Raw genomic sequence first — 57,288 nt, 5'->3', positions numbered from 1 at the left:
GATGTTTTTCGAACTATGTATTCGATGCCTTTGTCTATGAAGCATTTCCGGCATTATGTAACGGGAATACCTTGTGGATTTACAGCAATGATCTTAGAACATCAGTGAACGAACTTAATGACTACATCAAAGAAAATAATATAGAAGTTTCCTTTATACCACCGGCTTTATTGAGGGAGGTTATAGATAACGGAACCCATTTGAAATTGATTTTTGCAGGAGGGGAAAGCTTCCCCGCCTTAGATAAAAATATTGATGATATTATCCTCGTTAATGAATATGGGCCAACCGAAGGAACAGTCTGTACAACACTTCATTATTATAAAGAAGATCGTAACCCATTAAATATCGGGGACCCTATCAACAACATGACGGTTTATGTATTGGATGCCCATTTCCGTCCTGTTCCTGTAGGGGCAGTAGGAGAGCTTTATATAGGGGGAACGGGTGTTGCCAGAGGGTACTTAAACCAACCTGAGCTGACCGAAGAACGCTTCCTGGACAATCCATTCCAGACATTAGAACAAAAAGAAAAAGGAGAGAACGGACGACTATATAAAACCGGTGATTTAGTGCGTTGGTTATCTAATGGAGAACTGGAATATATGGGAAGAAATGACTTCCAGGTGAAGATCCGTGGCTATAGAATTGAACTTGGAGAAATTGAAAACAGGCTGCTCCAGTATCCCGGAGTGAAGCAGGCAGTCGTTATGGCCAAAGAAAACAGAGGAGGAATGAAATATCTTGCCGGATACTATGTTTCTGATCCGGTTATAGATCCGCATATGATCTCTGAATTCTTATCAGAAACACTTCCGGATTATATGATTCCGAATGTGTATATCCATCTGGAGCGCCTTCCTTTGACCATCAACGGAAAAATAGACAGAAAACGCCTTCCTGAGCCTGAGTTTATTGGAATCTCAGAATATGCTGCTCCTGAAAATGACCTGCAACGAAAACTTGCCGGTATTTATGGAGAAGTATTGAATCTGGATCCGGAAGCAATTAGTATTCATGATGACTTCTTCAAATTGGGAGGAAACAGTATCATGGCTATTAAACTGATCAACAGGATACATCAGCAGCTGGATGTTCAGCTTAAAATTGTAGAATTGTTTAAAGAGAAAACGGTAAGTAAACTTTCCAGAACGGTGATGAGCTATGGAAAAGAGTATAAGCCAATCGTTGCTTTTAATCAGGAGAGCAACAATCCGAAAATGTTCCTTATACATCCTGGAAATGGAGGTTGTGAAGTCTATCAGTCATTGGCAGAACAATTGAAAGCAGAATATGACTGTTACGGAGTAGATTCCTACAACCTATACAATGAAGAGAAGATCAGTAACCTGAAAGGGCTGGCTCATTATTATCTGGCTCATATTGATGACATACAGAAGGATCATCAGCAGGAAGAATATATCCTGTTAGGATGGTCTCTGGGAGGAAATATTGCTCTGGAAATTGCTGCAGAGCTTGAGAACAGAGGACATCAGAAAATTACAGTCTATTTGCTGGATACTATTTTTTACGCCTCTGATCAGAAGCTGGTGGAATACCTTTCGTTCCCTACAGATGAAGAGCTGAGTGACAAGCTGAATGTTTCTATTGATGACCATCAGTTTGCGGGCACTAAAAACTTTATGTCGGCAGAGTATACGATTATTAAAGAAAATATTTCAAACAATCTGAATTCAACAAAAGTGGTTTTATTCAAGGCAATGCTTGAGGGAGAAACCTTTAATGAGTCATTTAACAGCCATGTACAGGGATCAGCCTATAACAATGTAGATTCAGTCATTGAAAACCGTGATTTATTATCTGTTTATCCTATTAATGCATCCCATCAAACGATGCTGGAGCAGAAAGAGCAGATTATTGACCTTATCCTTAAAACAGCTGCCAGTAATTAAAAAAAACATGGGAGATGGTAAAAAGTCTCCCATGTTTATCAACTACACACACTAAAGAAAACCTATGAACAGAACAACATCATATAAACCACAAGTATTTTTACTGCATTACGCAGGCGGAGACAAAAATTCTTTTCGCCCGCTAATTGAAGGCCTAGAACCCTTTTTTGAGGTAGAAACCCCTGAGCTTCCGGGTAGAGGAGATCGTATGGCAGAATCCTTTTTAAAAAATAAACAGGACGCTGTAGCAGATCTGTTGGGTCAGGTAAAAAAAGCACGGAAAAAAGAAGTTCCATATCTCATATACGGACATAGTATGGGAGCTATTTTAGGACATGAAATTTGCCTTGCAATGGAAGAATCTATGGATGCTCCCGCTTATTTTGTCCCCACAGGATATCCCGGACCCAAAATAAAAAATAACCCGCCTATTGCCGGACTGCCAAGAACAGAATTTTTTGCCGAAGTACGAAAATTGGGTGGACTTTCGGATGAAGTCATGGAATTTGAAGAATTGCTGGATTTTTTTGAGCCCGTACTCAGAGCAGACTTCGGACTGCTGGAAGACAAGGAAAATATTCCGTTTGATGAAAAAATAAAGACTCCTGTTTTTGCGGTGATGGGAAAAAATGAACGATATGCATTGAATATAAGAAACTGGAACCATTATACTGAAGCAGAATGTGAATGCCAGATCGTAAATGGGAACCATTTCTTTATCAATCAAAACTTCAATTACCTGGCACAAGTCATTAAAAATCTAATGAATGCAGCGATGGCGAAATCGTAAAATATTCATACTTACCTTAAAAAATAACCTCTGCTTATGCAAACAAAAAAAGATTACGCATTAGTTTTTATTTTTATTACCATCCTGATTGATATCATTGGAATAGGGATCGTTGCTCCCGTGCTGCCTACCCTTATTTTAAAGCTCTCAAACGGAGATTTAAGTATTACAACACAATATATAGGGTGGTTTATATCCATATATGCTTTAATGCAGTTTATATTTGCCCCAATCCTTGGGAATCTCAGTGACCGTTTCGGACGGAGACCTGTACTTTTATGGTCTCTATTGGGACTCGGAATAGATTATCTGATTCTTGCATTTGCACCAAACCTGATGTGGTTATTTGTAGGACGGATAATAACAGGAATTATGGGATCCAGTATGACTACCGCTACCGCATATATTTCAGATATCAGTACTCCTGAAAAGAAAAGTCAGAATTTCGGAATGATAAGTGCTGTTGCCGGACTTGGTTTAATCATAGGACCTGTGATTGGAGGACTGCTGGGGCAATATGGTGAACGAATCCCTTTCTATGCCGCCGCCGGGCTGAGCCTTCTTAATTTTATGTATGGTGTTTTTGTTCTCCCCGAATCTCTTAAAGAAAGCAACAGAAGGCCTTTTTCCTGGAAAACTGCCAATCCCATAGGAGCTATTAAAAGTATTAAAAAAGAGATACTGGCCCCAACATTGATTATTGCATTTGTATTCATCGCTTTGGCTGGTCATGCTATGCAGAGCACCTGGAATGTGTATGGGATGGAAAAATTTAACTGGAAGGCGGATATGATAGGATATTCATTAGGGTTTTTTGGCGTTTTAATGGTGATATCCCAGGGATTGTTTATTGGATTATTTATCAATAAGCTGGGGCAGAAGAAATCGATCATAATTTGCTTGTTTATTTACTGTGTCAGTCTGTTATTATTTGGTTTAGTAAATAAATCTTGGATGGCTTTTGCCGTCATGGTTCCTTATGCATTAGGAGGGATGGCTACCCCCATACTCCAAAGTGTGATTTCTTCAAAGGTTCCCGACAACAAGCAAGGGCTCCTTCAGGGAGGGTTGTCGAGTATTGGCAGTATTACTGCTGTTTTTGGACCTTTGTTAATGACCAATGTATTCGCCTATTTTACATCTAGCCATAGTCCTGTGATCTTCAGTGGAGCTCCTTTTGTCTTAGCTTCTGTTTTGTCCTCAATTGGGAGTTTCTGTGTATATGCTGCAATAAAAAATGAAAAATCTTAGGATAATTTCAGTAATATCATGACAGCTTCAGATTTATCTTTTTAGAATCTATCCTTTCAGTTTTAAAGAACATCCCGAAGGAAAAATGGTTGTAGATTTCTGTATCCCTATTCATTAATTTTCCATTCAGTAAGCAAACAATGCCTTTCAGTAAAAATTTTTTTACAAAAAGGCATTTCTTGTGATATTTTTGATCCAGAAATTATAACCATGAAAATACAAGGACAAAAATTACTATTCCTATTTTTCTTTTTAGCTTTTATAATGGCATATTCCCAGGTAAAAGTTTCAGGGAGGGTAGCTTTTAAAAATAAGGGAATAAATGAGGTAAACGTTACACTCAAAGATACTTATGATGGAGCTACAACAGATGGGCAGGGAAATTTTTATTTTGAAACATCCGAAAAAGGAAGCCATATCCTCACCTTCACACATCCAAAATACGAAACCGTTGAAAAATCAATTGTTATTGAAAACCAGGATGTTGCTGTAAATGCAGATCTGAAGGAGCAGATCAGTGAAATTGATGCGGTAGTTGTTTCTGCAGGATCTATAGAAGCAAGTGACAAGAAAAGAGCCACAGCATTGCTTACTCCTATTGACATTTATACCACAGCAGGAGCAGATGGGCAGATATCTTCAGCACTAAACTATCTTCCGGGCGTTCAGAAAGTAGGTGAATCCGGAGGCCTTTTTATCAGGGGAGGAACAGGAACAGAATCCAGGATTTTTATGGATGGAAGTCTGATCAATAATTATTTCTCTAATTCTATCCCCGGAATTGCAGGAAGAGACCAGTTTAATACTTCTCTTTTTAAAGGAAATATATTTTCAAGTGGCGGATACTCTGCTCTTTACGGGCAGGCTCTTTCCGGAGTGCTGATGCTGGAAAGTGTTGACCTTCCCGATCAAAGCTCTTATGATATTGGGATTTCTCCTATTTTTTTGAGCGCCGGATTTCAAAAATTGGGAACCAATAAAGACTACTCTTTTGGCGCCTCTGTAGGCTATTCAATTTTAAGCCTGATGCAGAAAGCCCTTAATTTTAATACAGATTTTATTGATGCTCCCCATGGACTTAACGGTGACTTAAATTTTAGAGTTAAAACAAAATCAGGAGGCTTTTTTAAGTATTACGGAATGTACAATTCCAATACAATGGGGGTGAGGTCAGAAAGTCTCGAGCCGGAATACGATTTTGGGCTGGTAAGACTCAAAGGAAAGAATACCTATCATAACCTGTCCTTCAGGCAGAAATTCGGGAAATATCTGTTAAATGTAGGAGGATCCTATTCCTATAACGAATCGAACCTTAATTTTTCTACAGAAACCCATGAAAATGAATCAGATAGAACACAGCTGTTGACAGATGGAAACTATATCAATTTTAAAGCGGTCCTCGAAAGAAAAATTAATAAAATCAGCGCAGTAAGAGGAGGGTTTGAACTCAATAATGCAGATGAAAAACTCAATTTTGAAAGTGTACAGAAGAATTATAAAGACCTGATTTCTTCAGCTTTTGTAGAAACAGACCTTGGATTCAGCAATGCATTGTCTGCAAAAATAGGAGTGAGGGCTGAGCATTCTTCTTTCCTGGGAAAAAGTAATATTGCGCCCCGTTTTGCATTGGCTTACCGCCTTGCAAGAGACTGGACAACCTCTTTGGCTTACGGCCTTTTTTATCAGAATCCCGAAAGCAAATATATCAATGGCCCGGCAGAATTAGGCTTTCAGAAGTCACAGCATTTTGTTTTCCAGGTTCAGAGAAGTTCAGAAGGAAGAAGCCTGCGTCTTGAAGCTTTTTATAAAAAGTATGATCAGCTGATTAAAACATTTAATATAACCCAGGGAAATCAGCAGAATCAGACGGCTTTAAATAATGACGGTTACGGATATGCAAAAGGATTAGAACTATTTTGGAGAGACAACAAAAAGACATTCAAAAATATTGATTACTGGATTACCTACTCTTTTCTGGATTCAAAAAGAGATTTTCTTAATTATCCGGTAAGTTTAAAACCTAATTTTGCCGCGGAACACACCCTTTCAGCTGTTGTTAAAAGGTTTATTCCGGAATGGAAAATGGGAGTGAACCTCTCTTATACCTACGCCAAAGGCCGTCCCTACTACGATATTGCTTCTACGTTTGATAACGGAAAAGCCATTAATTATACCAGAAATGAAGGAAGACTGAAGGATTATAATGCCCTTAATTTCAGCATCAACTACCTTCCGAATCTTGGAAAAAAAGATGGAAAAGCATTTACTGTACTGGTATTAAGTGTTTCCAATGTTTTAGGATCGAAAAATGTATATGGGTACAATTTTTCCATGGATGGCTCACGAAGTTCAGCGGTGGTTCCCCCTGTTAATACTTTTGTATTTGTGGGAGCATTTATCAGCTTTGGAGTAGATAAAACAGAAGATGCTATCAATAATAACCTATAAAAGTATACCTTAGACCAACAATATAACTAACCTTTAAAAAAATAATATAATGAAAAAATACTTTTTAAGCTTTGCTTTAGCTTGTATGAGTTTAACCGCTTTTGCTCAGACAGATTACGAAAAAATAATGACTGAAAAAATTGGCAGAATAGAAACCTGTAAAACACCTGAGGATTTTCAGGTCCTGGCCAACGATTTTGAGAGAATAGGAAGTAAAGAAAGCTCACAGTGGCTGCCTCCCTATTATGCCGCTTTTTCCCAGATTCAAAAAGGAAGAGTGATGATGAGAAACGGAAATATGCAGGAGCTTGATGGAGTGGCATCGCAGGCAGAAAAATATCTGGGCCTGGCGCAGAGTCTTGCCGGAGCTGATAATGCTGAAATTCATCTGCTGAAGAAAATGGCTTTTTCCCTGAGAATGATGGTCAATCCTGCGCAACGTTTTATGACAGATGGAGCAAGAGCTTCAGAAGAGCTTAATATTGCTGAAAAACTGGATGCCGCTAACCCCAGAGTTGCATTGATCAAAGCCGAAGACATTTATTTTACACCAGAACAGTATGGAGGAAGTAAAACAAAAGGACTGGAAATGTTCAAAGAAGCATTGGCTAAATTTAATAATTATAAGCCTAGGACTGCACTGGATCCTAATTGGGGAAGATCCGAAGCTGAATATTTTATCAGTCTTCCCGTTGAGAAAGCTAAATAAAAAGCAACGGGAAGAGAGCTGAAAATAGCTGTACTTTAAGTCTCAAAAACTAACCATTCAAAAAACCTTCATCCCATGAAGGTTTTTTGATACCATTCAGGATGAAAAACAGGCCTTTCGGTAAGAAATAATTTTTGATACCTTTAATAAAAACTAATTTTGAGCTAAGAAAACGATCATGAAGCGTAATAATTTTATAACACTGTTTTGGGTCTCTCTGGCCGTATCTATGTTTTTCTTTTTTGCCTTTACATCAGAAAAGACCATGGAGAATTTCCTGTATACGATCCTTATTTCTATGCTGTATTCTTTCGTATTGGGAGGAGGAAACGGAATACTTAACAGCTTTCTGAATAAAAAAGTTCCCTGGGCAGAAGCCACCACGAAAAGAGCAGTTTTAAGTATTGCCTCTATTCTTATCCTGAATTTTGTGCTGGTTTATTTTTGTAATTATGTCAATTTTGTGCTGATCCAAAAAGCGGTGACTACAGAAGTTTTTTTTTCGGAGAAATATAATTTTATCAATTGGTTTACCATCAATGTAGCACTGCTTATTTCGGCCTTTCTCCATGCAAAAGGATTTATGGAGGAGCTGAAGAAAACTTCCCGGAAAGAAGTGGTGGAGCAGAAGCTTATTGCAAAGTCTGCCAATGCACAGTTTGAGAGTTTAAAAAACCAGCTGGACCCTCACTTTCTTTTTAATTCATTAAATGTCCTCAGTGCTCTGATTGATGAGAATCCACAGCAGGCACAGAAGTTTACCGCCTCAATGTCAAAGATTTACCGCTATGTACTTGAGCAGAAAGATAAAGAGCTGGTGACGGTAGAAGACGAAATAGAATTTGCAAAAACCTATTGTAATCTTTTAAAAACAAGATTTGAAGACAGCGTAGATTTTGTCTTCGATGTTGCCCAGGAAGACTATCAGAAATATGTAGTTCCACTGTCGCTCCAGCTATTATTGGAAAACTGTATCAAACATAATTTTGCTACTTCCTCAAAACCTCTGGTCATCAGAATATTTTCGGATGGGGGAATTCTCTGCATTGAAAATAACCTTCAGTTCAGGGAGCAGATCAAAGAAAGCTCGGGGATAGGACTTTCCAATATTGTACAGCGGTATGCTCTCCTTACCAGAAAGAATGTTTTTATTGAAAAATCAGATGATTATTTTAAAGTAAAACTTCCGATGCTTTCCGCTAAGCCTAATATTGTCAGTGTAAAACCTGATGAGGAAATAAAAGCATACAAAAGAGCACAGAAAAGAGTAAAAGAAATCAAAGGATTTTATACCAACCTTATTTCTTATTGCATTATTATTCCCTTTTTAATCTTTATCAATCTCTTTACAGGAAGCCGCAGCCACTGGTTTTGGTTTCCGACACTGGGCTGGGGAATTGGCCTGGCTTCCCACGCATTTCAGGTTTTCGGAATCGGAGAATCCTGGCAGGAAAAGAAGATTAGAGAAATTATGAATCAACAAAAAAACAGAAATAATGGAAACATTTGACGAAAATGATATTCAATACCAGCTCGCTAAAAAACAGGTAGACAGATTAAGAGGCTTTTATGGTCATCTATTTGCTTATATTGCTGTCAATGTGATGATTGTTGTGTATAATTATGCCAATCTGAAGCCTGGAGAAAGTTATTTTCAGTTTAAAAACTTCTTTACAGCAATATTTTGGGGAATTGGTCTCTTAGCACATGCTGTAACGGTTTTTATACCCAAAACTAACTTTATGAAAAAATGGGAAGATAAAAAGATCAGGGAACTGATGGAAAAGCAGCACTCTAAAGAAGACTGATCATGGGGAGGGTATAAATAGGTTTTAATCCAAAAAAATAAACAAAATGGATACACTGCAAATCGTATTTAATGTTTCTATGGGTATTTGGTTTCTGAGTGAGTTCTTGTATAAAAACATATTGAAATCCAATAAAGAAGATCAAAAGAATAAAGATAAATCTACTTTGAACATTTTGTGGCTGGCCATTCCCTTCTCAATAGCTTCTTCCATAATGATTTCCCATTATATCCGTCTTCCGGTGGTTAAAGGAAGCTGGATACTGTATATAGGAGAGTTATTTATTATTACCGGAATACTTTTCAGGTTCATCATCATCAGGTCCTTAGGGAAATACTTTACCGTAGACGTGACTATAAGACAGGATCATCAGATCAAAAAAGAAGGATTTTACCAATACCTGAGACATCCTTCTTATGCCTTTTCCCTGCTGACATCTTTGGGATTAGGATTGTATTTAAACAACTGGATTTCATTGATTTTTGCTTTTATTCCTCCGTTTTTAGCCTTTGCTTACAGAATAAAAATTGAAGAACAGGCTCTTGTAGAACAATTCGGAGAAGAATACATTGAATACAGAAAAAGAACAAAGAAACTGATTCCTTTTATTTATTGATAATTAAACTCAATAGTTTTTATCTATTTAATAATTAATTGTATGATTCTTTGATTAGTTTTGTAAAAAACATACACTAATGAATTTCTACAAAATTATTTCGTTATTGTCTGCGTGTGCCTTAATGCCCACACAGGCACAATCTCCGGGTGGTATAAATTCCGGATTGATTATCTGGATGAAAGCCAGTACCGGGTGGACTGCATCAAGCTGGACCAATCAGGCCCCATCACCATTATTTGCCAATCTTCCACAATTCACTTTAGGAAGTGTTGCTGCCCCAGCAAGAATAAATAATGTGGGTTTTAACTTTAATGATGCTATTCAGTTTACGGCAGGACCGGGAAGTTCAACAGGGTCGGCTTATAGCACAGGCAACTCTTTTGCTTTAGGCAGCTTTTATGGAGGTACAACGCCTACCGATAGAAGTATAACTTATTTTGGAGTTTCTAATAGCTCGAACTTTGATCTGCTTTCAAATTTTTGGTCGAATAATACAACCGGAACATGTGGATCAAATAGGTGTAATTCCGGTTTCAGAACAAATTCCGTTCAGTTTGGAAATGCAAGTGTAGGACTCACTTATGCAGCAACAGCACAAAATAATATTGGTGCAGGGAGAAGAGTAAGCAGCACAAACAGAAGCGGATTTGTAAATGGAATTGAAGCGAACGCTACCAGTACAGGCAATTTATCAGACGCAGGAAGCTATACATTTAGTTTAGGATACTGGCCTGTTTTTTTTGCCAGCTATGCTATTCCTGAAGTACTGTGGTATAACAGGAATTTATCTAATATTGAGGTTAATAGGGTAAGTTCATATCTGGCCTTAAAATACGGGACAACTCTTACACAGACTACAGCTCAAAATTATATTGCCGGAGATGGAACAACCGTTTATTGGAGCAATACCAGTGCTACATCTGCCGGAACATTTATTTATAACATTTTTGGGATCGGAAGAGATGATGCTTCGGGCCTTCAACAGAGGGTTTCCAGTTCTGTAAATAATTCCGGAACTACAACAACATCAGGTTCTTATATTACGGTGTCTACTAATAATAATTTTACTGCTGCCAATACTTCTGCTAACCACCCGGACATTTCAGTTAATAATAATTTCCTGATGATTTCTGATAATGGAGGTCTTTTAAATACTTATTCAACAGCTATTACAGGGATGCCCAGCATGCGGAGAAGTAACCGTATCTGGCAAGCACAGAAAACAGGAAATGCAATAGGCTGTGTTTATTATCGGTTTAATTCCATTACAAATCCTACAGCCAACCAACGCTATTATATGATTGTAGCAGATAACCCGGGCTTTACTACCAATGTTTCTATCAAAGAAATTGCTGTTTCTGGAGGAACAGCAACAATACAGCTCAATCAAAATACAGGTTCTGCTAATTATTTTACCATTGGTCTCTGGGACAACACCACTGTGGCAGATGTTCCCGATACTCCATTTGGAATAGATGTTACAAATACCGCCAATTGGAAGCCTGTTTCCAAAAACGGATATATTCAGATCAATGCCGTAGGAAAACCGGTTGTTTTAACAAGAGTTACTGCTGTAGCATCAATTCCGTCTCCTGTTGAAGGGATGCTGGTTTTTGATACATCAGACAATACCACTAAAGTGTATAATGGAACGGTGTGGAGAGCCTTAGGAGGTAATTTCAACCGATATTGTAATTAATCTTAAATAAGCATAACAATGAAAAAAATCAATATAATTATATTAATCTTGTCCGGAGCTTTTTTTATGTTGCTAAATGCACAGGTAGCTATCGGGAAAACAAATGTTGACGGGTCTGGGATATTAGACTTTGGAACAAGTACTACAACGATAAGAACAATCGTAATGAATCCTATTAACCTGCCAGCCTGTAACGGAGGTACCCGTGGTGCTATCGCCAGTAATGCATTGACAGGCCAGCTTGCAACCTGTAATGGAACCGTCTGGACAAACTGGGGGAGTGCTTCTACTCCTGTGACAGTAAGTGGAACAGATATAGGAGGAGGTGTTATCATAGGGGCGTCTACTTCAAGTGCCGTAGGCTCTTTAATTCTTGAATCAAATAATAAAGCACTTATTCTTCCAAAATATTCCTATCCTGATCTGCAGATTAAACTTCCCGTTAAAGGAGCATTGGTGTATGATGTAACCCGTAAAGCAGTGGTCTACTATAATGGTGCAAACTGGCAGGTTTTATAATAAAGGGTAGGGATTGTATTTGACACTGGTTTCCATTAATCGTAGAATTTTACAGCTCAGCTGTAAAATTCTACGATTCAGTTATATAAAATTGATGTAAAGATATTTTTCATCATACATTTGACCCAACAAAAACAAATTACTAACCTTAAAAACAATACGTTATGGAAATTTTATCATCCGGTAAAGAAACAATAGCTTACGAAAAAGCTTCAAAAAGAGTAAAAGAATTAAAAGAATTCTATGGCAATCTTAGTTCGTTCTGCGTGGTCATTCCTTTTTTGGCAGCACTGAATCTATTAACGGCTCCCGGGTATCTATGGTTTTTATGGCCAATGCTGGGTTGGGGAATTGGAATAGCTTTTCATGCCATCAGTGTATTCGGAATCGGAAAAAATTGGGAAGAAAAAAAGATCAGAGAATTAATGGCTGAGGAGAAAGGAAAAACAAAAACACTATAATAATTTAAAACATTTAAGAATCATGGATTACAATACAGCATACGAAAGAGTTAACAAGATCAGAAAGTTCTATAAAAGCCTTTTATGGTTTGGTATCATTGCAGGAATCATCCTTTTTAATGATTTTTTGAAAGATCATTTTGTAGGAATTAACCTATTCAGCGGACATATCTTTCTGGTGATATGGGCGGTAATTCTTACAGTAAAAGCAGTAAAGCTATTTGTTTTTGATGCTGAATGGGAGAAAGAACTCATAGAGAAAGAGCTTGGAAAAAACAAAAAGCCTATAGATTTTTAAAACTGTCTGCTTTTATTTAACTTTATTTCCTAAAATCTGAATTAAAACAAATAACCCGATGATCAGAACTGTCATTATCGAAGATGAAAAACCTGCTTCAAGAAAATTAGAAAGAATGCTAAGTAACTTTACTGATATTGAGGTAGTTGCTAAAATAGAATCTGTGGAAGAAGGGGTTGGCTGGTTCACGGAAAATGAACATCCCCAGCTGATATTTTCAGACATTGTTTTAGGAGATGGGCTGTCTTTCGATATTTTTGAAAAAATACCCACCAAAGGTTTTATTATTTATACAACAGCTTTTGATCAGTACACCCTGAAAGCATTTAAATTAAACAGTATAGACTACCTCTTAAAACCTATATTGGAAGAAGATCTTTCAGCAGCTGTGGAGAAATTTAAATCATTTATTCCGGCAGACAATACAACAGGCTCCCAAGATATCAAGCAGCTGATCAAAAAGGAAAAATCTACCCTTTCCAGAGTGTTGGTAAAGATCGGATACAACCTTAAGATTGTGCAGACAGAGGAAATAAGCTGCTTTTTCAGTGAAAACAAAATTGTATACCTCCAGACCCAGGAACGGACCTATCCCTCAGATTTTACATTGGATGAGCTGGAAGATATTCTGGAAGATAAAAAGTTTTTCAGAGTAAACAGGCAGTTTATTGTCAATTCTGATTTTATTAAAAATATCCATACTTCACCATATTATAAAGTGGACCTTACATTTCAGCCGGAGGATGAAATTACAGTAAGCAGAGACCGTGTCAAAGACTTTAAAGATTGGCTGGTAAGTTAGGCCTGTTTAATCCTGAAATTTGAATTTTTGAAATAGAACGGTAATATTTTCAGGCGTTTACAGGAATTTTTACGTAAATTTTTAACCAACTAAAAACATAACCATGGACCTTATTATTTTATTTTTTAAATTTTTCCTTGAGATCTTTTACCCTCAAAGTTAAACCGTTTCCTGCCTTTAAAGTATAGATTTTGAAGAGCTTATTGCCCGTAAAAATCACTGGCTGACTTTACAAACTCGTGAAACCCTTTAGTCACTTCTTTCTTATTTTTATGAGTGAGCGGGAAGGGTACCATATGAGAATATTCAAAAGGGAAATCCTTTATTTCAACTTCTACATCAATATCCCTGTAACCACCTTGTAGCGTATTCAAAGCCTCAATAGGAGGGGCAACGTCATCCTGTTTCAGTACATATACCTTTATCTGCGACTGAAGCTCCCGGATTCTGTCCTCCCTTTCTTTTTGGAAATAATTATATCTCAGCATTTTTTTAAACCAGCTTTCCTGCGGATGTAAATCCTCATTTTGGTAATGCTTTAACCGTTTGTCAGTCTTAAAATCTGAAATTAATAACTCCGTAAACGCAGACTGTACTTTAATGGCTGCCTGAGCATCCATAATATATTTTGAGATTGGAAACATTCTATCAATGGTCATTCCTCCACAGAAACAAAAAAGCCTGGACTGAGAAAAGTAGCCTTCGGGATCAGCCATTTTAATAATCATGGAAAGAAACGAGCCTATAGAATATCCAAATAAATCTAAACCTGCATCCGCAGCAATACTTTTTATTTTGTTGTTCTTAATGTCTTTTATTACTTCAATGATATCTGAATACGTCTGTAATCCTGACCAGAAAATCCTTTGCGGATGAGCCTCCAGCCTGGAACTTATTGCTGCATTTACAAAAGAATAATTAGTGTTTTCAGGATATCTTTTTCTCCTGAAATTGACAATATCTGTCATATGCTTGCGGTCACTCCAAATAGGATCAGCCCGGTTCATATGAAAGGCAATAGGAAACAGAATAATCGCCTTATGGGTTCTTTGAGCCAGTTCATAGGCCCAGGGCAGATATTTGTCCCACTTCTTTTCATTCAGCCCGTGAAAAAAAATAATACTTCCTTTCGCTGTTTTTATATCAGCCCTTTTAAGAATATAATACTCAAAATTTTGATTACAGCTGATGTCGAAATCCTTTGTATCTATCGATGGCTGATGATAAACCAAATAAGCATTCTCATTGATCTCCGGTTGAGGGTGATGTCTCAGGCATTCAGCAGTAGAAGATCCATACAGTAAACCTGAGGCTTTTGATAAAAAGGGGATAGACTCTATGGTCACATTTAAATCCTTTATTTCTGTAAACTCTTTTTTGGAATCAAAATGACTTTTCAAAACCTCATATAATTCATAATATTCCATAATAAGATAATTAAGGCTTATAGTTAGAACTATTAATGTATGTAATTATTACTGTAATACACAGATTTTAAGCGTTTAAATATATTCTAGGCATAGGAGAACATCCTTATACTGACTTTTCTATTTGTACCTCCAGACCTAATCTCTTATCCCGAATCTCGAACCTAGTGTTGATTTCGTTCAACTATCTGTAATCAATCCTGTTAGCTTCAGTATCTTCAAGCTGTTTTAATATGGTTTCCGGAATCTCGTCACTGTCTATCGGAAAGCTGATGGAATCTGAAATAAAGTTTTTCCGGTCTGCCTTCCTGAAAATTTCAAATAAGGCAATAGGTTCCTGATTGAAGCTGATACAGGTACTGATAAAGTGAAGTTCATGCAGTTTATAGTCAGGGTTTTTAAGCTTTTCCTTGATATCTTTAATTCTTGAAACAAAGTGTCTCTGCCGGATAAAAGTATTGCTGTTCATAATAATAAAAACATAATCTGAATAAGCGGTCACTTTCCCGAAATACTTATGGTGATCACCTCCGCTTCTCTCAACAAAATATTCTCCCGTAGTTTCAGATTTGTAGATCTCTGTCGCGGAACGCCAGATTCTGTCTTCTTTTGCCTGTAAAGGATTCTCGGGAAGATTTCTGTTATAAGAATACCAACAGCCCACTAAACGGTCTAAGAGAGTGGTATTCAGCACTGTATTATTCATATCAATTTTAAGATCATTAAAATTGAAAGCTTCTGTATTGGAATTAATGAAATCTATATAATTTGAATAACCCAGAACCCTGACAATCAGGCTTATCTTTGCCAGATTGGGACGGCTTAAAACGGCATTTTCATTGTGATGGTATTTCTTTAGTTTATTGATAATCAGATGCTCATAAAGGTAGTTTAACCCCAGGATGTCAGGGTCTTTTTTTATCTCTTTTTCAGCATAATCGTTGATAATGAGATCATTAATTTCAGCACTGATGTAAGACCATTCCGTTTTGGTAACGTCTTGCCAATGGTTTTTCTTTAGAAACTGCCGGCTTAAGAAGTTCATGAGCTTCTCAAGGTGTAAAATATCTTCTTTTTTCATCTGTTTATTTTCTTTATTCAGGTTTCAGATGGACTTCGAAATTCTGCAAGACTAATTTAAGATTTTTATCGATTCAAATGAGACTATTGAAAGACTTTTATATTTTAAAATCAATTGATATTTGAGTAGAAAAATTAAAATAAAGACAATGGAAACAAAAATGGTATTACAAGACGAATTTCTTTGGAACAGGATCCAGGGATTTTCCTTAGATGCTCCTGATGCCGATTTTCCTTTCTCAAAAAAGCTGGCAAAAGAAGAAAACTGGACTTTGGATTTTGCCCGAAAAGCAATTGAAGAATATAAAAAGTTTGTTTACCTCTGCTGTATTCTTCCCAATGGAGCCTCTCCAAGCAAAATAGTGGATAAAGTATGGCACATGCATTTGATTTACACCCAAAATTACTGGGAAGAGTTTTGTCCTCACATTTTAAAAAGAAAGCTTCATCATCATCCTTCAAAAGGAGGAACAAAGGAAACAACAAAACACCGGGATTGGTTTTCAGAAACCCTGAAAAGCTATAAAGAGATTTTCCAATTGGAAGCCCCAGCCGATATCTGGTTTCAGCAAAGAAAAAAGCAATATTGGAGCAGCTGGTGGAAGAGGCTTCGCTTCATACCGTTACTGATCATTCTTACAACACTGTCATCCTGTCTTGGTGAGATTGTCATCACACTGGGGTCGGTGATACTTTCAATAGCTGTCATTTTTATCATCAGTGCCATTGCTAATACATTTCAGGAAAATAAAGCTAAAAACGGCAATGATTCCGGAACAGGTTGTGGAGGAAGCAGCTGTAGCGGAGGAAGCAGTTGTGGAGGAGGCTGCGGAGGCGGTTGTGGTGGATGCGGAGGATGTGGCGGGTAAAAGTATCAATTAAAACAGTAATTATGAAAAAATATATCATCCATTTAGTTCCGTTTATCATCAGTTTTACATGGCTTGTGGAAGAATGTCAGACATTGAATCCCACTTTTTTAAAAGGTCCTGAATTTCTAAAATTATATATCTTTCTTTTACTGGGATTTTATGCTTCCATTTTTATGCTGAGGCTATTTCATGAAGCTGTTTCAAAAGTAACTTTTTATGGGCTGGCTTTCATTTTTGGATTAGGCATTTTAAAACTGATCAGGGGACTGATGCTGGGCAAGCCTATTGGGTTTTTAGTGATGATCCTGATCATTGAATGTATTGCAGGAGCATCAGTTATTCAATATTACTTCAAGAATAACACGAAGTAGTTGACTTAAAAAAAAATAAACCCGAAAACACAATAGCTTCGGGCTTATCTATATGACTGATTAAATGTCTTTCTGTTCTTTCCTTGTTGAGTGGTAGCCATATTTTCGGACCATAATAGAAGTAAGAACCATCAAAATGATACTTAATCCAATATTTGAATGGTCCGGATGTACAATGACCTGATACAGGTTGTAGCCAAAAACGGCAGATACCAAAGAGATTAGAATATAGTTTGCATAAGCATACAGTTTTTTTGCAGTCGTTTTCATAGGAATATTTTTTAATGTTATTTACTCAGTAAGTACAACAATTTGACAAACGTTACAGAAAAAAAAATCTCTTTTTTCATTACATCATTATTCTTCTCTGAAATACGAATTTTTATAGCCTCGCCTTGATAATTTTCCTTCAGAAATGGCATTTATTTTTTACAATAAGACAGTTTTAACATCAATATAATTCTGAAAAACATAAAAGAAAGACTTTTATATTTTTAAATCAAAAGACATTTGAGTAATAATACATAATAAAAATTATGATCATGGAAAATATTTTACAGTCAGTATGGTTTATCCCTGCAGTTATCATTCTCTTTGGTTTTGTTTTCTACAAATTCATACTAAGGGTTTTCTTCGGATTGGTAATTGTGCCGGAAGATAAAATAGGGTTGGTTACCAAGAAGTTTGTTTTGCTGGGAAAACAGGAATTACCGGAAGGACGTATCATTGCGACCAACGGAGAAGCAGGATTTCAGGCTCAGACACTTGCTCCCGGGATTTATTTCTGGAAATGGATATGGCAGTATTCTATTCACTTTCAGTCTTTTACTATTGTGCCGACGGGGCAGATAGGACTTATTTTGGCCAGAGATGGACATGAGCTGGAAACAGGCCGGATTTTGGGCAGAAAAGTAGAATGTGATTCTTTTCAGGATGCCGAAGCCTTCTTAAAAAACGGAGGCCGGAAAGGGCGGCAAACTGCCATCATTGCTCCCGGCTCTTATAGAATAAATACCTTATTGTTTGAGGTTTCACTTACGGATATGACACAAATTCCTGATAACGCAGTAGGCATTATCACTACTTTAGAAGGGAAACCTCTTGAAGAAGGGCAGATTGCCGGAAAAATAATCGGCGAGCATAATAAATTTCAGGATGTAGATGTTTTTTTAAATAGTGGCGGATATAAAGGTCTTCAGGAGCAGGTGATCCTTGCAGGATCTTATTTCCTGAACCCCTGGTTTGTAAAACTTGAAATGGTAAAGATGACTGAAATTCCGATTGGTTCAGTAGGAGTGGTCATCAGCTATGTAGGTGAAGAAGGAAAAGACTTGAGTGGAATAGAATTTAAACACGGCAATATAGTGGAAAGAGGCTATAAAGGAGTTTGGGGTGAGCCACTAGGACCGGGAAAATATCCGATAAATCCTTATATTATGAAAACAGAATTGGTTCCGACCACGAATCTTGTATTGAACTGGGCATCAGCGAGGAGTGAAGCTCATCAGCTGGACAAAAACCTTTCAACCATTACCGTTCGAAGCAAAGACGGATTTCCTTTCGACCTGGATGTCTCCCAAATCATTCATATCCCTTCCAATGAAGCCCCGAAAGTGATCGCACGCTTTGGAAATATGATTAATCTTGTTGGGCAGGTTCTGGAACCTACAATAGGAAATTATTTCAGAAATTCTGCTCAGGACAGTGATGTAATTGCTTTTCTCGGAACCCGTAAAGAACGGCAGCAGTCTGCCAGAGATCATATCAGCAGCGTTCTGGAACAATATAACGTTTCAGCAGTTGATACACTGATAGGAGATATTGTTCCTCCGGAAACACTCATGAAGACCCTCACAGACCGAAAGATTGCGGAAGAACAGAAAACAACCTTTGAAATGCAGAAACTGGCTCAAGAAACACGACAGAGCTTAGAAAAAGAAACTGCGGTTGCCGATATACAGAAAGAAATTGTAACGGCCGATCAGGGGGTATTAATTGCTGAAAGAGTAGCAGCAGCAGTGGTGAAAAAAGCCAATGGTGAAGCCGAAAAAACAAGGCTGCTTGCCAAAGCCAATGCTGAGCAGATCTCATTAATGGGTAATGCCGAAGCAGAGAAAATACTGGCGATTGGTAAATCGAATGCTGAATCATATAAGCTGTCTGTTGATGCAATGGGTGACGAAAATTTCACACAATTAAAAATTATGGAATCTATTGCCAATCAGAATGTAAAAATAATGCCGGATGTATTGATCGGTGGAAGCGGAGATGCAGCTAACGGAGGAATCAGTGGATTACTGGGACTGAAAATCCTGGAACAGGTAGAAACTAAAAAAATGATGACAAAAAAGCCTGAAAAAAGAAATTTTGACGATATGTCGACATAAAAACTGTAACTAAAAAAAGAACCCCGGGATAATACTCCGGGGTTTTATACTTTTAAATGATGTGGTTAATAGATCACACCACTTCCGATAAGTTCGTCATCGATATACCAAGAGGCAAACTGTCCTTCAGCAATAGCAGACTGAGCTTCCTCAAATTCAATGTAAAAAGCGTCCTCAAACTGATATAAAGTAGCCTTCTGCAAAGACTGTCGGTATCTGAATCTCGACATTACCTCCATGGATTCACCATTTTTCAGTTTCATGTCTTCACGTACCCAGTGCAGCTCGGCATTGTCTATTTTTAAAGCCTTTTTGTACAGTCCGGGGAAATGGCTTCCTTCACCTACAAAGATGATGTTGTTTTCCATATCTCTTGATACGATAAAACAGCTTTCTTTATGGCCGCCTATTCCAAGACCCTTGCTTTGTCCAATGGTGAAAAACTGAGCTCCCTGATGCTTTCCGATTACTTTTCCGTCCGCTTTTTTATAATCGATTTTTCTCGACAAAAATTGAAGCTCTTCCTCTTTGGAGGAAAATTCCGGTATTTCTTCTGAAAATAAAGGAGAATCTTTGAAAATTTCTACAATCTCCCCCTCTTTAGGCTTCAGCTGTTGTTGTAAAAACTGGGGAAGACTTACTTTTCCAATAAAACATAATCCCTGAGAATCTTTTTTATCGGCTGTTACCAATCCTATTTCTTTGGCGATTTCCCTCACCTGAGGCTTTGTAAGCTCTCCAATTGGGAACAACGCCTTTGACAGTTGGTCCTGGCTCAGCTGGCAAAGAAAATAAGACTGATCTTTATTATTGTCTTTTCCTGCCAAAAGATGGAAAATTTCTTTACCGTTTTTGTCAAAAGTGGAATTCACTCTTGCATAATGTCCCGTAGCTACCTTATCAGCACCTAAAGACATGGCTGTTTTCATAAAAACATCGAACTTTACTTCTCTGTTACACAAAACATCAGGATTCGGAGTTCTTCCTTTCTCATATTCCGCAAACATATAATCTACAATACGTTCCTTATAAAGCTCGCTCATATCAATCACCTGGAAGGGAATCCCCAGCTTCTGAGCAACCATTAATGCATCATTGCTGTCCTCAATCCAGGGACATTCATCTTCTAACGTTACGGAAGCATCATTCCAGTTCCTCATAAATAAAGCCACAACTTCGTGACCTTGCTGTTGCAGCAAATATGCTGTAACACTAGAATCTACACCTCCGGAGAGGCCTACTACTATTTTCATTTTATTTCAATTTTACGAAACTCTTAACGGGAGTTCTTAGTTTGATGCGGCAAAAATACAATTAAAAAAATTCGTAAAAAAACCATAATTTTAAACATTGATAAAAACGATGTTAAGATAGAAAACAAGACTAACGAAGTTTTTAACACTAATGCAGGAGGAAATTGATAAATTACCTTAGACAAAATATAGATACATATGAAAAAGTTTATTATTCCATTGATGCTGATATGCTCAGGATCAGTTTTTTCCCAGATTTCAGTCGGAACACCCACTCAGGAAACCAACAGATGGACTTTTGGAGGAGGAATAGGTGTGGGTTTTGGAAGCAACAGTTCTTTTTACCTGCAGGCATCTCCAAGAGTAGGATACAGGCTTACCGAAGATCTTGAAGGAGGAGTTGTAGGGAGTGTTTCATGGCAGACTTCAGATTATTATAAGTCTACGATGTTTGGAGTAGGCCCGTTTGTGAATTATTATATTGCAAGATCGTTTTATCTGGGAGCCAATTTTCAACATTATTTTATTAATTATAAAGACAAATACTACGATTATAAATACAATGAAGAAGAAAATGCGCTCTATCTTGGAGGAGGATATATGCAGAGAATAGGTAATAATTCTTTTATGCAGATCGGGTTGATGTATAATGTGCTTTATAAAGAAAATTCAAGTGTATTTTCAAGCGGGCTGATTCCTAATATAGGATTTGTAGTGGGGTTATAATGATGCTTATCTGCGAATGTAAAACCATATAGACGTTTGTACTTTCTTACCTTTAATGAAAATAGCCATATCAGAAAGGATGTAACGAAAACTTACGAAAAAACAAAAAGCATCGGAAATTTTCCGATGCTTTTTTATAAGTGTTAAATTCATTTATGTTAAGACTGGGGAGAAGACTTTTCAGCCGCCGTTTTCTTAGGCTTTGAAGTTTTTCCGATTAATCCGTCCTTGGCTTCGTTAACTTCAAGGACAACGGTTTCTCCTTCGTTCAATTGTTTATTCACAAGCATTTCTGCCAGTAAATCTTCAATGTATTTCTGAATTGCCCGTTTCAATGGTCTTGCTCCAAAATCTTTATCCCATCCTTTTTCAGAAATAAAGTCTTTAGCCTCTTCAGTTAATTCTACTTTATAACCTAATTTTTCAAGTCTGCCATAAAGCTTGTTAAGCTCGATATCAATAATTTTCTTAATATCATCCTGTACAAGAGAGTTGAAGATGACAATATCATCAATTCTGTTTAAGAATTCCGGAGCAAATGCTTTTTTAAGGGCATTTTCAATCGTACTTCTTGCTCTTGAATCTGTATTGGTTTTTTTAGCTGAAGTTCCGAAACCTACACCATCACCGAAATCTTTAAGGTCTCTGGTTCCAATATTGGAAGTAAGGATAATGATCGTATTTCTAAAATCTATTTTTCGACCTAAGCTATCAGTAACATGACCTTCATCGAGGATCTGTAACAGAATATTGAATACATCAGGGTGAGCTTTTTCAATCTCATCCAGAAGAACCACAGCATAAGGCTTTCTTCTTACTGCTTCCGTTAGCTGACCGCCTTCCTCGTATCCAACGTATCCCGGAGGCGCTCCAACCAATCTTGAAACGGCAAATTTCTCCATGTACTCACTCATGTCAATTCGGATCAGAGATTCATCAGATTCGAAAAGTTCTCGTGCCATTACTTTTGCAAGCTCCGTCTTACCAACCCCGGTTGTTCCAAGGAAGATAAAAGTACCAATTGGGCGGTTAGGGTCTTTAAGACCGGCTCTGTTTCTTTGAATAGCCTTCACTACTTTCTTCACAGCATCTTCCTGACCGATCACTTTTCCGTTCAGTTTCTCATCCATCTGAGCTAATTTATCAAGCTCATTTTTGCCCACTTTTGTTACAGGAACACCGCTCATCATAGAAACTACTTCCGCTACATTTTCTTCTGTTACGGTTTCCTTCTTCTCTTTTACATCTTTGTCCCATTTTTCCTGTGCTGCATTCAGTTCCATCTGAAGACGTTCCTCTTCATCCTTAAGCTTTCTTGCCTCAAGATAATCCTGTGCTTTTACCGCTTTCTGCTTCATTTCTTTGATATCCTCAATTTTCTTTTCAAAATCAATGATCTCAGTAGGAACTTTCATGTTCTTAATATAAACACGGGAACCTGCTTCGTCCATAGCATCAATGGCTTTGTCCGGTAAAAAGCGGTCTGTAATATATCTTGATGTCAAATTGACACACGCCAGAATCGCTTCAGGAGTATAAATGACATTGTGATGCTCTTCATACTTATCCTTAATCTGGTTTAGAATCTGAATGGTCTCCTCTATAGAAGTAGGCTCCACCATTACTTTCTGGAATCTTCTTTCTAATGCTCCGTCTTTTTCAATATACTGACGGTATTCGTCCAGCGTAGTAGCCCCGATGCATTGAATCTCACCTCTTGCCAACGCCGGTTTAAACATATTGGAAGCATCTAAGCTTCCCGTAGAGCTACCTGCACCTACAATAGTATGAAGCTCATCAATGAATAAGATGACATCTCTGTTTTTTTCCAGCTCAGTCATAATCGCCTTCATTCTTTCTTCAAACTGACCACGGTACTTTGTTCCGGCTACTAAACTTGCCAGATCCAAAGTGATCACACGTTTTCCGTAAAGAACCCTGGAGACCTTTTTCTGCTGAATTCTTAAAGCCAGCCCTTCTGCGATAGCAGATTTACCAACTCCCGGCTCCCCGATAAGAAGAGGGTTGTTCTTCTTTCTTCGTGATAAGATTTGAGAAACTCTCTCAATTTCTTTTTCACGGCCTATCACAGGATCTAATTTTCCATCTCTGGCCAAAGAAGTTAAGTCTCTACCAAAGTTATCCAATGTGGGCGTTTTACTTTTTGCAGAGCCTAAATTTCCTGTAGGCTTTCTCATCTGCTCAAATTCCTCTCTTTCATCATCATCATCATAAGCACTCATCTGTGGTGCCTGTCCGGAATTTTTAAGCATAGTCTGGTACTCTCTTGAAACACCCTCGTAGTCGATGTCATAAGCCCCTAGAATATTTGAAGTAGGATCCTCATATTTATAAAGAATGCCCAAAAGCAGGTGAACGGTATTAATTTCATTGCTTTTATACTGTCTGCATTCTAACTCTGCACGTTTAATAGCATGATCTGCCATCTTGGTGAAAGAAATATTGGTAACCTCCTCAGAAATAGGATTAAGACTTGCTGTATTTAGAGTTTCAATTTTTCTTCTGATTTGTGTTAAATCCGCATTAAGGTTTTGAAGGATTTCTTTTGCAGAGTTTTCCGTTTTTATAATACCTAAAAGTAGATGTTCTGTATTGAGAAATTCACTTTTCAGCCTTTTAGCTTCGCTTTTGCTTTGTTTGAACACCTGGCTCAAACCTTGTGAAAACTTATAATCCATAATATATCTCATTAGAATAAAAGCAACGTTGCTTTTATTCATTATCTAAATTACAAATATTTTACCAAAAATCAATTAATGACTTTATGGCAGAAAAAATTTTATTATCTTATTGAAAATGATTAAGTTTGTTATTCGTAAAAAATCCCCATGAATCCCGAGATAACTACTTATATTGGCTATTCTGCTTCCGTTTTTATTGTATTGAGTTTCATACTGAAAGATGTAAGAAAAATCAGAGTCGTTAATATGATTGGCTGTTTTTGTTTTGTCATTTATGGTATCTACAACGAGATGCTTTGGCCGGTTATCATTCCAAACGGGCTTATTTGCTTTATTCAGGTTTACCATTTATTGTTTGGGAAGAAAAGCTGATGAGTAAAAAAATCATTATATCTGCTTTCAGTAATTTGTATACCGATCAGCGCATTGAAAAAATATGCAGAACGTTGTATGAAAATGAATATCAGATAGATTTAATAGGGAACGACTGGAACGGAGCACGAAAAATGGAGCGCCCATATCCTTTCTCCAGGGTTCATCTGGGTTCAAAAAGCTTAAAAACAGCTTACTTTGAATTCAACTGGAAACTGTACCACCAGATAAAGAAAAAAGCAGATCAGAACACCATTCTGTATGCTAACGATGTGGACGCCTTGTTTCCCAATTATCTTCTTTCTCAGAAATTAAATATTCCATTGATTTTTGACAGCCATGAAATTTTTTCAGAAATGCCCGCTGTTCAGGGTAAAGTGTCACAAAAGCTATGGCGGTATCTGGAAAATACAATTATTCCAAAGCTGAAATTTATGATTACAGCAAGCGGAAGCTATGCCCAATGGTTCCAGAACAAATACGGAATACTTCCCGTAGTGATCCAAAATGCCCCGAGAAAATTAATTTTTGATATTGAAATTCCTGAAAATAACCCTAAAAAGCTTTTGTACCAGGGAGCAATCAATCCATTTCGTGGAATAGACAAAGTGATTCTTGCCATGCATCATCTTGATAATGTAATACTACACATTGCAGGCGATGGGCCGAAGAAAAAAGAATATGAAAATCTCGTCATTAAAGAAGACCTTCAGCATAAAGTAAAATTTCTTGGGAAATTAATTCCTGATGAGCTAAGAAATATTACGGTAATGGCAGATTGCGGAATGAGTATTGAAGAAAATGGAGGTGACAGCTATCTCTACTCACTGCCTAATAAAATTCTGGATTGCATTCAGGCCCGGGTTCCTTTAATTCTGTCAGATTTTCCAGAAATGCAGAATGTTAAAAAACAGTTTGATATAGGGGAGATTATTCAAAGCCACCATCCTGAACATATAGCCGCTGCTATTAAAAAGGTTTTAAACAAAGGCAGAGTCAATTATCAGCAAGAGCTTGAAAGGGCTTCAGAAGCTATATGCTGGGAAAATGAGGAAATAAAATTACTTCAAATCATCCAAAAGGCAGCTCAATAATTTTTTAAAACATTGAGGCAATCCTATTTAATTTTATACTTTTATCATTTATCAGCAATGATTTACAGGTTAAATTTAATGAAAATTGAATTAAAAAATTAAAAGTCTAAAATTAATTATCTTTGCAGAAAGAAATTGGATTAAAATGACCATTAAAGAAAAACAGCAGGAAATTATCGACGAATTTGCGTTTCTTGAAGATTGGGAGCAGAAATATGAGTATATCATTGACCTGGGTAAAGAACTAAAGGGGCTTTCAGAAGATAAGAAAATAGATGACAACCTTATTAAAGGCTGTCAGAGTAAAGTGTGGATTGATGCTGAGTTTAAAGAAGGAAAACTTTTCTTTAATGCAGACTCTGACGGAATATTGCCAAAAGGAATTGTTTCTCTCTTAGTGAGTATTTACAGTGGTCATTCTACCCAGGAAATATTAGATTCAGATTTTGAATTTATTTCAGAAATAGGATTACAGGAATTCCTTTCCCCATCAAGAGCCAATGGATTGATGGCAATGACCAAACAAATCAAATTTTACGCTGTTGCTTATCAATTGAAATCATAACCGTGACCAGAATTTTAGCATATCGTTTTTCTGCATTTGGAGATGTTGCCATGACGGCACCTGTTTTCAGAGAGTTTCTGGAACAAAATCCTGATGTGGAAATTATTATGGTTTCCAGGAAGAATTTTGAAGCCTTATTTGCAGGAATTCCGAATGTGATATTCAAGGGAATTGATCTGGATGAGTATAAAGGTTTTTTTGGGTTAAGAAGATTAAGTAATGAGCTGATCAAGGAATTCAGTCCGGATTATATTGCCAATCTTCATGATGTGATCAGAACTAAAGTCTTAGATAAATTTTACGCAAGAAGAGGCCTGAAAGTCTTTAAAATAGATAAAGGAAAGGAAGAAAAAGAACACCTTACAGATGTCTGGAACCTGAATAAAGTACAGCTGAAAAAAACAGTGGAACGGTATGCTGATGTATTCCGTGCTATGGGCTTTCAGGTAACGCTTTCAGAAAAGCTGAGATCTCTTTCCGGAAATAAATCGGGGATAGGTTTTGCTCCTTTTGCCCAACATAAGGGAAAAATGCTTCCTTTGGAAAAATCATTTGAACTGGCTAGAATACTGGCGCAAAAAAATACCGTCTATTTTTTTGGGGGAGGAAAGAAGGAAACAGAAACGCTTGAAAACTGGGAAAGTCAGATCCCTAACACGAAAAGCCTTTCCGGAAAGTTGAGCCTTACGGAAGAACTTCATAAAATAGCAGGACTGGAAGTGATGATTTCTATGGATTCTGCCAATATGCACCTGGCAAGTCTTGTAGGGACAAGATGTGTTTCCATATGGGGAGCAACGCATCCTTACGCCGGATTTTTAGGATTTGGACAAAGTGAAGACGACGTGGTTCAGGTAAAAGATCTTACCTGCAGGCCATGTTCTGTTTTTGGCGATAAAGAATGCTACAGGGGAGATTGGGCATGTCTTGAAGAATTTAATATCCAAAAAGTGATAGACAAAATCTGAAGACATGGAGCTTTCAATATGTATTCCCGTATTTAATTTTGATGTCCGTGAACTCGTCGTTGGGTTAAAAAAAGAAATTGATATCAATGGCATTGATGCGGAGATTATTTTGATTGATGACGCTTCAGAGACTTCTTTTAAACAAATTAACACTTCTCTTCAGGATCATGTTCATCATTTGATTTTTCTGGAAGAAAATATTGGAAGATCCAAAATCCGGAATCTTTTTCTTCAATATGTGCGAGGAAAATATCTTCTGTTTTTAGACTGTGATGTAAAGATCGACAGCAAAAAATTTCTTCAGAACTATTTGTGCCAACTAAAAAAGAAGCCGGATATAGAATTGATATACGGCAATTTTAAAATTGCATCTCAATACTCCAACACACTCAGAAACAGATACTCTGTGGAAAGAGAGATTTTTTCGGGAGATCAGTCGGCTGATTTTTCACTGTTTAAAACCGTAAACTTTATCATCAAAAAAGAGGTTTTCGAGAAATTTCCTTTTAATGAAGAGCTGACGGATTATGGCTATGAAGATTTTATTTTTGCCAAACTTCTTGAGCTGAATAAGGTAAAGTTTCTGGCAATTAACAACCCTGTCATTCATTTTGATGATACCACTAATGGCGTTTTTCTGAGAAAAGCAGAAATAGGCATGAATTCTTTATTCAAGCTTTCAGAAAGTGGCCAAAATAATGTTTTTATAAAAGATATCAAAGTGTATAAGGTCGCAATGAAATTAAGGCAATTAAAGCTGGCTTCTCTGTTTCTCTTTGCCTATGGAATTTTTGAAGATAGCATAAAAAAGAACCTTCTTTCGGAAAGCCCTCACATGAAGTGTTTTGATTTTTATAAACTGGGTGTATTGCTCAGGAAAATGAAATAACCTTTTATCCTTAAAACAAAAAAATCTCCCAGTTTCCTGAGAGATTTCTACATTAAATAGTTTTATTTGTACTCAATATTAAATAAGAATCCATTGTCAATAGCTCCGTTTTTGTCTCTACATAAAATCTGCAAAGTATTATTGTTTAAAATGCCATAGCCAAAAGAAGGCAGGGTTGTAATGCTTGCATCCCCTTGCTGGGCTGTAATCTGTAGACTTTGGATCGTATTGATAGTATGGGGCAATGTAATGAGGTAGATTCCCTGGCTGTATCTCATTGACGTTAATCCATTTGTTCCATTAGTATATGTTCCATCTGCATTGATACTCAGCCTTCCGGTATTATATTCTTTCTTTAACTTTATAATGTTTTTTAAGTTTAAACTGGGCCTTAAAACTTCATCACTATAATAATTAAAATCAGTAATTTCAAAAGATTCTGAATTCCAGGGAATATGCCAGGCTGGTTTACCTGCTTCCGGAATAAAACTATTACCAGCGAGAAATCCATTACCTGTCATATTTAAAACCTGGTTTCCCTGGGCTTCTGCTGCTACCAGAATATTATAATAGGTGTGGTGGTCATTTGAAAGACGGTTAAAGGTATTCCCGGTTATATTATGTACTCCCTCTCTAAGATTGGTTATTTTTATATCAGCCTCTCCTTTATTACCTTCAAAATAATTATTAATTGCATTAAGGCCAACAGTTCCATTGGCAGCATTAAATACAATATCTAATGGATTGCCGGAATTTCCTTCAAATCCACAACTGTCAAATTTTACATTGTGACAGTTTTCTAAATAGACGCCAGAAACAGAGTTTGAGTGAAATCCACAACTGACAAAATTTATTAAATTCGGAGGAGTAAATCCTCCAGGTTGCATTGAGCCTTTTAATGCTGTTTTGCACCATCTTGCATTGACTCTGGTTAACATACCCAGGGCTACATCATTAAATTCTATTCCATTACTAAACCTAAAAGCATCAATGTCTTCCAATTCAACATAAACTGCTTTTTCAAATTTAAGACCGGTTCCACCGTTGCTAATTCCTATATCTGGTCTTACAATTGAAAATCCTTTCATTTTTACGAACTGAAATTCATTCATTCCTTTGAAGTAAATGGCTGTATTGCATTCATTATTATTTTCGCTTTTTATTATTGTTACACCAATACCTGCTCCTTCAATTTCATAACTTTTTAGATTATTTGTTTGTGATATGTCTATTGATATTTGATTAATAATTTTAATAACTCCACCTGGAAGCTTTAATTTTGCTCTAAGCTTGATTGCTATATCAATTGCTTTTTGTAAGGGTAAAGTATCATCAGCTTGGCCATCAGCTTTCAATCCTATTTTTTTAATATTAAAAGAATTGTTTGCAGTAAATTCCGTATCAACATAATACGTGTTATCCTTCTTTCTATATATGAAGCTGTCTAGCTTAGAATCATCCATTAAACTGCCATCATACCAATATGCAGTTTTTTTGAAATTTACATTCTCAAAAGTATGGCTATCTATTAAGCTTACTAAATCATCCATTGGATAATTACTTGTTGGTGAAAAAAAATCATCCGTGTAAATCATTTGTTTTTGTATTAATTGTTAAAATATTTATTTTAGTCCTTTAAGTTTAACTCAAAGGTAGTAGGGGATAGCGTCAAAAGTTGACGTATTATTTTAAAATTATCTGAAATAACCTTTATTTTAACAAGTGAAAACAAAATGTAAGAGTAAAAGAAAATTTTAGAGGGAAGGAATTCATCTCTATAGTGCATAAAAAAATCTCCCAGTTTCCTGAGAGATTTTGTGGGCCCTGAGGGATTCGAACCCCCGACCCTCTGGGTGTAAACCAGATGCTCTGAACCAACTGAGCTAAGAGCCCTGAACTTTTTTTGAAAGGCTTCAGTTACCTTTGTGTGGGCCCTGAGGGATTCGAACCCCCGACCCTCTGGGTGTAAACCAGATGCTCTGAACCAACTGAGCTAAGAGCCCCTATACTTGTTTCCTCGTTTAGAGTGGTGCAAATATACGACTTATTTAGAAATCTCCAAATTTTTTTCTAAAAATTCTCCAACTACAAAGTTGCTTCCGCCGATAAAAATCATTTCTTCATTTGTACATCGCTCTTTTGCAGAAAGATAGGCTTCCTGTACAGAATTGAAAATTTTATAAAAAATTTTTGCTTCGCGCAGTAGGTTTTCATAATCGTCCGGGTGTCTTCCCCTATTGATAGATGGTTTTGCAAAATAAAATTCAGAATTCTCGGGAAGTAAATCCATCACTTCATCTATCTTTTTATCGTTCACAAATCCCAAAATGACATGCTTATGCCTGTCTATAGAATTAAGTTGTGAAAAAACATACTCTAAACCGGCCTGATTATGTCCTGTATCACAAATAGTAAGCGGATTCTTTGAAAACTCAAACCAACGGCCAATGAAGCCTGTATTTTGATGAACACTCAGCAGGCCTTTCTCAATGGCTTCATCTGAAATTTTAATACTTAATTTTTTTAATTCTTCAATCATAGCCAATACCACACGGATGTTCTTCTGCTGATAATTTCCCTTTAAATCTGAGGTAAGGGTAGTAGGAAGTAATGTGGAGTCTATAAAATGAGCATTTTCCCGTGCCGCTTTTTCTCTGATGATATCTTTTACCAATTCGTTTTCATCGCCTGAAATAATGGGAGTATTGGGTTTGATAATCCCTGCTTTTTCTCCTGCAATCTCTTCAATAGTGTCTCCCAATATGTTTTGATGATCAAGCTGAACATTAGTGATAGCGGAGATCAGAGGTTTTATAATGTTTGTTGAATCCAGTCTTCCGCCTAATCCAACTTCAATAATAGCAAAATCTACCTGCTGCTGGGCAAAATACTCAAAAGCCATAATGGTGGTAAATTCAAAAAAAGAAGGAAGGATATTTTCAGGGAGTTTTTTAAGTTTTTGAATAAAATTAAAAACAAATTCCTGATCACAGTTTTTACCATTAATTTTGATACGTTCTGTAAAGTCGATAAGGTGGGGGGAATTGTATAAGCCAGTTGTATAGCCGGCCTCCTGCAGTACAGAAGCCAGCATATTGCTTGAAGATCCTTTTCCGTTGGTCCCTCCGATATGGATACATTTTAACTTCTCCTGAGGGTTTCCGAAAAAAGCGCAAAGTTTAATAATATTATCCAGTCCCGGTTTATAAGCTTTCTGCCCGTCTGTCTGATAGTTGGGCATCTGTATGAAAAGCCAGTCTATAGCTTCCTGGTATTGTTCATGTGTCATGGTGCAAAATTCTCAAAAGTTTTACTAAAATGAAACAATAATTTTTTCAATCTGTAACTTTTTTATATTTAGTTCGTCTAATAGGGAAAAATCTTAATATGAAATCGTTGTGATTTATAAATTACAATACTGATGAAGATGACACGATTCCATATGACCATTAAGAACAAATAAACATATACATATGAAAAAAGTTTGGATTATCGTTTTTGGATTAGGCTGTTTGGGATTGAACGCTCAAAAGAAATGGTCCTTAAAAGAATGTGTAAGCTATGCAGTGGAGCATAATCTTCAGGTTATCCAAAATCAATATACCAAACAAAACCAAGAATACAACCTTAAAGCAGCAAAAAAAGACTATTTGCCTTCCGTATCGGGGAGTATTACGAGTGGGGTGAGTTTCGGGCAAGGATCATTAGGAGCAGGAAGTTATAGAAACGATAGATTCAATAACAGTGTTGGTGTAGGTGCCGATATTTTGGTTTATAACAATGGGAGATTGGAGAAGAATGTAAGAAAACTCCAGTTTGATGTAGAGGCCAGCCAGTATGATATTGAAGCAATTAAAAATGATATTTCGGTACAAATTGCACAGCAATATTTAACCGCTTTATTGAACAAAGAAATTGTTAAGATTTCTCAAAGCGCTGTAGAAAATGCTAAAAAACAGCATGACAGAGCAAAGATAACCACTCAGGTTGGGACTACCGCACAGACTGTTTTAGCGGAAGCAGAGGCAGCCTGGGCGAGAGAAAAGCAAAATCTTAAGACCGCAGAGGTTAATGTAGGAAGAGCTCTGTTTGCGATCGCTCAGCTTTTGCAACTTTCGGATTATAAAGATTTTGATGTGGAAAATGTAGATATTCCTGAAGCACTAGATTCACAGTTGGTAACGGCTGACGAGGTTCTTACAAAAGCCTATGATATACAACCCCAGATAAAAGCAGCCGAAAGCAGGATAAGATCTGCTGAAGCACAAACTGAGGTAAGTAAAACGGCATTCTGGCCTACATTAACAGCAAGTGCTGGTCTTAACACTTTCTATAATAGGCAATTTAATGTTCCTCCAGGTGTGGTGCAGGGAACATTTTTTGAACAATATAAAGATCAGTTTGGACAAAATGTAGGATTATCACTTAATATCCCTATCTTCAATAAAGGGAAAACAAAATTACAGGTTGAGCAGTCCAAATTAAATGAAAGTGTTAGCAAAATTACCCTTGAACAGCAGAAACAAACAGTAAGACAAAATATACAGAAAGCCCAGTTTGACGCAGATGCCAATTATGAAAATTATCTGGCTGCTGTAGAAGCAGAGAAAAGCTCAAAGCTGGCTCTTGATTTTGCTGATAAAAGCTATGCTGCAGGAAGATCAACCATTTATGACGTAAATGTTGCAAGAAATAATTATGCAAATGCACAGGGATCAGTAGCACAGGCGAAATATAATTATCTTTTCAGCCTTAAGCTGTTGAATTTCTATGCAGGAATTCCATTAAGTTTGTAAAATGCCGATTAAATCATTAGAAAAATATTTACCACCAAACACGCTTACGTATTTAAGAGTCTGGTTTTCAGATCATTATATTCATATAAAAGTTACAAGAAACCGGAATTCCAAACTGGGAGATTATAGAAAGCTTCCGGACAATTCCCATGAAATTACAGTAAACTCTACTCTTACTCCACAGCTTTTTTTCTTTGTGCTGACGCATGAGCTGGCACATTTAATTGCTTTTGAGAAATATGGAAGAAGAATTTCTCCCCATGGTAATGAATGGAAAGAAACATTTAGAAAAATGCTTATTGAAAGTCTTGATATTTATGATGAGGATCTAAAACCGATCATTGTAAAGTTTTCAAAAGCACCTAAAGCAAATTTTATGGCTAGCCCTGATCTTGTAAGATATTTTCATACTGAAAAACAAGATGATAGCCTGCAGTTTATTGAGGAGCTCCAAAAGGGAGAATTTTTTATATACCGCAACGAAAAGTATTTATTAGAAGGTCTGGTTAAAAAAAACTATCTTTGTAAGAACCTGGCTACTGGAAGAAAGTATTCTTTCAAACCTTTAGCAAGGGTAGAAAAATGTAGCTAAGAATGTTAAAATCAGATAGATACTGTGTGATAATGGCGGGTGGAATCGGTAGCCGGTTCTGGCCGATGAGTACACAGAAATTTCCAAAACAGTTTCAGGATATTTTAGGAGTGGGGCGTACTATGATTCAGCAGACTTATGACAGAATCAGTAAGCTTATTCCTAAAGAACAGATATTCGTGATTACGAATAAAGAATATGTTGCACTTTCCCAGCAGCAGCTGCCTGAGATTCCTGAAGAAAACATTGTAGGTGAACCCCTGATGAAAAATACAGCGGCCTGTAACCTGTATATGGCTAATAAGATCGCTGAAATTAACCCTGATGCTACCATGATTGTTCTTCCGGCAGATCATTTGATTCTTAAGGAAGATGTATTTTTGGAAAAAGTAGAGCTTGCTTTTGACCTTGCTTCAAAACATGATTACCTGGTAACGCTGGGCATTACTCCTACAAGGCCTGATACGGGATATGGATATATTCAGTTTGTAGAGAAAAAAGGCTCAGAATATTTTAAAGTAAAAACATTTACAGAAAAACCTATTCTTGAAATTGCCCAGAATTTTCTGGAAAGTGGAGACTTCCTGTGGAATGCAGGAATATTTATCTGGAATATAAAAAGTATTCATCACGCTTTTGAAATGTACCTGCCCGAGATGATGCAGCATTTTATGGCCTGCGAATATAATTCTGAAAATGAAAACAGCTGCATTGAAACCATTTACCCTAAAGTACAGAAAATTTCCATAGATAACGGAATTCTGGAAAAAGCAAAAAATGTATATGTAATTCCTGCCAATTTAGGATGGAGTGATCTGGGTACATGGACCTCTGTATACGAAAATACGGATAAAGATGAAAACGGGAATGCTGTAAAATTAAAGCATTTACTGACCTACAATTCTAAAGGAAATATTATCCGCCTCAAAAACAATAATAAGGCGGTCATTATTGATGGCCTGGAAAATTATATCGTTGTAGATACCGATAAGGCCCTTCTTATCTGCCCACGCGATAATGATCAGCTGATCAAGGATTACGTTCTCGATTTAAAAAGCTTTAAAAAAGGAGATAAATTTATGTAAAAAATTGGTATATTTCTGCTGATTTCTAAAGTATGATAAAAATTACCACCCAATTCACGATTCTTGTATTTGTACTTTTAGGATTCCTGGGATATGCTCAGGAAAAGAAAAAGTTTTCAAACATTCCAAATATTCTACAACGTATAGAACCCGATGACAAAATAGATTCATGGGTGCTGGTATATAATAGCTATGGCAAAGGTCAGGAGCTAAAAACTTCTGGCGGAAAGATAAGCTACACCCCTCAGTTTTCAGGTTTTAATCTGTTTCCAAGTGAAGACAGCTTTTATTATATTGCTTACTCGGCAGGAGGTAAAATCAGCTATATTATGGATGTGGATGGCCTGAAAAAATTTGTAGGTAAGATCGATAATGCTGAAGAGGCAGCTGTTGTGCTGACCGCTGACGGATATCTTGTAGATGAGGAATTTAAAGATCTTGCAGGCAATTATCATGAAGACCGCACCAACTATTATTTAGATCTGGGAAAACTGACTTCAAAGGAATGCCCTTATCAAAAAACTCATTATACATTGACCGTAAATAAATCTACGGGAGAAATAGCCAATGTAAAAGATAATGGGACCTATATTGAGCTTTATAATAAAAAATGTGCTAATAACCCCCGTCTTTTAAAGATCGAGAAAAAAGAAGAACCGAAAGATGAGCCAAAAAGAACTACCAAACGAAAATAAATCTTACGAAACTGAACGATTGATTCTCCGTCCAATGTCTTTAGAAGATAAGGAGCTTATCTTTGAACTTTATAACAGCCCAAAGTTTATCCGGTATATTGGTGATCGTAATATTAAAACAGTTGATGCTGCTGAAGATTATATCAGAAATAAATTTATTCCGCAGATTGAAAGGTTAGGCTACGGAAATTACCTTGTCATGACTAAAGAAGGGAATAACAAGATTGGTGGAGTAGGGATCTTTGAAAGAGACGGTCTTGATGTTGTGGATATCGGATATTCTCTGTTGGAAGAGTTTGAAGGTCAGGGATATGCTTATGAAGCGGCTCAAAAGGTTAAAGCCATTGCAATGGAAGAGTTCGGATTGTCGAAAATATCTGCCATTATTTCAAAAGATAATCTATCTTCTCAGAAGCTGATTGAGAAACTGGGGCTGAAATTTCAAAAACATATTACTCTTCCCGGTGAGGATGAAGAATTAAACTATTACGAAACAGACTAATAATCACAATAAAAAAATACAAATAGATTCACAAATGATATTCGTGAATCTATTTGTATTAAAAGAACTATCCCTCCAAAATTTGCTCGGCAGCTGTTTTTGAAGTTACTTTGTCAATGAGTCTTGTGCAGATTCCGTTTTTATCAAAAATAAAAGTTGTTCTTACAATTCCCATATAGGTTTTTCCGAACGTCTTTTTTTCCTGCCAGACTCCAAATTTTTCAATGATATCATGATTTTCATCAGCAATAAGATCATATGGAAATGCAAGCTTACTATGAAAATTTTTCTGCTTTTTTACAGAATCCCCGCTTATTCCCAATAACTGAAAACCGGCTTTCTCAAGCCTGGAATAATTATCACTCAGATTACAGGCCTCCACAGTACATGTTGGGGTGTTCGCTTGAGGATAAAAGAAAACAACCAGCTTTTTCCCAATTAATTTTGATGAGGATACTGTTTCTCCATCCTGATTTATTCCTTCAAATTCAGGTAATTTGTCTCCAACTTTCAGCATAATGATTTAATTTTGTTCAAATTTAAGGGTTACATGACAAAAAAACAAAGAGCCGAGCTCGTTCAGATAGAACTGGATAAATTATATCCTACCACACCTATTCCTTTGGATCATACCGATCCTTATACACTAATGGTTGCAGTAGCACTTTCTGCACAAACGACAGATAAAAAAGTAAATCAGGTGACTCCCGATCTTTTTGCCGTAGCAGGAACTCCGCAAAGAATGGCAAAACTGGAAGAATATCAGATCAAAGAACTGATTAAAGAAATAGGACTGTCCAATACCAAGGCTAAAAACCTGAAAAGGATGGCCGAGCTTTTATTGGAAAGACATAATGGAGTGGTTCCCCAAACATATGAAGAATTGGAAGCGCTTCCCGGAGTGGGGCATAAGACCGCTTCTGTAGTCATGAGCCAGGGATTCGGATTCCCGGCATTTCCGGTGGATACACACATCCATCGTTTGATGACACAATGGAAACTGACATCAGGGAAAAATGTAGTGGAAACAGAGCGTGATGCAAAAAATCTGTTTCCCGAAGAGGTTTGGAATAAACTTCATCTTCAGATCATTTTCTATGGTAGAGAATATTCACCGGCCAGAGGAAAGGGGGACAAGGATTTCATTACCAAAATGATGTTTGAGAAATAAAAGACGATCTATATCTATTGAAGTCAGAAATAGTTGGCTATTCTGATATATTTTACAGCCCGTAACCTTATAGGTTTCAAAAATCTATAAGGTTTTGGCAAAAAGCTCAATGTGCAAAGAAAGGGTTTTCGAAAACAAATTTTTTCCAATAATCATAACCTATTTTAGGATATGTTTTCGGACACCCCTTATTTCATATGTTTAATTTGGGCATCAGACTTTTACGAAATTATCAATTAGTAAGACTTAAATATCCAGCAGTCTTCTATGATAGTTAATTTGCCCCAAATGATAATCCAAATGGGTAATCAGGTGGATCAAAAAATAATCTGTGGTCATTTCATATCCTAAAGGTTCAAGAGGATATTCTTTTTTCAGGTCATCATCAGATAGTTGGCCTAATACGGAATCAGCCATTATCACAGTAGCTTCAACTTTTGCAATAAGCTCAGCTTTTGGAATGTTTTTCAAAGAAAATTCGAGGTCGCGTTGTCTTACATATCCGGTCTTTCCAAGCTCTGCTCCAATGAAACTGTTAAGGTTTCCCAACAGATGAAGACAAAGATTGCCTCCGCAATTGGCAATGTTTTTATCAGTCTTCCATAGATTTTCCTCATTTTGATAAGCTTCAATTTCTGCTTTTAATTTATTTAAATCTCTATTGTAAAGAGATCTCAGACTTTCTATAAACATATCTTATTTTATTTTTAAAATTATTGAAATTTTCTGAATGAAAAAAAGGTGCTGAAATAAACAGCACCTCTTAGGGTATTTAGATAAAAAATCTATTTTTGTTTTTTAGCCCAAAGTTCCATTTTTCTGTTCAGAACCTCCAATGGAAGACAGCCCTGGCTTAGTACTTCATCGTGGAAGCTTGCCAGGTTAAATTTATTTCCAAGTTCTTTTTGGTATTTTTCTCTTAATTCACGGATTCTTAATGAGCCTATTTTATATCCAAGAGCCTGACCAGGCATTGCCATATATCTTTCCACTTCTGCAGTAGCAGATCCTTCATCATAAGAAATATTACTTAAGAAGTATTTAATAGCCTCTTCTCTGGTCATTTTTCCTGTGTGGATGCCCGTATCAACTACCAGTCTTACCGCTCTCAGCATCTGATCACTCAGATATCCCATTTTCTGATAAGGATCTGTATATAACCCGAATTCAGGTCCCAGAGTTTCGCAATAATGCGCCCAGCCTTCTCCATAGGCTCCAAACCATCCGAATCTCATGAACTTGGGAAGGTTTGTGTTCTCCTGTTGAAGAGAAACCTGATAATGGTGCCCGGGGATCGCTTCATGAAGGAAAAGGGACTCCATTCCCGAAGTGACATTGAATTGTGAGGGATCGGGAAGAGGAACATAAAAAATCCCTGCTCTTTTGCCATCCGGAGTTCCGGGAATATATTCAGCACTGGCACTGGCTTCTCTGAATTTTTCCGTTTGCCTGATTTCAAATTTTGTTTTTGGGGTAACGTTAAACATCGTTTTAAGCTTCGGGGTAATCTTTGCTAAAATGCTGTTAAAGCCTTGTAAAACTTCTTTAGAGGTTTTATAAGGCATTGCTTTTGAGTCTGTTTTAACAAAATTGATAAATTCTTCCAGTGTTCCGGTGAAGCCTACCTGTTTTTTTACCTTTTCCATCTCGGCACGAAGCATGGCTACCTGCTGCTGTCCGATTTTATTAATTTCTTCAGGTGATTTTTTTGTGGTAGTCCAGCTTTTTACATAATAGCCGTAAATTTCGTTTCCATTGGGAAGGCTGTTGTAGCCATCATTATCTCTTGCTTTTGGAAGGTATTCCTTTTCTAGGAAATTACCCATTTTAGTATAGGCAGGAATAATTTTTTTGGTAATGGCCTCTTTATAAAGTTCTGAAAATTTATCTTTCTGAGCCTGGGTGAAACTTTTCGGGAAGTTTTTAATAGGTCCGTAGAAAATGTTTTTTTCCATATCAGGAGTGATAATTTCCTGAGAGGTCATTTGGGGTATCATTTTGGCAACCAGTTTTTTAGGGAGAACGATTTTATTGTTTATCCCTTCACGGAAGTTGTCTGCGGCGGCATCCATCCATGCCGGGAATTTTTCCATTCTTTTTAGCCAGTCGCTGTAATCTTTTTCCGTTTTAAAAGGTTGGCTTCCCTGTCCGCTTCCATACAGCGGAAAATTTAAAGGAAGACCTCCAAACTGAGTAAAAGGAATATATTCCGGATGATAGGCATAAGCCTCTATTTTATCCTTTAAGGTATAATCCAGTACATCATAAACGACTTTATCTTCATCAGAAAGGCTTTTATAATCTACATTGTCCAGTTGCTTTTGTACCGAATTATAGAAAGCAACTTCTCCTGAAATAAAATCTTTATCAATAGTAATGGGAAGCTGGTCATTGTATCTTGTATCTCCCTGTGCTGTAGCGTCTAAAGGGTAAAGTTTAAGATACTGTTCATAATAATTGGAGGCAATAGAATCCAGATTGGTAGGAGTAACTTTGGTAAGGGGAGAATCAGACTTCCTGCAGGAAGCAAGGCTTATCATCAATCCCAATCCCAAAATACTTTTTGATAAAACATTTTTCATTTTCAGAATCTTTATGAAACAAAAGTAAGTATTATTGGGTGATTCAGACTCATCATTAAACTTGAATTAAAAAATTATTTTCAAAATCCTTTTAACTTTCAATCAATTTTTTATCTTTGTCTAAAGCATTTAACAATCATATTATTACAGTTCTTTTTTTAAGAAAAAATGAAAGGGATTTTAAAAATTTACCATCCGGACGAAACATTAAAGTACAATATCCGAAATACTTATTGTAAACCAGTCTACAGCAACCAGCAACATTTTTTAGAGGTTGAAATTATAACGGATGACGGTTTGGATCATGTAGATGATGATTCATTACAGTACAACTTTCCGCAGCTTTCACTCGAAGTTTTCGATTTTCCTATTGAATCAGCGGAATTAGAAGGCAAAACGATTACAATCAGTGATTCTGATGAGGAAACTTACACAGAAGTAGACCTATTCGATGATGAAGATGCCTACATCTATGATAATGAGCTTCTATTTGAGAAAAATGAAGAGGACGTGCTTCAGGTTATCTGGAAAGGAACTATTGATGATTTCTACACAGGATCAGATACGCCGATTCCTTTCAGACTAAAGTGCGAATTCAGCCAGGATGATATTGTGGTAGACGAAGACTAAACATCGCTACTCTCAATTTTTATATCAAATTTCTTTTCAAAATTTCTTTTGGAAAGAAATTTGCTGTTTATATCTGATAACAAACTTTAAGTTGTTTTTAAGCAATTTTTAAGATATCATTTCATAATATTCCACTACATTTGTCGTTAAAACTTTTATAAAAAAATTCACATTAATGCTGTTAACGGAACTTACTCAGATTTTATTTGCGCAAATTGCTACACCTGCAGTTGCTACAGACAATTTAGAATTTTCATTTTGGAAGATCATGTTCCACGGAGGAGCTTTCGCTAAAATAGTGATGGCAATTGTACTGCTGTTGGGAGTGTTTTCTTTATACCTGTTTTTTGAGAGGTTTTTCTTTATTAAAAGATTAACATCAAAAACAGATTCCAATTTCATGAATAATATTGAAGACTTTGTGAAAGCAGGAAAGATTGAAGCGGCTGCAGATTATTGCAAAACGCAAAACTCTCCGGAGGGAAGAATTTTAGAAAAAGGAATTTCAAGATTGGGCCGTCCTGTTTCTGATATTGTAAGCGCAATGGAGGCTCAGGCTCAGGTAGAAGTGGCCAATATGGAGAAAAACCTTAACCTTTTGGCTGTGGTTCCAAGTATTGCTCCTATGTTAGGGCTTTTGGGAACGGTGATCGGGATGATTATTGCATTCTTTAATTTATCACATGCAACGGGATCTTTCTCTCCTAAAACACTTTCAGAAGGTATTTATACCGCTTTAGGACAGACAGCTGTAGGTTTGGCAGTTGCTATTCCTGCTAATTTTTGTTACAATATTCTTTTAACAAGAATTGACAAGTTTGTATTGAAAGCTCAGAATATGTCTGGTGAATTTTTAGATCTTATCAACAAACCTTTATAAATCTTTCTTATGAAATCGCTGCCAAAAAACCTTTTCAGGAAATTATTAATTGAGCGATTCCATCTGACCATTAACCTATTAGAAGAAACAGATGAAAATTCAAAGAAGAAATAAAGCGAATCCGGAATTCAGTTTAGCAGCGATGACAGATGTTATCCTGTTGATGCTGATCTTCTTTATGATAACATCCTCTGCCGCCAACCAAAGTGCTATAGAGGTGAATCTTCCAAAAGCCGGAGCTACTGAGGATAATATTCCTAATCCTTTGACGGTAAGCATTAAACCTGATGGTTCATTTTTTGTAGATGATAATCCGGTAAATAAAGGTGAGCTTGAGCAGATTATTGTTAATAAGCTAACTAATCAGACCAACAAGTCTTTTACCATCAGAGCTGATGAAAATACACTGCATAAGGATGTGGTTTTTGTGATGGAAATTGCTGAAAAAAACAAGCTTAATATTGCTATTGCAACCGTTAAAGATAAATAAGTAAGAATTATTGAAGATGAGAAGCTATACTGCCAACAAAAACGAAGAAAATAAAGACAGGGTAAAGAGTGCTTTGCTTACTGTCCTTATTTGGTCCGCCGTTTTGCTTTTTGTTTTTTTATATAAATTAAAACCCGAACTGGATAAAGATCCCGAGGTCATCACAACCATGCTTGTTAATTTCGGTGACAATAGAAACGGAAAAGGAATCGAAGAACCGGCCGAGCAACCGGGCAGTTTAGCGGCTGCTACGGAAGAGGTTACTCCCGAGCCGGCAGAAACACCCGTTCCTGAAACAAAGACGGTTGTAAAGCCCGAACCTGCACCTGAACCAAAGAAAGCTGAAGTGAAGGAAAAGGTGATCACAGGAAATAACTCGAAAACAACAGTTCCTAAAAAAGAGGAGTCAAAAAAAACAAATAAAAAAGAAACTACCAGCACCAGTGCCTCTAAAAACACTAAAAAAGCAGGGGCTGCCACTGCAAATTCCAAAACAGGAAATGGGGATGGAAAAGGGAATGCCGCTATCGGAAACCTGATCAAAGGAAGAGGTACAAAAGCAGGAAGTCAGGGAACTGGTGAAGGCATTGGAAACGCCGGAGATCCTTTAGGCGGAGACGGAAACGGAGACAGTAAGGTAGGAATAGACAGAAAGCTTGTTGGATATATTCCCGGAACAATGGGTAGAGGAGGAGCTCAGCCTGCTCATAGCTGTACTGCAAGTGGGTCTATTACCATTGCTTATACCGTAGATAAAGCAGGAAATGTAGTTTCTGCAAGAAGAGTAGGAGGCGTTTCAGATCCCTGTGTATCTTCTACATCCGTTACATGGGTTAAGAAGTATGTAAAGGCCGAAAAGGCCAGCACGTCTTCAACCGGAACTTATAAAATAACATTCTAAACATACAAAAGCACTTTATTCAAGTGCTTTTTTTATTTCATTAATTCTGTTGATGACAGGGAGAGCAAAAATTCCACTGGTCTGAAGATACAGCTCATAAAATGTTTTTGCTTTATCCAGAAGGTCATTGTTTTGACCTTGTTTTCCTGTGAAATAGAAAAGATTACCCAGCATTTCGTAATAATCTTTATGATCTCTTTCCTGTCTTTCGTTGACCATGTCTATCAGCTCTTCTTTCGTTTTTGAAGAGATTTCGGTAAAACTCATCTTAAAAATATCTCGCATCAGGGTATCAAAATCCAGTTCCTTCTGCATTAAACTTTCTTCCGGTTTATCTAAAATAAGCTTTTCCAGTGCCTGGGTTAATTGGCGGATGAGTCTTAGGGTAAATTCTTTATCTGTAATCATAATGGTTTGTTTTTGTTGCTAGTTGCTAGTTGCTAGTTGCTGATTATGTAGTTATGTTCGCCAGCTTAGCAGGACGTATTTTATAAAGTTGTTAATTTTTCCTCCTAAGAGTTTGTATTGCTCGGCTTTTTCTTTAAAGCCTGTACTTAATTCCGGGTAAAGCCTTATTATTTTTGATAGATGGCATACTGTTTCATCACAGCTAGCTTGAGAGTAGGTAAGAAATCTGATAAAGTCTCTTTTGTAATTATTTCTTCCATATCCTTCAGCAATATTGGTCACAACAGAATCTGCGGACCGTCTTAGCTGGCTGCCCAGCTCATATATTTCATATTTTGGTAATTTATAAATATCAAGTTTTTCGTAGCTCATTAATAACTTTTTAACAGTTAAAACTAATACCTGGCAACTATCAACTGGTTATGCAAAAAACAAATAGGCTAAAGCAATAGACGTAATAATACCCACAAGATCGGCGAGAAGCATGGCAATTACCGTGTATCTCGTGTTCTTTACCGCTACGGCGCCAAAATAAACGGCGATTACGTAGAAGGTGGTATCTGAGCTTCCCTGCAGAACGGCAGCAAGCTGTCCCTGGAAGCTGTCTGGTCCAAAAGTACTCATGGTATCCACCATCATTCCTCTTGCTCCCGAACCGGATAGAGGTTTGATGAGTGCTGTTGGAAGCCCATCAACAAATCGGGGATCAAGGCTGGCAATGTTGGCAACCCATTTCATTCCGTCAATGATTACATCAAAAACACCGGAGGTTCTTAATAACGAGATGGCAATTAACATTCCAACCAAATAAGGGATAATCTTTACACAGGTGGTAAAACCTTCTTTTGCTCCTTCAATAAAAGCATCAAAAACATTGATTTTCTTATAAACGGCACCCAGTACAATAGCCAGGAATATAAAGAGAATCAGTCCGTTGCTCAATACTTTGCTGAAATCGTCCAGTTCATCCTTGCTTAGCTGTACGAGATAAACTACCAGTAAAGCAATCACTGCAGAAATTCCTCCTACATAGGCAATAACTACCGGCCGAAGCAGATTGATCTTCTGATATAAAGAAACGATAATCATGGCAGCCAATGTTGCTGCAAAAGTAGCAATCATACAGGGAAGGAAGATATCAGTAGGTGTTTTTGAGCCCATTGATGCCCTGATGGCGATAATGGATACGGGAATCAGGGTCATTCCTCCGGCATGAAGGCAGAGAAACATGATCTGAGAGTTGCTGGCAGTATCTTTATTGGGATTCAAGCTTTGCAAACTTTCCATGGCTTTTAACCCAAAAGGAGTTGCCGCATTATCAAGTCCCAAAAGATTGGCACTGAAATTCATCAGCATATGTCCGAAAGCGGGATGATTTTTGGGAATATCGGGAAAGAGCTTTGAGAAAAAAGGTTGAATGAAACGGCTCAGAAGATTAATTCCTCCTGCTTTTTCAGCAATGCTCATGAACCCCATGAAAAGGGTCATGATACCAATAAGGCCAATACATATTTTTACGGCTGTTTCCGAAGTTCCGATGACACCATCAGCTTCCTGAACACGGTAAACCTTTACATTCTGCTTTAAAGAGTCTGTCTTATAGTGAATTCTGCTGTCTGCAAAATCATTTTTCTTCATCAGGTTGTCTCTGACAATGGGAGTGAGGGCGCTCATCTGCTGTGATGCAATTTGAACTGTATCTCCACCTTTCCCTACCACCATATCATTGAAAATGGTTTTGTAGTGACTTGATGAAATGTATTTTATACTTGCAATGGCAATGGCGATGATAATAAAAGCCGACCAAATTCTGCTGAGAACCATCCGATTTAATTAATTGTTTAAACTTATCAAAAATACTTTAAACCACAAAGGGGATAAAAGAATTAAACACTTTAGTTTCTGTAAAATAAATATCATGCAGCTGAGAAAAGTCCTTAATCTTTAAAAATCCTTGATTTCCACCTTTTGTATGCTGATTTATTTTAACGCTATGTTCGCCAAGATTTTATTGGGAAGTAAAAATTACGATCGCAGCGGAGTTAGCACTTGGCAGAGTTCATAAGTTAGAGATCCTTGCTGAACGAAGTGCCTTTGCGACCGAAAATATGCATAAGGATTTATCATCCCTTTGCGTATTCTCTGCGTTTGAAACAAAAAATATTACTCTTCAAGATAAACCAGATGACCTTCAAAATCATCATCCAGATTTTTCAGTACTTTGGCATCGTCCATTTTCTTTACCAACCCATCAATGAAGAAACTTTTTTCAAAGAACTGACGGTGAATACCAGGCAGGAGCTCCATGAAATAATCCATTCCGATTTTGTTATTATGAAGGTCCATTTTGGTTTCCAAAGGTTTATTGGGAAACAGTTCTTCATGCATATCCGTCATTCTTTTGCAAAAATCCAGTGCTTTTTTAGGGGAAGAAACCTTACAGCAGTATGAGGTGATGAAACAAGACCATAATGCATGCCTGAAGGCATTTCCTATGCCATTATTAGAGGCTGTTTCAGGGAATTTCTTCTGTGCAATGGCGAAAGCCTGAACGGTAGCATGAAAGCTTAATATGGCAAAAAGAGGATGGGGGAGAACAAGCGATAAAAGACGCATAATCTTTTTAAAGCTCATACTCCGGATGGTATCAAAAATTATTTTAAAAGTCCTCATAAATAAAAATCTCTCCCCAATTAGAGAGAGATTGTATTGTTTAGATTAAAGATACTATGCTTTTACCGCTAAAAAATTAACTGTTTTAGCTACAGTATCCTGAATTTCAGTTCTTTTTACAATAAAGTCTACAAATCCTTTTTCCTGTAAGAATTCTGATGTCTGGAATCCTTCCGGTAAATCTCTTCCGATCGTTTCACGGATAACTCTTGGTCCCGCAAACCCGATAAGAGCTCCCGGTTCAGCCATGATGATATCAGCCGTCATAGCGAAAGAAGCTGTAATTCCTCCAAAAGTAGGATCACAAAGGTAGGCGATATATAAAAGCCCCGCTTCTGAAAGCTGAGCTAGTTTAGCCTGAACTTTAGCCAGCTGCATCAAAGAATAAGTAGCTTCCTGCATTCTTGCTCCTCCAGACTGACAGATGATCATATAAGGAAGTTTATGCTGAATACAGTAATCTACTGCTCTTCTGATTTTTTCACCCATTACAGAACCTAAAGATCCTCCTATGAAAGCAAAATCCATACAAGAAACCACCATTTCAGTTCCTTTTACAGTACCTACAGCATTTCTGATGGAATCTGTAAGTTTTGTTTTAGCTTTTACTTCTTTTAAACGGTCTTTATACGGCTTTGTATCTTTGAAGTTTAAGATATCAATACTTTCAACATTAGCATCCAGTTCGGTAAATTTACCTCCGTCAAAAAGGATGTCAAAAAATTCTGCACTTCCTATTCTCACATGAAATCCGTCTTCAGGAGAAACATAGTTATTTCTCTTTAGTTCATCGTGTTCCACAACTTTTCCAGATGGAGTCTGATGCCAAAGGCCTTTTGGAACATCCTTTTTTTCATCAGTAGAAGTGGTAATGTTTTTTGCTTTTCTTTTAAACCAGTCGAATGCCATTTTTTATTTGTATTAATGTACGATGTATCATGCAAAATGTATAAAAACAGAGTGTTATGATTACTCTGTGCTTTATACATTTTACTTTTTACAAATTTATTTTAAAGTATTTACGTTATTTAAATCTTCAAATGCTTTCACCAATCTTGTAGAGAATGTATCCTCACCTTTTCTTACCCAAACTCTTGGGTCGTAGAATTTCTTGTTAGGTTTTTCCTCTCCTTCAGGGTTTCCGATTTGAGCTCTTAAATAATCAATATTGTTTACCATATAATCTCTTACTCCTTCTGTATATGCAAACTGAAGGTCAGTATCGATATTCATTTTGATGACTCCATAGTCGATAGCTTCTCTGATTTCTTCTAAGGTAGATCCTGAGCCTCCGTGGAATACAAAGTTGATCGGCTTGGCAGCAGTTCCGAACTTTTCCTGAACATATTTCTGAGAATTGTCAAGGATTTTTGGAGTAAGAACTACATTTCCTGGCTTGTAAACTCCGTGTACATTACCAAATGCAGCTGCAATAGTAAAGTTGTCAGAAATAGCTTTTAGTTTTTCATACGTATAGGCTACATCTTCCGGTTGAGTATATAATTTAGAATTATCAACGTCTGAATTGTCAACACCGTCTTCTTCTCCTCCTGTAACTCCTATTTCTACTTCAAGCGTCATTTTAAGTTTAGCCATTCTTTCGAAATATTCAGCTGAGATGTGAAGATTTTCTTCCAAAGATTCTTCAGAAAGGTCCAGCATGTGAGAAGAGTAAAGAGATTTTCCTGTCTGCTTGAAGAATTCTTCGTTAGCATCCATTAATCCGTCGATCCAAGGAAGTAATTTCTTAGCACAGTGGTCTGTGTGTAAAATTACCGTTGCTCCGTAAGCTTCTGCCAGAGTATGGATATGTTTTGCTCCTGCGATAGCTCCTAAGATGGCAGACTTTTGTCCGTCATTACTTAATCCTTTTCCTGCATTGAAAGCAGCTCCGCCATTTGAAAACTGGATAATTACAGGAGCATTTAATTTTGCTGCTGTTTCCATAGTAGCGTTTACGTTGCTTGATCCAATTACATTGACTGCAGGTAATGCAAATTTGTTTTCTTTAGCATACTGAAAAATATCAGTAACTAACTGACCTGTGGCAACTCCTGCCGGAAAAATTCTGCTCATGTTTTACTTTTTATTATAAATTTATTAGGTGTTTTTATTCCTGTAAAGGTAATCATTTTTAGGAAATGACTAATTTCTTTTGTCTCTTCCCCAAAGTAGCTTCTGGCGAATGGTTTCGTAGAAACTTAAATTATTCGGCTGTACCAGAAGAAGCTGAAAACTTGCCTTCCTGATGATGATTTCCTTATCTGTTTCAATGTGTATCAACCTGGAATCTAAGGAAAGAGAATACTGTGGTACACGGCTTTCCACTTTGAATTTTATTTCCACTTTATCATTCACTACTAAGGGTCTCACATTCAGGTTGTGAGGAGCAATTGGGGTAATGACAAAGTTTTCATTATTGGGAGAGATTATAGGGCCTCCGCAGCTTAATGAATAGGCGGTAGAGCCGGTGGGTGTTGAAATAATCACGCCATCTCCCCAAAATACATTCAGAAATTCATTATTGATGAATGAATCTACAGTAATCATTGATGTTGTTTCTTTCCTGGAAACGGTAACGTCATTGAGTGCATAAGGGAAAGAGCCTTCTAGCTTTGGAGAAACCACTTCTATCACAGAACGGCGGCTTGTTTTTACATCCCCTTTTAAGATAGAATCTAATTCTTTGAATGCTTCTTCTTTGGTGAAAAAAGCTAAAAATCCCAGTCTTCCGGTATTGACTCCTACGACAGGGATCTCAAGATCTTCGATAAAGGTTAAAGAATTAACAATGGTTCCGTCTCCACCAAAAGTGAAGAAAAGATCCACTTCTTTATCCACAAGATCCTGCTTATTGTTAAAAGTTTCGAAAATTTTTGAAAATTGAAGCGCTTCAGCCATTTCATCATACAGAACGGATTTTACACCTCTGCTTTCAAGCTCAGAGATAAACTTGCTTAAGTATAAAAAAGTATCAAGATCTTTTTTCTGAGAATATATAGCTGCCTTCATGTTATATTTCTATAAATTTTTGAAAAAAACCAAATCGGTCTTTAAACAGATCGGATTTCTCATCAGAATAATATTTCTCAACAATTCTGTAATCATACCGGTCAAAAGTAGAATCTATCGAGGCCAGGTTTTCATTACTGATCTTTATGGTGATGTGAATGACCTCATCAGACATAAAGCTTATAAATCCGCCATAAAATTTTGAGTTATTGCTTTCAATAATATTGGCGATCTCGGTCATTGAATATTTTCTGGCAGGAGTTTCTATGGTAAGAATAGCTCCGGTTTCTGAAAATAACGGATACCGGGAAAGGTCCTGAAAAACATCTTCACAGGTAATATACCCTAAATATTTTTCATTCTTATTGATTACAGGGATCACATTAGAGCTGAAAGTATAAAACAGCCGGATGCTATCCATAACATTGCTGTCTTCCAGAATGGCAAACCGTTCAAGCTGGTGTTCAAGATCCTTCAGTGTGCCTCCATCTTCCTCATAAAGGAAATCTTTGGCGATGGCCCCATAAAAATGGTGGGATTTTTTAATGAAAATATGGGAATATCCAAAGTCTTCCAACATATTCCTTGCTGACTCTATTGAGTCAGATAAGCTAAAACACGGAAAGTCTTTTGAGATATAGTCCTTGATAAACATTGTGCTAATTTATAAAAAATTAAATGAATCTTTTTCTGAAAACGCGACTTTTTTTGTGATCAGTCAAAAAAAATGACCTCAAAATTTGTTCGTGCCGAAAAAAAAAGTACCTTTGTCGCCTTTCATTTTTACTTTTTATTAGATTTATTTCAAACTGCACTGTCTATTAATGACATATGCAGTTTTTTTATTTTAGGGCTTTTGCAAACTCCCACATGACAATTCCGCCACATACACTTACATTAAGAGAGTGTTTTGTACCAAGCTGTGGAATTTCCAGAAAAACATCAATATTGGGTAATGCCTCATCACTTATTCCTTCTACTTCATTTCCTAAAATAAGGGCGTATTTTTTTGACCGGTCAATGGTAAAGTCTGTAATGATCTGACTGTTGGTAGTCTGTTCAATCCCTATAATTTCGTAATCTCTGCTTTTCAAATCAGCAATAGTGATATTAATATCCTTTTCATGTGCCCAGTCTACACTTTCTGTAGCTCCTAATGCCGCTTTATGGATCTCACGATGGGGTGGCTGAGGAGTGATTCCACAAAGAATTATTTTTTCAATCAAAAAAGCATCTGCTGTTCTGAAGGTTGCTCCTACATTATGCATGCTTCTGAGATTATCTAAAATGATAACCAATGGAATCTTTTCTACTTTTTTAAATGTTTCAACATCTATTCTGTTAAGCTCTTCCAGCTTTAGTTTCTGTACCAATTGTATTATTTTGTTGAGATTAATTTTCCGTCTCTGTAGACCTCTGTTTTTTCAATGCTTCCGTCTTCCCGGTAATAAATTCTGTTGCCATTGCGTTTATCATTGACTAATTCCGTTTCCCGTTCTAGTTTTCCGGAGGGATAATACGTTTTCCATTTCCCTTCAGCCAGTCCTTTTTCATGTTGCCCCACCTGTTTTATCGTTTTTCCGTCTTCGTGATAAAGGGTGCTCGCACCATCCAGTTTCCCGAATTTATAATTGGAAACCTCATTTATTTTCCCATTGGGAAAGTAGAATGTAGCGGTAGAACTATCATCATAGATATTTTTTTCGCCGTTTCTGTAATATTCTTTAGAGGTAAGAATGCCATTTTTGTCGTAATACTCCCAGGTTTTATATTTATATCCTTTTTTATTTTCTCCCTTGGCCTTTACTTTACCATTGTCGTGGTAATAAACAGCGTCACCATCTATCTTTCCCTTTTTCCATTCTACCACATTTTTTACCTGTCCATTTTCGTAAAATTCTTTACAGCTTCCTTCCTGTAATCCGTCTTTATAGCCGCAGGGTTTCTGAGCTGAAAGAGCAGCAGATGCGGAGAAAAGTAATATAAAAAAGTATTTCATAGCTATTTTTATTTCAAAAATACTAAAATACTTATATTTGGTTCAAAAATATACTATGAAAAAATTACTTACTTTATTCATATTGATGCTGGGCTTTATTTATTTGCACGCTCAGAATACGTATTATCCCCAAGCTTTTTTTGATAAAAAACTTGCCAGAGATATGCTGGCATTTGGAAATTCTACCATTGAAGGAGTAGCTTCTACAAAGCAAAAAACGACGTTTGGCATTAAGCCCCTATTGGGAGAAAAACATTATGCCAGACAAGGAACGGTGGTTATGCTTTTTCCGGTAACCCCTTATTTTGAGGAGTTTTATAATATGAGAAAGAAGTATGAAAATAAAAAAACTACCGTTTATATGTCCGAAGATGCTTTTAAATACAGAGTAGAAGCGTTAACAGATGACCGGGGTAGATTTAAGTTTGAAAAACTGAAGCCCGGGAAGTATTATCTTGAAACAATTATCAATTTTACGGCAACGGCAAATTATCAGAAACAAACAGGCACAACAGATACTTACAATGGTATGGGAGGCTATATGTATTCTACTCCTATATACAATACATTTTTCTACGGATATTCTGCGGCTAACCGGGAAAGTAAGTTTGTTGAAATTAAAGCAGACGGTGAACTTAAAGAAATCAGCCTTTAAAAGGTTGATTTCTTATTTTCTACCCATAATCTGATGAACATTTTTTTCAATATTCTGTGCCAGCATCTCCATAGGAATGTCATTTTCATCATTATTAAAAGGATCTTCAATTTCTTCTGCAATAAGCTCTAAACTCATCAGGACATAATATACAAAGACCGTAAGGGGAATCATAAACAGCCCGATAGTAATGACATACGCAATGGGAAGGGCAAAGACATACAGAATAATAAACTTCTTAATAAAAGAGGAATATGAATAAGGGATAGGAGTATTTTTAATTCTTTCGCAGCCTCCGCATACATCCAAAAAACCAGAAAGCTGAGTATCCAGATAAACCATTTCAATCTCTGAAACTTTACCTTCTTTTTTTAATTGATTCAGTTTATGGCTTAAAAGGATAACAATTTCGCTTGGCCCATGGTTTTTTAATGATTGTTCAATCTCAGAATAATCCTCATCCAAAGCCAGCCTTGTAGATTCTTTGGAAAGATGTTTTGCCAGAAAGTGAGGAAAAAATTTTAAATATCTTGCGATCTGCTCAGCATCCTGACGGCTGTCACCCAGAATTGTATTTATTTTTACTGCAAAATTTCTGGAATCATTCACCAGCTTTCCCCATAATTTTCTTCCTTCCCACCATCTGTCATACGCGGTATTGGTCCTGAAAACCAATAAGAGCGATAGCACAAACCCCAGTAAGGAGTGGATCATTCCTACATTACTGATCCCTGATTTTGAAGTCAGGTGAAAATATTCCACTTCTAAATATTGAATCCCCCAGGAATATAATCCTATAAGAATCATACTTGGGAAAAGTATTTTTAAAGTGTCACTTTTGTGTAAGCTGAAAAGTATTTTAAGGAAATGCTTGGTATTATAGGCTCTCATAAATTCGCATATACTACAAATATAATTTTTTTTCAATTAGTGTTCGCGTACGGGAAACCGTAAAATATATTCTGATAAAGCTCTTTATTTTGTTAAAAAAATAAAATGAGCTATTATAGAAAAGGGCATTTCAAAAAAAATGGAACATGGGTGAGTGGACATTATGTAAATACTTTTGGCAGAAAAAAAGGCTCTGGAAGTCCTCAGGGCTGTGCTGTTATTATTTTTGGAGGAATAATTTGGGTGTTGTTATATGTATTAAAATAAAGCATGTAATTCATCATTCTGTCCTTTTTCTGGCAGGCTTATGTAATGGATAAATAGTGTCTCTAATCTTCTGTCTCTTTGTTATTTGTCATTTTTACTTTCTATAACGTTTCCGCAGGTTTCAAAAAATCACTATTTTTATTTCGCACAAAATATCAAAATAATGATCCTCGAAAACGTAGATGTAGTCAATGATATCAGTAAAGAAGATTTTCAAAAGAATTATTTTAAAAAACAAAAACCTCTTCTGATTAAAAATTTTGCCAGCCGATGGGAAGCTTTTGATCAGTGGAATCTGGGCTATATCCGTGACAAAGCTGGTGAGCAGGAAGTTCCGTTATATGATAATAAACCGGCTGATGCTGCTAAAAATTCAGATGCTCCGGTAACAAAGATGAAAATGAAGGATTATATTGATACCATAAAAACTAAGCCTTCAGATCTTCGCATTTTTTTTTATATCATTACAGACAGGCTTCCGGAACTGCTTAAGAATTTTACATATCCGGATTTGGGGATAAAGTTTTTTAAAAGACTTCCTACGCTTTTTTTTGGAGGAAGTGAGGCACATGTTTTAATGCATTATGATGTGGACCTGGGAGACTTTATGCATATTCATTTTGAAGGGAAGAAGAGGATTTTATTATTTGATCAGAAGCAGTCTGCCTTTTTATATAAAGTGCCGTTATCTGTTCATACCATCTATGATGTGGACTATGAGAATCCGGATTATGAAAAATTTCCGGCATTGAAATATGCGGAAGGATATGAAATTTTCATGGAACATGGTGATGCCCTTTTTATTCCGGGAGCATTCTGGCATTTCAACAGATATCTGGAGCCTGGCTTTTCATTATCCCTGAGGGCACTTCCCAATAAACCGAAGGTTTTTGCCAATATGCTGTATCATGTTTTCATTATGAGATATACCGATAAACTTATGCGTAAACTTTTTAAGGCTGATTGGGTAAATTATAAACAAAAATGGGCGTATAAAAAAAGCTCTGAAGCCTTGGAAAAACATTTGAAAACTGAAAAGTAACCTATCGAAGTTTAGAATGTTTGGTTTTAACGCTAAGCTCGCAAGATTTCTAATATATTAATTTTATAAGGGTTCGCAAAGGCGTTACACTCAGCTAAACCATTATAATACTTTGATAAGTGTAACGCCTTTGCAGACGAAAAAAATGCTGAAAATTAGTTTCTTTGTGATCCTTGCGTTTTATCTTATACTTTAAATTCTGGTTATTTATTGATCAGTCCAAAAAGTTTCGCATCCACGAATTTTCCTTTTTCAAAGAAATAGTCTTTTAAAGTACCTTCTTCATTAAAGTTTAAGGAAGATAAAAGTTTTTCGGAAGAGATATTCTCCGGATCGATAAAAGCATCTACACGGTGTAATTGCATACTCTCCAACCCGAATGTTAAAATAGGAAGAATAGCTTCCTTCATATAGGATTGCCTCCAGAATATGGGATTCAGTTCATAGCCAATCTCTGCTCTGAAATGTTCCGGATACCAGTTGTGATAGCCACAGGTGCCTATTACCTTATTTTCAGATTTCAGTTCCAGCGCCCATCGGAATCCCTTTCCTTTTTCAAATTCACTGTTAAAGTGCCGGATAATGTTTACCGCATCTTCTTCTGTTTTGAATGCTTCCAGATCATAATATTTCATTACTTCCTCCAAAGAAAAATACTCGAAAAGGTCTTTTGAGTCTTCAGGGGTAAGTTGGCGCAGCAGAAGTCTTTCAGTTTCTAACACAGGAAATTCCATAGACTGTATTTTAAGGTGAAAATACAATTAATTCCTGATAGGGGAAAGTATATCAGAGATTACCGATAAACAATTCTGTAACCATGGATTTATTTCTTTAAATTTGGGGCTCATTTTTTACTATGGCAAAATTGAAGAAGGAAACTCCGTTAATGACTCAATATAATACCATCAAGGCTAAATACCCTGATGCACTTTTACTTTTCAGAGTAGGGGATTTTTATGAAACTTTTGGGCAGGATGCCGTGAAAACCTCTCAGATTCTGGGAATTGTCCTTACAAAAAGAGCCAACGGGGACGGAAGCATAGAATTGGCGGGATTTCCCCATCATTCCGTAGACTCTTATTTACCCAAACTGGTAAGAGCAGGAATGAGAGTGGCAATTTGTGACCAGCTGGAAGATCCGAAAATGGTAAAAGGAATTGTAAAAAGAGGAGTGACAGAACTGGTTACTCCCGGAGTGACATTCAATGACCAGGTATTAAATTCAAAAAAGAACAATTTCCTGCTTTCTTTACACAAAGAGAAAGAGAAATATGGAATTGCGCTGGTAGATATTTCTACAGGAGAATTTTTAGTGAGCGAAGGGAATCTGGAGAAGCTTTTACATATCGTCAGTACATTTGATCCCAGTGAAATTATATACCAGAGAAGTGTTCAGATTCCGGAACAGTTTAAAAATAAAAATGCCTTTAAACTTGAAGACTGGGCTTTCCAATATAATTTTGCCTATGAGAAATTGACGAACCATTTTAAAACGTCTTCTTTAAAGGGGTTTGGGGTAGAAAACCTGCCTTTAGCCATTACTGCAGCAGGGGCTATTTTTGCCTATCTGGTGGAAGATACCCATCATAACCTGCTTGCTCATATTACCAAACTTCAGGTTATTCCTCAGGAAGATTATCTGATGATGGATAATTTTACCTTAAGGAATCTGGAGATTGTGTATCCAAGCAATCCACAGGGGAAATCACTGTTGGATATTATAGATAAAACGTCTACTCCCATGGGAGGAAGGCTGTTGAGAAGGAGAATTATCCTTCCTTTAAAATCTGTGGATGAGATTATGAGAAGACTTTCCCTGATAGACTTCTTAAATGAAAATGACGGGTTGAAATATGAGATCTGTCAGCTGTTAAAATCAATTTCTGACCTGGACAGGTTAATGGGAAAGCTGGCGGCTGAAAAAATCTCTCCGAAAGAGCTTGGATACCTTCGTCAAAGTTTAATCAATATTCATACAATAAAAGGACTTCTGCATCCTCATGCCGATGTATTGGCCTGGCTGGAACCTCTGTATGACCTGGAAGAGCTGATTAAGTTTTTACAGAATAATCTTAATGAAGAACTTCCGGTAAGCATGGCCAAAGGAAATGTCATTAAAAATGATGTTTCTGAAGAACTTGACAGATTGAGAGGTCTTCAAAACAAAGGCCGTGGATTCCTTGATGAAATGTGCCAGCGGGAAATAGAAAGAACAGGAATTACAAGTCTTAAAATTGACTTTAACAATGTTTTCGGATATTATATTGAAGTCAGAAATACCCATAAAGATAAAGTTCCCAATGACTGGTTAAGAAAACAAACCCTTGTGAATGCGGAGCGGTATATTACGGAAGAATTAAAAGAATATGAAAGCCAGATTCTGGGTGCTGAAGAGAAAATAGGTGTCCTGGAGAATGAGCTTTACAGAAATGTTTGCAGCGAAACAATGGTGTATATTGACCAGATTCAGGAGAATTCCAATATCATTGCTCAGCTTGATGTAGCTTCCGGATTGTCGGAACTGGCTGTTTCTGAAAGTTATACAAAACCTGTTTTGAATGACGGATATGCTATTGACTTGCAGGAAGCTAGGCATCCGATTATTGAAAATGCACTTCCTTTAGGAGAAAAATATATTCCGAATGATATTTTCTTAGACAAAGATTCACAGCAGATCATTATGGTTACAGGGCCTAACATGGCCGGTAAATCGGCAATATTACGTCAGACGGCCATTGTCTGTCTTTTGGCACAGATCGGAAGCTTTGTTCCTGCGAAACATGCTGAAATCGGACTATTGGATAAAATTTTTACCAGGGTAGGAGCTACAGATAATATTTCTGCCGGAGAGTCTACTTTTATGGTAGAGATGAATGAAGCGGCTAATATCCTGAACAATATTTCCGAACGAAGCCTTATTCTTTTGGATGAAATCGGACGCGGAACATCTACTTATGATGGGGTTTCTATTGCCTGGGCTATAGCAGAATATCTTCATCAGCATCCTACACAGGCTAAAACCTTATTTGCAACCCATTATCATGAGCTGAATGAAATGACCGTGAATTTTGAAAGGGTGAAAAATTTCCACGTTTCTATTCAGGAAAATAAAGGAAATATTATTTTCTTAAGAAAACTGATTCCGGGTGGAAGTGAGCATAGTTTTGGTATCCACGTTGCAAAGCTGGCGGGAATGCCTGCAAAAGTAGTCAACAGAGCCAATGAAATACTGAAAACCCTTGAAGCCAGCAGAACTCAGGGCGGAGGAACATCTGAGAATATTAAAAGGGTAACAGAAGAAAATATGCAGCTTTCTTTCTTCCAGCTGGATGATCCTGTTTTGGAGAATATCCGTGAAGAACTGACGAAAATAGATATCAATACACTGACGCCTATTGAAGCTTTAATGAAACTGAATTCTATAAAAAAAATGATTGGAGGGTAATCCAATCATTTTTTTTAATTTTATTGTCGTTAACAGCAGTATCCATCTGCACCTCTAGGGCCAATAATTAAAAAATGGCTTACTCCTCTAAGTTTACATAGGCCTTCTGCACAGGCAGCGGCGCCACCATTGATTTCTTTCAACTCATTCTTCGTGAGTTTTCTCTTTTGAATGTCTGAATTTTTCATAATGATTTGGATTAAAGTTATAGGTTTACATGTTCTTGCTTACGCTGAGATAATTAACAGCAAGGTCCGTCCTGAATGCCATACACTCCAGACATTTCCTGTCCTGTATTCGGGTCAAAACAGCTCAATACCAATGGGCAGTGTGGTCTTGCTCCACTGATTTCTTTCATTTCTTTTTTTGAAAGTTTTCTTTTTTGAAGGGTTGATTTTTTCATGATAATTTTAATTTGGTTGTATGCTAATATACAAATTTTATCAATTAATTCTACTGATTGTGAGTAAAATAGCTATTCTTTGCAATAAAAAAGAGAGCCTAAGCTCTCCTGTATTATAAATGATTGTATTCATAAGTGGTGACTTC

The 57,288-nt window shown here is 36.8% G+C and carries 61 protein-coding genes and 2 tRNA genes (2 of these 63 running past the window's edge); 36 read left to right on the top strand and 27 right to left on the bottom strand.

Features of this window, described 5'->3' with window-relative positions; genetic code table 11:
* The 13 genes from MP478_RS18540 to MP478_RS18480 form a co-directional block, all read left to right on the top strand.
* Positions 1 to 1,913: part of a non-ribosomal peptide synthetase coding region (locus MP478_RS18540; protein WP_257201285.1), annotated on the top strand (this coding region is incomplete at its 5' end). Its footprint begins 3,167 nt before the window's first position; the window shows 1,913 of its 5,080 annotated nt.
* A 64-nt stretch (positions 1,914 to 1,977) separates the two neighbouring features.
* The gene (locus MP478_RS18535) at positions 1,978 to 2,703 is read left to right on the top strand and encodes a thioesterase II family protein (protein ID WP_257201284.1); all 726 of its coding nucleotides are present in this window, start codon (positions 1,978 to 1,980) and stop codon (positions 2,701 to 2,703) included.
* A 36-nt stretch (positions 2,704 to 2,739) separates the two neighbouring features.
* Positions 2,740 to 3,954 (top strand): TCR/Tet family MFS transporter, encoded by a 1,215-nt coding sequence (locus MP478_RS18530; RefSeq protein WP_257201283.1) that lies wholly within the window; start codon positions 2,740 to 2,742, stop codon positions 3,952 to 3,954.
* Between the two features lie 210 nt (positions 3,955 to 4,164).
* On the top strand, positions 4,165 to 6,402 hold the full coding sequence (locus MP478_RS18525; protein WP_257201282.1) for a TonB-dependent receptor: 2,238 nt from the start codon (positions 4,165 to 4,167) through the stop codon (positions 6,400 to 6,402).
* 49 nt (positions 6,403 to 6,451) lie between these two features.
* Complete coding sequence (locus tag MP478_RS18520) at positions 6,452 to 7,111, top strand: hypothetical protein (protein WP_230033200.1); 660 nt, start codon at positions 6,452 to 6,454, stop codon at positions 7,109 to 7,111.
* Positions 7,112 to 7,289: 178 nt separating this feature from the next.
* Positions 7,290 to 8,621 carry a 2TM domain-containing protein gene (locus MP478_RS18515; RefSeq protein WP_257201281.1) on the top strand — a complete coding sequence of 444 codons (1,332 nt, stop codon included), beginning with the start codon at positions 7,290 to 7,292 and terminating at the stop codon, positions 8,619 to 8,621.
* Positions 8,608 to 8,919 carry a 2TM domain-containing protein gene (locus tag MP478_RS18510; RefSeq protein WP_257190092.1) on the top strand — a complete coding sequence of 104 codons (312 nt, stop codon included), beginning with the start codon at positions 8,608 to 8,610 and terminating at the stop codon, positions 8,917 to 8,919. Before MP478_RS18515 ends, MP478_RS18510 begins: the two co-directional genes overlap by 14 nt.
* A gap of 46 nt (positions 8,920 to 8,965) precedes the next feature.
* Positions 8,966 to 9,535 (top strand): isoprenylcysteine carboxylmethyltransferase family protein, encoded by a 570-nt coding sequence (locus MP478_RS18505; RefSeq protein WP_257190094.1) that lies wholly within the window; start codon positions 8,966 to 8,968, stop codon positions 9,533 to 9,535.
* 79 nt (positions 9,536 to 9,614) lie between these two features.
* Entirely contained in the window at positions 9,615 to 11,237 is a 1,623-nt protein-coding gene (locus MP478_RS18500) for a hypothetical protein (protein ID WP_257201280.1), read from the top strand.
* 18 nt (positions 11,238 to 11,255) lie between these two features.
* Entirely contained in the window at positions 11,256 to 11,756 is a 501-nt protein-coding gene (locus MP478_RS18495; protein WP_257201279.1) for a hypothetical protein, read from the top strand.
* 164 nt (positions 11,757 to 11,920) lie between these two features.
* Positions 11,921 to 12,217, top strand: a complete 297-nt coding sequence (locus tag MP478_RS18490) for a 2TM domain-containing protein (protein WP_257201278.1) — start codon at positions 11,921 to 11,923, stop codon at positions 12,215 to 12,217.
* Positions 12,218 to 12,239: 22 nt separating this feature from the next.
* Positions 12,240 to 12,515: a 2TM domain-containing protein gene (locus MP478_RS18485; RefSeq protein ID WP_257201277.1), complete on the top strand. Its 276-nt coding sequence runs from the start codon at positions 12,240 to 12,242 to the stop codon at positions 12,513 to 12,515.
* 58 nt (positions 12,516 to 12,573) lie between these two features.
* Positions 12,574 to 13,317: a LytTR family DNA-binding domain-containing protein gene (locus tag MP478_RS18480; RefSeq protein WP_257201276.1), complete on the top strand. Its 744-nt coding sequence runs from the start codon at positions 12,574 to 12,576 to the stop codon at positions 13,315 to 13,317.
* 200 nt (positions 13,318 to 13,517) lie between these two features.
* On the opposite strand, the gene MP478_RS18475 is transcribed toward MP478_RS18480, so the two are convergent.
* Positions 13,518 to 14,744, bottom strand: a complete 1,227-nt coding sequence (locus MP478_RS18475; protein WP_257201275.1) for a DUF6051 family protein — start codon at positions 14,742 to 14,744, stop codon at positions 13,518 to 13,520.
* A gap of 184 nt (positions 14,745 to 14,928) precedes the next feature.
* A complete protein-coding gene (locus tag MP478_RS18470; protein ID WP_257201274.1) occupies positions 14,929 to 15,825 on the bottom strand; it encodes a hypothetical protein in 897 nt (298 codons plus the stop codon).
* A 148-nt stretch (positions 15,826 to 15,973) separates the two neighbouring features.
* Here MP478_RS18470 and MP478_RS18465 point away from each other — a divergent pair, with 148 nt between their 5' ends.
* Together MP478_RS18465 and MP478_RS18460 are read left to right on the top strand one after the other, a co-directional pair.
* Positions 15,974 to 16,693, top strand: coding sequence for a hypothetical protein (locus tag MP478_RS18465; protein ID WP_257190106.1), 720 nt, complete (start codon positions 15,974 to 15,976; stop codon positions 16,691 to 16,693).
* 23 nt (positions 16,694 to 16,716) lie between these two features.
* On the top strand, positions 16,717 to 17,067 hold the full coding sequence (locus MP478_RS18460) for a hypothetical protein (protein ID WP_257201273.1): 351 nt from the start codon (positions 16,717 to 16,719) through the stop codon (positions 17,065 to 17,067).
* A 60-nt stretch (positions 17,068 to 17,127) separates the two neighbouring features.
* Here the strand turns inward: MP478_RS18460 and MP478_RS18455 are convergent, their stop codons facing one another.
* A complete protein-coding gene (locus tag MP478_RS18455) occupies positions 17,128 to 17,337 on the bottom strand; it encodes a hypothetical protein (protein ID WP_257201272.1) in 210 nt (69 codons plus the stop codon).
* A 272-nt stretch (positions 17,338 to 17,609) separates the two neighbouring features.
* Here MP478_RS18455 and MP478_RS18450 point away from each other — a divergent pair, with 272 nt between their 5' ends.
* A complete protein-coding gene (locus MP478_RS18450) occupies positions 17,610 to 19,454 on the top strand; it encodes an SPFH domain-containing protein (protein ID WP_257201271.1) in 1,845 nt (614 codons plus the stop codon).
* A 65-nt stretch (positions 19,455 to 19,519) separates the two neighbouring features.
* On the opposite strand, the gene mnmA is transcribed toward MP478_RS18450, so the two are convergent.
* Positions 19,520 to 20,707 (bottom strand): tRNA 2-thiouridine(34) synthase MnmA, encoded by a 1,188-nt coding sequence (mnmA, locus tag MP478_RS18445; RefSeq protein WP_257201270.1) that lies wholly within the window; start codon positions 20,705 to 20,707, stop codon positions 19,520 to 19,522.
* A 198-nt stretch (positions 20,708 to 20,905) separates the two neighbouring features.
* Between mnmA and MP478_RS18440 the strand changes: the two genes are divergently transcribed.
* Complete coding sequence (locus MP478_RS18440; RefSeq protein WP_230033228.1) at positions 20,906 to 21,433, top strand: hypothetical protein; 528 nt, start codon at positions 20,906 to 20,908, stop codon at positions 21,431 to 21,433.
* 158 nt (positions 21,434 to 21,591) lie between these two features.
* Here MP478_RS18440 and MP478_RS18435 read toward each other — a convergent pair whose 3' ends face one another.
* A complete protein-coding gene (locus MP478_RS18435) occupies positions 21,592 to 24,132 on the bottom strand; it encodes an ATP-dependent Clp protease ATP-binding subunit (RefSeq protein WP_230033230.1) in 2,541 nt (846 codons plus the stop codon).
* A gap of 150 nt (positions 24,133 to 24,282) precedes the next feature.
* On the opposite strand from MP478_RS18435, the gene MP478_RS18430 reads away from it, so the two are divergent.
* The 5 genes from MP478_RS18430 to MP478_RS18410 all read left to right on the top strand — a co-directional run bounded on the left by MP478_RS18430 (position 24,283) and on the right by MP478_RS18410 (position 28,023).
* Complete coding sequence (locus tag MP478_RS18430; protein WP_257201269.1) at positions 24,283 to 24,507, top strand: uroporphyrinogen decarboxylase; 225 nt, start codon at positions 24,283 to 24,285, stop codon at positions 24,505 to 24,507.
* Complete coding sequence (locus MP478_RS18425; RefSeq protein WP_257201268.1) at positions 24,507 to 25,601, top strand: glycosyltransferase; 1,095 nt, start codon at positions 24,507 to 24,509, stop codon at positions 25,599 to 25,601. The genes MP478_RS18430 and MP478_RS18425 overlap by 1 nt, the downstream gene beginning before the upstream one ends.
* A gap of 145 nt (positions 25,602 to 25,746) precedes the next feature.
* On the top strand, positions 25,747 to 26,166 hold the full coding sequence (locus MP478_RS18420) for a SufE family protein (protein WP_230034228.1): 420 nt from the start codon (positions 25,747 to 25,749) through the stop codon (positions 26,164 to 26,166).
* Between the two features lie 2 nt (positions 26,167 to 26,168).
* Positions 26,169 to 27,134, top strand: a complete 966-nt coding sequence (locus MP478_RS18415; RefSeq protein ID WP_257201267.1) for a glycosyltransferase family 9 protein — start codon at positions 26,169 to 26,171, stop codon at positions 27,132 to 27,134.
* A gap of 4 nt (positions 27,135 to 27,138) precedes the next feature.
* Positions 27,139 to 28,023 (top strand): glycosyltransferase family 2 protein, encoded by an 885-nt coding sequence (locus MP478_RS18410; protein WP_257201266.1) that lies wholly within the window; start codon positions 27,139 to 27,141, stop codon positions 28,021 to 28,023.
* Positions 28,024 to 28,085: 62 nt separating this feature from the next.
* Here the strand turns inward: MP478_RS18410 and MP478_RS18405 are convergent, their stop codons facing one another.
* The 4 genes from MP478_RS18405 to MP478_RS18390 form a co-directional block, all read right to left on the bottom strand.
* A complete protein-coding gene (locus MP478_RS18405) occupies positions 28,086 to 29,618 on the bottom strand; it encodes a hypothetical protein (protein WP_257201265.1) in 1,533 nt (510 codons plus the stop codon).
* Between the two features lie 223 nt (positions 29,619 to 29,841).
* Positions 29,842 to 29,916 (bottom strand) — tRNA-Val (locus tag MP478_RS18400).
* Between the two features lie 35 nt (positions 29,917 to 29,951).
* A tRNA-Val gene (locus MP478_RS18395) sits at positions 29,952 to 30,026 on the bottom strand.
* Between the two features lie 41 nt (positions 30,027 to 30,067).
* Positions 30,068 to 31,312, bottom strand: coding sequence for a folylpolyglutamate synthase/dihydrofolate synthase family protein (locus tag MP478_RS18390; protein ID WP_230033239.1), 1,245 nt, complete (start codon positions 31,310 to 31,312; stop codon positions 30,068 to 30,070).
* A 184-nt stretch (positions 31,313 to 31,496) separates the two neighbouring features.
* On the opposite strand from MP478_RS18390, the gene MP478_RS18385 reads away from it, so the two are divergent.
* The 5 genes from MP478_RS18385 to MP478_RS18365 are packed head-to-tail and all read left to right on the top strand — an operon-like array spanning position 31,497 to position 35,693.
* Entirely contained in the window at positions 31,497 to 32,819 is a 1,323-nt protein-coding gene (locus MP478_RS18385; protein ID WP_230033241.1) for a TolC family protein, read from the top strand.
* A gap of 1 nt (position 32,820) precedes the next feature.
* Entirely contained in the window at positions 32,821 to 33,411 is a 591-nt protein-coding gene (locus MP478_RS18380) for a SprT-like domain-containing protein (protein ID WP_257201264.1), read from the top strand.
* Positions 33,412 to 33,413: 2 nt separating this feature from the next.
* On the top strand, positions 33,414 to 34,496 hold the full coding sequence (locus MP478_RS18375; protein ID WP_257190139.1) for a mannose-1-phosphate guanylyltransferase: 1,083 nt from the start codon (positions 33,414 to 33,416) through the stop codon (positions 34,494 to 34,496).
* A gap of 32 nt (positions 34,497 to 34,528) precedes the next feature.
* On the top strand, positions 34,529 to 35,191 hold the full coding sequence (locus MP478_RS18370; protein ID WP_230033254.1) for a hypothetical protein: 663 nt from the start codon (positions 34,529 to 34,531) through the stop codon (positions 35,189 to 35,191).
* On the top strand, positions 35,160 to 35,693 hold the full coding sequence (locus MP478_RS18365) for a GNAT family N-acetyltransferase (RefSeq protein WP_230033256.1): 534 nt from the start codon (positions 35,160 to 35,162) through the stop codon (positions 35,691 to 35,693). Before MP478_RS18370 ends, MP478_RS18365 begins: the two co-directional genes overlap by 32 nt.
* A gap of 67 nt (positions 35,694 to 35,760) precedes the next feature.
* On the opposite strand, the gene bcp is transcribed toward MP478_RS18365, so the two are convergent.
* Complete coding sequence (gene bcp, locus MP478_RS18360; protein ID WP_257201263.1) at positions 35,761 to 36,210, bottom strand: thioredoxin-dependent thiol peroxidase; 450 nt, start codon at positions 36,208 to 36,210, stop codon at positions 35,761 to 35,763.
* Positions 36,211 to 36,243: 33 nt separating this feature from the next.
* On the opposite strand from bcp, the gene nth reads away from it, so the two are divergent.
* Positions 36,244 to 36,864, top strand: coding sequence for an endonuclease III (gene nth / locus MP478_RS18355; RefSeq protein ID WP_257190142.1), 621 nt, complete (start codon positions 36,244 to 36,246; stop codon positions 36,862 to 36,864).
* 246 nt (positions 36,865 to 37,110) lie between these two features.
* Here the strand turns inward: nth and MP478_RS18350 are convergent, their stop codons facing one another.
* Both MP478_RS18350 and MP478_RS18345 read right to left on the bottom strand, forming a co-directional pair.
* Positions 37,111 to 37,557 carry a DinB family protein gene (locus MP478_RS18350; RefSeq protein ID WP_257201262.1) on the bottom strand — a complete coding sequence of 149 codons (447 nt, stop codon included), beginning with the start codon at positions 37,555 to 37,557 and terminating at the stop codon, positions 37,111 to 37,113.
* Positions 37,558 to 37,649: 92 nt separating this feature from the next.
* Complete coding sequence (locus MP478_RS18345) at positions 37,650 to 39,446, bottom strand: DUF885 family protein (RefSeq protein WP_257201261.1); 1,797 nt, start codon at positions 39,444 to 39,446, stop codon at positions 37,650 to 37,652.
* Between the two features lie 168 nt (positions 39,447 to 39,614).
* Here MP478_RS18345 and MP478_RS18340 point away from each other — a divergent pair, with 168 nt between their 5' ends.
* From MP478_RS18340 to MP478_RS18325, 4 genes are all read left to right on the top strand, one after another.
* On the top strand, positions 39,615 to 40,076 hold the full coding sequence (locus MP478_RS18340) for a hypothetical protein (protein WP_230033265.1): 462 nt from the start codon (positions 39,615 to 39,617) through the stop codon (positions 40,074 to 40,076).
* A gap of 175 nt (positions 40,077 to 40,251) precedes the next feature.
* A complete protein-coding gene (locus tag MP478_RS18335) occupies positions 40,252 to 40,956 on the top strand; it encodes a MotA/TolQ/ExbB proton channel family protein (RefSeq protein WP_230033267.1) in 705 nt (234 codons plus the stop codon).
* A gap of 91 nt (positions 40,957 to 41,047) precedes the next feature.
* Positions 41,048 to 41,446 carry a biopolymer transporter ExbD gene (locus MP478_RS18330; protein ID WP_257201260.1) on the top strand — a complete coding sequence of 133 codons (399 nt, stop codon included), beginning with the start codon at positions 41,048 to 41,050 and terminating at the stop codon, positions 41,444 to 41,446.
* Positions 41,447 to 41,462: 16 nt separating this feature from the next.
* A complete protein-coding gene (locus MP478_RS18325) occupies positions 41,463 to 42,347 on the top strand; it encodes a ferric siderophore ABC transporter substrate-binding protein (RefSeq protein ID WP_257190144.1) in 885 nt (294 codons plus the stop codon).
* 15 nt (positions 42,348 to 42,362) lie between these two features.
* On the opposite strand, the gene MP478_RS18320 is transcribed toward MP478_RS18325, so the two are convergent.
* The 10 genes from MP478_RS18320 to MP478_RS18275 form a co-directional block, all read right to left on the bottom strand.
* Positions 42,363 to 42,755 (bottom strand): hypothetical protein, encoded by a 393-nt coding sequence (locus MP478_RS18320; RefSeq protein ID WP_257201259.1) that lies wholly within the window; start codon positions 42,753 to 42,755, stop codon positions 42,363 to 42,365.
* Between the two features lie 51 nt (positions 42,756 to 42,806).
* Complete coding sequence (locus MP478_RS18315; RefSeq protein ID WP_257201258.1) at positions 42,807 to 43,127, bottom strand: four helix bundle protein; 321 nt, start codon at positions 43,125 to 43,127, stop codon at positions 42,807 to 42,809.
* Positions 43,128 to 43,175: 48 nt separating this feature from the next.
* Positions 43,176 to 44,579 (bottom strand): nucleoside recognition domain-containing protein, encoded by a 1,404-nt coding sequence (locus MP478_RS18310; RefSeq protein ID WP_257201257.1) that lies wholly within the window; start codon positions 44,577 to 44,579, stop codon positions 43,176 to 43,178.
* A gap of 339 nt (positions 44,580 to 44,918) precedes the next feature.
* A complete protein-coding gene (locus MP478_RS18305; protein WP_230033286.1) occupies positions 44,919 to 45,428 on the bottom strand; it encodes a hypothetical protein in 510 nt (169 codons plus the stop codon).
* A gap of 54 nt (positions 45,429 to 45,482) precedes the next feature.
* Positions 45,483 to 46,337, bottom strand: coding sequence for an acetyl-CoA carboxylase, carboxyltransferase subunit beta (gene accD / locus MP478_RS18300; protein ID WP_230033288.1), 855 nt, complete (start codon positions 46,335 to 46,337; stop codon positions 45,483 to 45,485).
* 96 nt (positions 46,338 to 46,433) lie between these two features.
* Positions 46,434 to 47,504: a class II fructose-bisphosphate aldolase gene (gene fbaA / locus MP478_RS18295; RefSeq protein WP_209800764.1), complete on the bottom strand. Its 1,071-nt coding sequence runs from the start codon at positions 47,502 to 47,504 to the stop codon at positions 46,434 to 46,436.
* 69 nt (positions 47,505 to 47,573) lie between these two features.
* Complete coding sequence (locus MP478_RS18290) at positions 47,574 to 48,440, bottom strand: NAD kinase (protein ID WP_047484464.1); 867 nt, start codon at positions 48,438 to 48,440, stop codon at positions 47,574 to 47,576.
* A 1-nt stretch (position 48,441) separates the two neighbouring features.
* Positions 48,442 to 49,095 (bottom strand): CBS domain-containing protein, encoded by a 654-nt coding sequence (locus MP478_RS18285; protein ID WP_115919380.1) that lies wholly within the window; start codon positions 49,093 to 49,095, stop codon positions 48,442 to 48,444.
* Between the two features lie 187 nt (positions 49,096 to 49,282).
* The gene (locus MP478_RS18280) at positions 49,283 to 49,813 is read right to left on the bottom strand and encodes an RNA methyltransferase (protein WP_230033292.1); all 531 of its coding nucleotides are present in this window, start codon (positions 49,811 to 49,813) and stop codon (positions 49,283 to 49,285) included.
* 5 nt (positions 49,814 to 49,818) lie between these two features.
* The gene (locus MP478_RS18275; RefSeq protein ID WP_230033294.1) at positions 49,819 to 50,439 is read right to left on the bottom strand and encodes a toxin-antitoxin system YwqK family antitoxin; all 621 of its coding nucleotides are present in this window, start codon (positions 50,437 to 50,439) and stop codon (positions 49,819 to 49,821) included.
* Positions 50,440 to 50,494: 55 nt separating this feature from the next.
* On the opposite strand from MP478_RS18275, the gene MP478_RS18270 reads away from it, so the two are divergent.
* Positions 50,495 to 51,094 carry a hypothetical protein gene (locus MP478_RS18270; RefSeq protein WP_230033296.1) on the top strand — a complete coding sequence of 200 codons (600 nt, stop codon included), beginning with the start codon at positions 50,495 to 50,497 and terminating at the stop codon, positions 51,092 to 51,094.
* A 12-nt stretch (positions 51,095 to 51,106) separates the two neighbouring features.
* Here MP478_RS18270 and MP478_RS18265 read toward each other — a convergent pair whose 3' ends face one another.
* The gene (locus MP478_RS18265) at positions 51,107 to 51,985 is read right to left on the bottom strand and encodes a bestrophin family protein (protein WP_257190151.1); all 879 of its coding nucleotides are present in this window, start codon (positions 51,983 to 51,985) and stop codon (positions 51,107 to 51,109) included.
* A 105-nt stretch (positions 51,986 to 52,090) separates the two neighbouring features.
* On the opposite strand from MP478_RS18265, the gene MP478_RS18260 reads away from it, so the two are divergent.
* Complete coding sequence (locus MP478_RS18260; protein ID WP_257190153.1) at positions 52,091 to 52,252, top strand: hypothetical protein; 162 nt, start codon at positions 52,091 to 52,093, stop codon at positions 52,250 to 52,252.
* 163 nt (positions 52,253 to 52,415) lie between these two features.
* Positions 52,416 to 53,294, top strand: a complete 879-nt coding sequence (locus tag MP478_RS18255) for a cupin-like domain-containing protein (RefSeq protein ID WP_257190154.1) — start codon at positions 52,416 to 52,418, stop codon at positions 53,292 to 53,294.
* 203 nt (positions 53,295 to 53,497) lie between these two features.
* Here MP478_RS18255 and MP478_RS18250 read toward each other — a convergent pair whose 3' ends face one another.
* Entirely contained in the window at positions 53,498 to 54,028 is a 531-nt protein-coding gene (locus tag MP478_RS18250; protein ID WP_230033302.1) for a GNAT family N-acetyltransferase, read from the bottom strand.
* Between the two features lie 122 nt (positions 54,029 to 54,150).
* Here MP478_RS18250 and mutS point away from each other — a divergent pair, with 122 nt between their 5' ends.
* Positions 54,151 to 56,739: a DNA mismatch repair protein MutS gene (mutS, locus tag MP478_RS18245; RefSeq protein WP_257201256.1), complete on the top strand. Its 2,589-nt coding sequence runs from the start codon at positions 54,151 to 54,153 to the stop codon at positions 56,737 to 56,739.
* Positions 56,740 to 56,768: 29 nt separating this feature from the next.
* On the opposite strand, the gene MP478_RS18240 is transcribed toward mutS, so the two are convergent.
* The 3 genes from MP478_RS18240 to MP478_RS18230 all read right to left on the bottom strand — a co-directional run.
* On the bottom strand, positions 56,769 to 56,927 hold the full coding sequence (locus MP478_RS18240) for a bacteriocin (RefSeq protein WP_257190156.1): 159 nt from the start codon (positions 56,925 to 56,927) through the stop codon (positions 56,769 to 56,771).
* Between the two features lie 53 nt (positions 56,928 to 56,980).
* Positions 56,981 to 57,142, bottom strand: coding sequence for a hypothetical protein (locus MP478_RS18235; protein ID WP_209800755.1), 162 nt, complete (start codon positions 57,140 to 57,142; stop codon positions 56,981 to 56,983).
* Between the two features lie 113 nt (positions 57,143 to 57,255).
* On the bottom strand, positions 57,256 to 57,288 hold the end of the coding sequence (locus MP478_RS18230) for a hypothetical protein (protein ID WP_257201255.1). 813 nt of this gene lie beyond the right edge of the window; the window shows 33 of its 846 coding nt (coding positions 814-846); its start codon lies beyond the right edge, outside the window; the stop codon is at positions 57,256 to 57,258.

The sequence above is a fragment of the Chryseobacterium sp. WG14 genome (assembly GCF_024586945.1).
In the GTDB taxonomy this organism is placed as follows: domain Bacteria; phylum Bacteroidota; class Bacteroidia; order Flavobacteriales; family Weeksellaceae; genus Chryseobacterium.
The sequence above is the reverse complement of the archived record's forward strand: the minus strand, read 5'-3'. Positions and strand labels throughout refer to the sequence as shown.

Bases quoted from the DNA above. Each gene is read 5' to 3' on its own strand.
- MP478_RS18535 (WP_257201284.1), top strand. From the start codon at position 1,978: ATGAACAGAACAACATCATATAAACCACAAGTATTTTTACTGCATTAC.
- MP478_RS18530 (WP_257201283.1), top strand. From the start codon at position 2,740: ATGCAAACAAAAAAAGATTACGCATTAGTTTTTATTTTTATTACCATC.
- MP478_RS18525 (WP_257201282.1), top strand. From the start codon at position 4,165: ATGAAAATACAAGGACAAAAATTACTATTCCTATTTTTCTTTTTAGCT.
- MP478_RS18520 (WP_230033200.1), top strand. From the start codon at position 6,452: ATGAAAAAATACTTTTTAAGCTTTGCTTTAGCTTGTATGAGTTTAACC.
- MP478_RS18515 (WP_257201281.1), top strand. From the start codon at position 7,290: ATGAAGCGTAATAATTTTATAACACTGTTTTGGGTCTCTCTGGCCGTA.
- MP478_RS18510 (WP_257190092.1), top strand. From the start codon at position 8,608: ATGGAAACATTTGACGAAAATGATATTCAATACCAGCTCGCTAAAAAA.
- MP478_RS18505 (WP_257190094.1), top strand. From the start codon at position 8,966: ATGGATACACTGCAAATCGTATTTAATGTTTCTATGGGTATTTGGTTT.
- MP478_RS18500 (WP_257201280.1), top strand. From the start codon at position 9,615: ATGAATTTCTACAAAATTATTTCGTTATTGTCTGCGTGTGCCTTAATG.
- MP478_RS18495 (WP_257201279.1), top strand. From the start codon at position 11,256: ATGAAAAAAATCAATATAATTATATTAATCTTGTCCGGAGCTTTTTTT.
- MP478_RS18490 (WP_257201278.1), top strand. From the start codon at position 11,921: ATGGAAATTTTATCATCCGGTAAAGAAACAATAGCTTACGAAAAAGCT.
- MP478_RS18485 (WP_257201277.1), top strand. From the start codon at position 12,240: ATGGATTACAATACAGCATACGAAAGAGTTAACAAGATCAGAAAGTTC.
- MP478_RS18480 (WP_257201276.1), top strand. From the start codon at position 12,574: ATGATCAGAACTGTCATTATCGAAGATGAAAAACCTGCTTCAAGAAAA.
- MP478_RS18475 (WP_257201275.1), bottom strand. From the start codon at position 14,744: ATGGAATATTATGAATTATATGAGGTTTTGAAAAGTCATTTTGATTCC.
- MP478_RS18470 (WP_257201274.1), bottom strand. From the start codon at position 15,825: ATGAAAAAAGAAGATATTTTACACCTTGAGAAGCTCATGAACTTCTTA.
- MP478_RS18465 (WP_257190106.1), top strand. From the start codon at position 15,974: ATGGAAACAAAAATGGTATTACAAGACGAATTTCTTTGGAACAGGATC.
- MP478_RS18460 (WP_257201273.1), top strand. From the start codon at position 16,717: ATGAAAAAATATATCATCCATTTAGTTCCGTTTATCATCAGTTTTACA.
- MP478_RS18455 (WP_257201272.1), bottom strand. From the start codon at position 17,337: ATGAAAACGACTGCAAAAAAACTGTATGCTTATGCAAACTATATTCTA.
- MP478_RS18450 (WP_257201271.1), top strand. From the start codon at position 17,610: ATGGAAAATATTTTACAGTCAGTATGGTTTATCCCTGCAGTTATCATT.
- mnmA (WP_257201270.1), bottom strand. From the start codon at position 20,707: ATGAAAATAGTAGTAGGCCTCTCCGGAGGTGTAGATTCTAGTGTTACA.
- MP478_RS18440 (WP_230033228.1), top strand. From the start codon at position 20,906: ATGAAAAAGTTTATTATTCCATTGATGCTGATATGCTCAGGATCAGTT.
- MP478_RS18435 (WP_230033230.1), bottom strand. From the start codon at position 24,132: ATGGATTATAAGTTTTCACAAGGTTTGAGCCAGGTGTTCAAACAAAGC.
- MP478_RS18430 (WP_257201269.1), top strand. From the start codon at position 24,283: ATGAATCCCGAGATAACTACTTATATTGGCTATTCTGCTTCCGTTTTT.
- MP478_RS18425 (WP_257201268.1), top strand. From the start codon at position 24,507: ATGAGTAAAAAAATCATTATATCTGCTTTCAGTAATTTGTATACCGAT.
- MP478_RS18420 (WP_230034228.1), top strand. From the start codon at position 25,747: ATGACCATTAAAGAAAAACAGCAGGAAATTATCGACGAATTTGCGTTT.
- MP478_RS18410 (WP_257201266.1), top strand. From the start codon at position 27,139: ATGGAGCTTTCAATATGTATTCCCGTATTTAATTTTGATGTCCGTGAA.
- MP478_RS18405 (WP_257201265.1), bottom strand. From the start codon at position 29,618: ATGATTTACACGGATGATTTTTTTTCACCAACAAGTAATTATCCAATG.
- MP478_RS18390 (WP_230033239.1), bottom strand. From the start codon at position 31,312: ATGACACATGAACAATACCAGGAAGCTATAGACTGGCTTTTCATACAG.
- MP478_RS18385 (WP_230033241.1), top strand. From the start codon at position 31,497: ATGAAAAAAGTTTGGATTATCGTTTTTGGATTAGGCTGTTTGGGATTG.
- MP478_RS18380 (WP_257201264.1), top strand. From the start codon at position 32,821: ATGCCGATTAAATCATTAGAAAAATATTTACCACCAAACACGCTTACG.
- MP478_RS18375 (WP_257190139.1), top strand. From the start codon at position 33,414: ATGTTAAAATCAGATAGATACTGTGTGATAATGGCGGGTGGAATCGGT.
- MP478_RS18370 (WP_230033254.1), top strand. From the start codon at position 34,529: ATGATAAAAATTACCACCCAATTCACGATTCTTGTATTTGTACTTTTA.
- MP478_RS18365 (WP_230033256.1), top strand. From the start codon at position 35,160: ATGAGCCAAAAAGAACTACCAAACGAAAATAAATCTTACGAAACTGAA.
- bcp (WP_257201263.1), bottom strand. From the start codon at position 36,210: ATGCTGAAAGTTGGAGACAAATTACCTGAATTTGAAGGAATAAATCAG.
- nth (WP_257190142.1), top strand. From the start codon at position 36,244: ATGACAAAAAAACAAAGAGCCGAGCTCGTTCAGATAGAACTGGATAAA.
- MP478_RS18350 (WP_257201262.1), bottom strand. From the start codon at position 37,557: ATGTTTATAGAAAGTCTGAGATCTCTTTACAATAGAGATTTAAATAAA.
- MP478_RS18345 (WP_257201261.1), bottom strand. From the start codon at position 39,446: ATGAAAAATGTTTTATCAAAAAGTATTTTGGGATTGGGATTGATGATA.
- MP478_RS18340 (WP_230033265.1), top strand. From the start codon at position 39,615: ATGAAAGGGATTTTAAAAATTTACCATCCGGACGAAACATTAAAGTAC.
- MP478_RS18335 (WP_230033267.1), top strand. From the start codon at position 40,252: ATGCTGTTAACGGAACTTACTCAGATTTTATTTGCGCAAATTGCTACA.
- MP478_RS18330 (WP_257201260.1), top strand. From the start codon at position 41,048: ATGAAAATTCAAAGAAGAAATAAAGCGAATCCGGAATTCAGTTTAGCA.
- MP478_RS18325 (WP_257190144.1), top strand. From the start codon at position 41,463: ATGAGAAGCTATACTGCCAACAAAAACGAAGAAAATAAAGACAGGGTA.
- MP478_RS18320 (WP_257201259.1), bottom strand. From the start codon at position 42,755: ATGATTACAGATAAAGAATTTACCCTAAGACTCATCCGCCAATTAACC.
- MP478_RS18315 (WP_257201258.1), bottom strand. From the start codon at position 43,127: ATGAGCTACGAAAAACTTGATATTTATAAATTACCAAAATATGAAATA.
- MP478_RS18310 (WP_257201257.1), bottom strand. From the start codon at position 44,579: ATGGTTCTCAGCAGAATTTGGTCGGCTTTTATTATCATCGCCATTGCC.
- MP478_RS18305 (WP_230033286.1), bottom strand. From the start codon at position 45,428: ATGAGGACTTTTAAAATAATTTTTGATACCATCCGGAGTATGAGCTTT.
- accD (WP_230033288.1), bottom strand. From the start codon at position 46,337: ATGGCATTCGACTGGTTTAAAAGAAAAGCAAAAAACATTACCACTTCT.
- fbaA (WP_209800764.1), bottom strand. From the start codon at position 47,504: ATGAGCAGAATTTTTCCGGCAGGAGTTGCCACAGGTCAGTTAGTTACT.
- MP478_RS18290 (WP_047484464.1), bottom strand. From the start codon at position 48,440: ATGAAGGCAGCTATATATTCTCAGAAAAAAGATCTTGATACTTTTTTA.
- MP478_RS18285 (WP_115919380.1), bottom strand. From the start codon at position 49,095: ATGTTTATCAAGGACTATATCTCAAAAGACTTTCCGTGTTTTAGCTTA.
- MP478_RS18275 (WP_230033294.1), bottom strand. From the start codon at position 50,439: ATGAAATACTTTTTTATATTACTTTTCTCCGCATCTGCTGCTCTTTCA.
- MP478_RS18270 (WP_230033296.1), top strand. From the start codon at position 50,495: ATGAAAAAATTACTTACTTTATTCATATTGATGCTGGGCTTTATTTAT.
- MP478_RS18265 (WP_257190151.1), bottom strand. From the start codon at position 51,985: ATGAGAGCCTATAATACCAAGCATTTCCTTAAAATACTTTTCAGCTTA.
- MP478_RS18260 (WP_257190153.1), top strand. From the start codon at position 52,091: ATGAGCTATTATAGAAAAGGGCATTTCAAAAAAAATGGAACATGGGTG.
- MP478_RS18255 (WP_257190154.1), top strand. From the start codon at position 52,416: ATGATCCTCGAAAACGTAGATGTAGTCAATGATATCAGTAAAGAAGAT.
- MP478_RS18250 (WP_230033302.1), bottom strand. From the start codon at position 54,028: ATGGAATTTCCTGTGTTAGAAACTGAAAGACTTCTGCTGCGCCAACTT.
- mutS (WP_257201256.1), top strand. From the start codon at position 54,151: ATGGCAAAATTGAAGAAGGAAACTCCGTTAATGACTCAATATAATACC.
- MP478_RS18240 (WP_257190156.1), bottom strand. From the start codon at position 56,927: ATGAAAAATTCAGACATTCAAAAGAGAAAACTCACGAAGAATGAGTTG.
- MP478_RS18235 (WP_209800755.1), bottom strand. From the start codon at position 57,142: ATGAAAAAATCAACCCTTCAAAAAAGAAAACTTTCAAAAAAAGAAATG.